This is a genomic window from Ferrovibrio xuzhouensis (genome assembly GCF_042648965.1).
Classification (GTDB): Bacteria; Pseudomonadota; Alphaproteobacteria; order Ferrovibrionales; family Ferrovibrionaceae; genus Ferrovibrio; species Ferrovibrio xuzhouensis.
Window position 1 is genome coordinate 108,428 of sequence record NZ_JBHRYJ010000006.1, and the last position, 55,017, is coordinate 163,444.

At 66.2% G+C, this 55,017-nt stretch carries 58 protein-coding genes (2 of these 58 only partly in view); 27 read left to right on the forward strand and 31 right to left on the reverse strand.

What is annotated here, in order from left to right; translation table 11 throughout:
- Together ACFOOQ_RS20560 and ACFOOQ_RS20565 are read left to right on the forward strand one after the other, a co-directional pair.
- Positions 1 to 270: the end of an adenylate/guanylate cyclase domain-containing protein gene (locus ACFOOQ_RS20560; RefSeq protein WP_379729581.1), read on the forward strand. The gene continues 966 nt to the left of window position 1, outside the view; only the last 270 of its 1,236 coding nucleotides appear in the window; its start codon lies beyond the left edge, outside the window; the stop codon is at positions 268 to 270.
- 2 nt (positions 271 to 272) lie between these two features.
- Complete coding sequence (locus ACFOOQ_RS20565) at positions 273 to 1,037, forward strand: alpha/beta hydrolase family protein (protein ID WP_379729582.1); 765 nt, start codon at positions 273 to 275, stop codon at positions 1,035 to 1,037.
- 13 nt (positions 1,038 to 1,050) lie between these two features.
- Here the strand turns inward: ACFOOQ_RS20565 and ACFOOQ_RS20570 are convergent, their stop codons facing one another.
- Positions 1,051 to 1,815: a GGDEF domain-containing protein gene (locus tag ACFOOQ_RS20570; protein WP_379729583.1), complete on the reverse strand. Its 765-nt coding sequence runs from the start codon at positions 1,813 to 1,815 to the stop codon at positions 1,051 to 1,053.
- A gap of 193 nt (positions 1,816 to 2,008) precedes the next feature.
- On the opposite strand from ACFOOQ_RS20570, the gene purE reads away from it, so the two are divergent.
- The 3 genes from purE (at position 2,009) to ACFOOQ_RS20585 (ending at position 4,209) form a co-directional block, all read left to right on the forward strand.
- Positions 2,009 to 2,509 carry a 5-(carboxyamino)imidazole ribonucleotide mutase gene (gene purE, locus ACFOOQ_RS20575; RefSeq protein ID WP_379729584.1) on the forward strand — a complete coding sequence of 167 codons (501 nt, stop codon included), beginning with the start codon at positions 2,009 to 2,011 and terminating at the stop codon, positions 2,507 to 2,509.
- Positions 2,510 to 2,511: 2 nt separating this feature from the next.
- Positions 2,512 to 3,606, forward strand: a complete 1,095-nt coding sequence (locus ACFOOQ_RS20580; protein WP_379729585.1) for a 5-(carboxyamino)imidazole ribonucleotide synthase — start codon at positions 2,512 to 2,514, stop codon at positions 3,604 to 3,606.
- Positions 3,607 to 3,762: 156 nt separating this feature from the next.
- Positions 3,763 to 4,209: a hypothetical protein gene (locus ACFOOQ_RS20585; protein ID WP_379729587.1), complete on the forward strand. Its 447-nt coding sequence runs from the start codon at positions 3,763 to 3,765 to the stop codon at positions 4,207 to 4,209.
- Between the two features lie 29 nt (positions 4,210 to 4,238).
- Here ACFOOQ_RS20585 and ACFOOQ_RS20590 read toward each other — a convergent pair whose 3' ends face one another.
- Both ACFOOQ_RS20590 and def read right to left on the reverse strand, forming a co-directional pair.
- On the reverse strand, positions 4,239 to 4,877 hold the full coding sequence (locus tag ACFOOQ_RS20590; protein WP_379729588.1) for a COQ9 family protein: 639 nt from the start codon (positions 4,875 to 4,877) through the stop codon (positions 4,239 to 4,241).
- Positions 4,874 to 5,410, reverse strand: a complete 537-nt coding sequence (gene def / locus ACFOOQ_RS20595; protein WP_379729589.1) for a peptide deformylase — start codon at positions 5,408 to 5,410, stop codon at positions 4,874 to 4,876. The genes ACFOOQ_RS20590 and def overlap by 4 nt, the downstream gene beginning before the upstream one ends.
- A 218-nt stretch (positions 5,411 to 5,628) precedes the next feature.
- Here def and rpsU point away from each other — a divergent pair, with 218 nt between their 5' ends.
- From rpsU to ACFOOQ_RS20615, 4 genes are all read left to right on the forward strand, one after another.
- Positions 5,629 to 5,835, forward strand: coding sequence for a 30S ribosomal protein S21 (rpsU, locus tag ACFOOQ_RS20600; protein ID WP_291006836.1), 207 nt, complete (start codon positions 5,629 to 5,631; stop codon positions 5,833 to 5,835).
- Positions 5,836 to 5,975: 140 nt separating this feature from the next.
- A complete protein-coding gene (locus ACFOOQ_RS20605) occupies positions 5,976 to 6,338 on the forward strand; it encodes a CidA/LrgA family protein (RefSeq protein ID WP_379729590.1) in 363 nt (120 codons plus the stop codon).
- Positions 6,335 to 7,063, forward strand: a complete 729-nt coding sequence (locus ACFOOQ_RS20610) for an LrgB family protein (RefSeq protein WP_379729591.1) — start codon at positions 6,335 to 6,337, stop codon at positions 7,061 to 7,063. The genes ACFOOQ_RS20605 and ACFOOQ_RS20610 overlap by 4 nt, the downstream gene beginning before the upstream one ends.
- 72 nt (positions 7,064 to 7,135) lie before the next feature.
- Entirely contained in the window at positions 7,136 to 8,779 is a 1,644-nt protein-coding gene (locus ACFOOQ_RS20615; protein WP_379729592.1) for a sensor histidine kinase, read from the forward strand.
- A 23-nt stretch (positions 8,780 to 8,802) separates the two neighbouring features.
- On the opposite strand, the gene ACFOOQ_RS20620 is transcribed toward ACFOOQ_RS20615, so the two are convergent.
- The 5 genes from ACFOOQ_RS20620 to ACFOOQ_RS20640 are packed head-to-tail and all read right to left on the reverse strand — an operon-like array spanning position 8,803 to position 14,353.
- Positions 8,803 to 9,714, reverse strand: a complete 912-nt coding sequence (locus ACFOOQ_RS20620; protein WP_379729593.1) for a 3-hydroxyacyl-CoA dehydrogenase NAD-binding domain-containing protein — start codon at positions 9,712 to 9,714, stop codon at positions 8,803 to 8,805.
- A gap of 24 nt (positions 9,715 to 9,738) precedes the next feature.
- The gene (locus ACFOOQ_RS20625) at positions 9,739 to 11,622 is read right to left on the reverse strand and encodes a TRAP transporter permease (RefSeq protein WP_379729594.1); all 1,884 of its coding nucleotides are present in this window, start codon (positions 11,620 to 11,622) and stop codon (positions 9,739 to 9,741) included.
- A 34-nt stretch (positions 11,623 to 11,656) separates the two neighbouring features.
- Positions 11,657 to 12,628: a TAXI family TRAP transporter solute-binding subunit gene (locus ACFOOQ_RS20630; protein WP_379729595.1), complete on the reverse strand. Its 972-nt coding sequence runs from the start codon at positions 12,626 to 12,628 to the stop codon at positions 11,657 to 11,659.
- A gap of 25 nt (positions 12,629 to 12,653) precedes the next feature.
- Complete coding sequence (locus tag ACFOOQ_RS20635; protein WP_379729596.1) at positions 12,654 to 13,007, reverse strand: AtuA-related protein; 354 nt, start codon at positions 13,005 to 13,007, stop codon at positions 12,654 to 12,656.
- On the reverse strand, positions 13,004 to 14,353 hold the full coding sequence (locus tag ACFOOQ_RS20640) for an acyclic terpene utilization AtuA family protein (RefSeq protein ID WP_379729597.1): 1,350 nt from the start codon (positions 14,351 to 14,353) through the stop codon (positions 13,004 to 13,006). Before ACFOOQ_RS20640 ends, ACFOOQ_RS20635 begins: the two co-directional genes overlap by 4 nt.
- A 97-nt stretch (positions 14,354 to 14,450) precedes the next feature.
- Between ACFOOQ_RS20640 and ACFOOQ_RS20645 the strand changes: the two genes are divergently transcribed.
- Positions 14,451 to 15,356, forward strand: a complete 906-nt coding sequence (locus tag ACFOOQ_RS20645; protein WP_379729598.1) for a LysR family transcriptional regulator — start codon at positions 14,451 to 14,453, stop codon at positions 15,354 to 15,356.
- Positions 15,357 to 15,406: 50 nt separating this feature from the next.
- Here the strand turns inward: ACFOOQ_RS20645 and ACFOOQ_RS20650 are convergent, their stop codons facing one another.
- The 7 genes from ACFOOQ_RS20650 to ACFOOQ_RS20680 all read right to left on the reverse strand — a co-directional run bounded on the left by ACFOOQ_RS20650 (position 15,407) and on the right by ACFOOQ_RS20680 (position 23,379).
- Positions 15,407 to 16,420: an ABC transporter substrate-binding protein gene (locus tag ACFOOQ_RS20650; RefSeq protein ID WP_379729599.1), complete on the reverse strand. Its 1,014-nt coding sequence runs from the start codon at positions 16,418 to 16,420 to the stop codon at positions 15,407 to 15,409.
- 61 nt (positions 16,421 to 16,481) lie between these two features.
- A complete protein-coding gene (locus ACFOOQ_RS20655) occupies positions 16,482 to 17,618 on the reverse strand; it encodes an ABC transporter permease (RefSeq protein WP_379729601.1) in 1,137 nt (378 codons plus the stop codon).
- A complete protein-coding gene (locus ACFOOQ_RS20660; protein WP_379729602.1) occupies positions 17,615 to 18,541 on the reverse strand; it encodes an ABC transporter permease in 927 nt (308 codons plus the stop codon). The genes ACFOOQ_RS20655 and ACFOOQ_RS20660 overlap by 4 nt, the downstream gene beginning before the upstream one ends.
- Positions 18,534 to 19,370 carry an ABC transporter ATP-binding protein gene (locus ACFOOQ_RS20665; protein ID WP_379729605.1) on the reverse strand — a complete coding sequence of 279 codons (837 nt, stop codon included), beginning with the start codon at positions 19,368 to 19,370 and terminating at the stop codon, positions 18,534 to 18,536. Before ACFOOQ_RS20665 ends, ACFOOQ_RS20660 begins: the two co-directional genes overlap by 8 nt.
- 29 nt (positions 19,371 to 19,399) lie before the next feature.
- Positions 19,400 to 20,635 (reverse strand): Zn-dependent hydrolase, encoded by a 1,236-nt coding sequence (locus ACFOOQ_RS20670; protein WP_379729607.1) that lies wholly within the window; start codon positions 20,633 to 20,635, stop codon positions 19,400 to 19,402.
- A 23-nt stretch (positions 20,636 to 20,658) separates the two neighbouring features.
- Complete coding sequence (gene preA / locus ACFOOQ_RS20675) at positions 20,659 to 21,936, reverse strand: NAD-dependent dihydropyrimidine dehydrogenase subunit PreA (RefSeq protein ID WP_379729609.1); 1,278 nt, start codon at positions 21,934 to 21,936, stop codon at positions 20,659 to 20,661.
- 24 nt (positions 21,937 to 21,960) lie between these two features.
- Positions 21,961 to 23,379 carry an NAD(P)-dependent oxidoreductase gene (locus ACFOOQ_RS20680; RefSeq protein WP_379729611.1) on the reverse strand — a complete coding sequence of 473 codons (1,419 nt, stop codon included), beginning with the start codon at positions 23,377 to 23,379 and terminating at the stop codon, positions 21,961 to 21,963.
- Positions 23,380 to 23,666: 287 nt separating this feature from the next.
- On the opposite strand from ACFOOQ_RS20680, the gene ACFOOQ_RS20685 reads away from it, so the two are divergent.
- From ACFOOQ_RS20685 to ACFOOQ_RS20700, 4 genes are all read left to right on the forward strand, one after another.
- Complete coding sequence (locus ACFOOQ_RS20685; protein WP_379729613.1) at positions 23,667 to 24,464, forward strand: TetR/AcrR family transcriptional regulator; 798 nt, start codon at positions 23,667 to 23,669, stop codon at positions 24,462 to 24,464.
- Positions 24,465 to 24,608: 144 nt separating this feature from the next.
- Entirely contained in the window at positions 24,609 to 26,060 is a 1,452-nt protein-coding gene (gene hydA / locus ACFOOQ_RS20690; RefSeq protein ID WP_379729615.1) for a dihydropyrimidinase, read from the forward strand.
- Between the two features lie 68 nt (positions 26,061 to 26,128).
- The gene (locus ACFOOQ_RS20695) at positions 26,129 to 26,974 is read left to right on the forward strand and encodes a DUF3800 domain-containing protein (protein ID WP_379729617.1); all 846 of its coding nucleotides are present in this window, start codon (positions 26,129 to 26,131) and stop codon (positions 26,972 to 26,974) included.
- 138 nt (positions 26,975 to 27,112) lie between these two features.
- Entirely contained in the window at positions 27,113 to 27,781 is a 669-nt protein-coding gene (locus ACFOOQ_RS20700) for an ImuA family protein (protein ID WP_379729618.1), read from the forward strand.
- Positions 27,782 to 27,785: 4 nt separating this feature from the next.
- On the opposite strand, the gene ACFOOQ_RS20705 is transcribed toward ACFOOQ_RS20700, so the two are convergent.
- The 11 genes from ACFOOQ_RS20705 to ACFOOQ_RS20755 form a co-directional block, all read right to left on the reverse strand.
- The gene (locus ACFOOQ_RS20705) at positions 27,786 to 28,586 is read right to left on the reverse strand and encodes an aspartate dehydrogenase (RefSeq protein ID WP_379729619.1); all 801 of its coding nucleotides are present in this window, start codon (positions 28,584 to 28,586) and stop codon (positions 27,786 to 27,788) included.
- 28 nt (positions 28,587 to 28,614) lie between these two features.
- Entirely contained in the window at positions 28,615 to 30,261 is a 1,647-nt protein-coding gene (locus tag ACFOOQ_RS20710) for a thiamine pyrophosphate-binding protein (RefSeq protein WP_379729620.1), read from the reverse strand.
- Positions 30,254 to 31,120 carry an IclR family transcriptional regulator gene (locus ACFOOQ_RS20715; protein WP_379729621.1) on the reverse strand — a complete coding sequence of 289 codons (867 nt, stop codon included), beginning with the start codon at positions 31,118 to 31,120 and terminating at the stop codon, positions 30,254 to 30,256. The genes ACFOOQ_RS20710 and ACFOOQ_RS20715 overlap by 8 nt, the downstream gene beginning before the upstream one ends.
- Complete coding sequence (locus tag ACFOOQ_RS20720) at positions 31,107 to 31,946, reverse strand: alpha/beta fold hydrolase (protein WP_379729622.1); 840 nt, start codon at positions 31,944 to 31,946, stop codon at positions 31,107 to 31,109. The genes ACFOOQ_RS20715 and ACFOOQ_RS20720 overlap by 14 nt, the downstream gene beginning before the upstream one ends.
- The gene (locus ACFOOQ_RS20725) at positions 31,933 to 32,691 is read right to left on the reverse strand and encodes an SDR family oxidoreductase (protein WP_379729623.1); all 759 of its coding nucleotides are present in this window, start codon (positions 32,689 to 32,691) and stop codon (positions 31,933 to 31,935) included. Before ACFOOQ_RS20725 ends, ACFOOQ_RS20720 begins: the two co-directional genes overlap by 14 nt.
- Before the next feature lie 3 nt (positions 32,692 to 32,694).
- A complete protein-coding gene (locus ACFOOQ_RS20730) occupies positions 32,695 to 33,789 on the reverse strand; it encodes a Rieske 2Fe-2S domain-containing protein (protein ID WP_379729624.1) in 1,095 nt (364 codons plus the stop codon).
- A 13-nt stretch (positions 33,790 to 33,802) separates the two neighbouring features.
- Positions 33,803 to 34,603 (reverse strand): ABC transporter permease, encoded by an 801-nt coding sequence (locus tag ACFOOQ_RS20735; RefSeq protein ID WP_379729625.1) that lies wholly within the window; start codon positions 34,601 to 34,603, stop codon positions 33,803 to 33,805.
- A 46-nt stretch (positions 34,604 to 34,649) separates the two neighbouring features.
- Positions 34,650 to 35,621 carry an ABC transporter substrate-binding protein gene (locus ACFOOQ_RS20740; protein ID WP_379729626.1) on the reverse strand — a complete coding sequence of 324 codons (972 nt, stop codon included), beginning with the start codon at positions 35,619 to 35,621 and terminating at the stop codon, positions 34,650 to 34,652.
- A gap of 32 nt (positions 35,622 to 35,653) precedes the next feature.
- The gene (locus ACFOOQ_RS20745; RefSeq protein WP_379729627.1) at positions 35,654 to 36,439 is read right to left on the reverse strand and encodes an ABC transporter ATP-binding protein; all 786 of its coding nucleotides are present in this window, start codon (positions 36,437 to 36,439) and stop codon (positions 35,654 to 35,656) included.
- A gap of 7 nt (positions 36,440 to 36,446) precedes the next feature.
- Positions 36,447 to 36,755, reverse strand: a complete 309-nt coding sequence (locus tag ACFOOQ_RS20750) for a recombinase-like helix-turn-helix domain-containing protein (protein ID WP_379729628.1) — start codon at positions 36,753 to 36,755, stop codon at positions 36,447 to 36,449.
- 129 nt (positions 36,756 to 36,884) lie between these two features.
- The gene (locus ACFOOQ_RS20755) at positions 36,885 to 37,847 is read right to left on the reverse strand and encodes a VOC family protein (protein WP_379729629.1); all 963 of its coding nucleotides are present in this window, start codon (positions 37,845 to 37,847) and stop codon (positions 36,885 to 36,887) included.
- A gap of 151 nt (positions 37,848 to 37,998) precedes the next feature.
- Between ACFOOQ_RS20755 and ACFOOQ_RS20760 the strand changes: the two genes are divergently transcribed.
- Together ACFOOQ_RS20760 and ACFOOQ_RS20765 are read left to right on the forward strand one after the other, a co-directional pair.
- Positions 37,999 to 39,465 carry an aldehyde dehydrogenase gene (locus ACFOOQ_RS20760; protein ID WP_379729630.1) on the forward strand — a complete coding sequence of 489 codons (1,467 nt, stop codon included), beginning with the start codon at positions 37,999 to 38,001 and terminating at the stop codon, positions 39,463 to 39,465.
- Between the two features lie 21 nt (positions 39,466 to 39,486).
- Complete coding sequence (locus tag ACFOOQ_RS20765; protein WP_379729631.1) at positions 39,487 to 40,266, forward strand: SDR family oxidoreductase; 780 nt, start codon at positions 39,487 to 39,489, stop codon at positions 40,264 to 40,266.
- Between the two features lie 21 nt (positions 40,267 to 40,287).
- Here the strand turns inward: ACFOOQ_RS20765 and ACFOOQ_RS20770 are convergent, their stop codons facing one another.
- Positions 40,288 to 41,316 (reverse strand): histone deacetylase family protein, encoded by a 1,029-nt coding sequence (locus ACFOOQ_RS20770; RefSeq protein ID WP_379729633.1) that lies wholly within the window; start codon positions 41,314 to 41,316, stop codon positions 40,288 to 40,290.
- Positions 41,313 to 42,044, reverse strand: coding sequence for a GntR family transcriptional regulator (locus tag ACFOOQ_RS20775; RefSeq protein WP_379729634.1), 732 nt, complete (start codon positions 42,042 to 42,044; stop codon positions 41,313 to 41,315). Before ACFOOQ_RS20775 ends, ACFOOQ_RS20770 begins: the two co-directional genes overlap by 4 nt.
- 120 nt (positions 42,045 to 42,164) lie before the next feature.
- On the opposite strand from ACFOOQ_RS20775, the gene ACFOOQ_RS20780 reads away from it, so the two are divergent.
- The 11 genes from ACFOOQ_RS20780 (at position 42,165) to ACFOOQ_RS20830 (ending at position 52,012) form a co-directional block, all read left to right on the forward strand.
- Positions 42,165 to 42,944, forward strand: coding sequence for a class II aldolase/adducin family protein (locus ACFOOQ_RS20780; protein ID WP_379729635.1), 780 nt, complete (start codon positions 42,165 to 42,167; stop codon positions 42,942 to 42,944).
- Between the two features lie 27 nt (positions 42,945 to 42,971).
- On the forward strand, positions 42,972 to 44,522 hold the full coding sequence (locus ACFOOQ_RS20785) for an ABC transporter substrate-binding protein (protein WP_379729636.1): 1,551 nt from the start codon (positions 42,972 to 42,974) through the stop codon (positions 44,520 to 44,522).
- Positions 44,523 to 44,615: 93 nt separating this feature from the next.
- Positions 44,616 to 45,587, forward strand: a complete 972-nt coding sequence (locus tag ACFOOQ_RS20790) for an ABC transporter permease (protein WP_379729637.1) — start codon at positions 44,616 to 44,618, stop codon at positions 45,585 to 45,587.
- Complete coding sequence (locus tag ACFOOQ_RS20795; RefSeq protein WP_379729638.1) at positions 45,584 to 46,423, forward strand: ABC transporter permease; 840 nt, start codon at positions 45,584 to 45,586, stop codon at positions 46,421 to 46,423. Before ACFOOQ_RS20790 ends, ACFOOQ_RS20795 begins: the two co-directional genes overlap by 4 nt.
- Before the next feature lies 1 nt (position 46,424).
- Complete coding sequence (locus tag ACFOOQ_RS20800) at positions 46,425 to 48,041, forward strand: ABC transporter ATP-binding protein (protein WP_379729639.1); 1,617 nt, start codon at positions 46,425 to 46,427, stop codon at positions 48,039 to 48,041.
- A gap of 3 nt (positions 48,042 to 48,044) precedes the next feature.
- Entirely contained in the window at positions 48,045 to 48,980 is a 936-nt protein-coding gene (locus ACFOOQ_RS20805; protein WP_379729640.1) for a 2-hydroxyacid dehydrogenase, read from the forward strand.
- A gap of 68 nt (positions 48,981 to 49,048) precedes the next feature.
- Positions 49,049 to 50,314 carry an NAD(P)/FAD-dependent oxidoreductase gene (locus ACFOOQ_RS20810; RefSeq protein ID WP_379729642.1) on the forward strand — a complete coding sequence of 422 codons (1,266 nt, stop codon included), beginning with the start codon at positions 49,049 to 49,051 and terminating at the stop codon, positions 50,312 to 50,314.
- Positions 50,315 to 50,332: 18 nt separating this feature from the next.
- Positions 50,333 to 51,088 (forward strand): aspartate/glutamate racemase family protein, encoded by a 756-nt coding sequence (locus tag ACFOOQ_RS20815; RefSeq protein WP_379729643.1) that lies wholly within the window; start codon positions 50,333 to 50,335, stop codon positions 51,086 to 51,088.
- A complete protein-coding gene (locus ACFOOQ_RS20820) occupies positions 51,081 to 51,590 on the forward strand; it encodes a nucleoside 2-deoxyribosyltransferase (RefSeq protein WP_379729644.1) in 510 nt (169 codons plus the stop codon). The genes ACFOOQ_RS20815 and ACFOOQ_RS20820 overlap by 8 nt, the downstream gene beginning before the upstream one ends.
- A gap of 50 nt (positions 51,591 to 51,640) precedes the next feature.
- A complete protein-coding gene (locus ACFOOQ_RS20825; RefSeq protein WP_379729645.1) occupies positions 51,641 to 51,790 on the forward strand; it encodes a helix-turn-helix domain-containing protein in 150 nt (49 codons plus the stop codon).
- 66 nt (positions 51,791 to 51,856) lie between these two features.
- Positions 51,857 to 52,012, forward strand: a complete 156-nt coding sequence (locus ACFOOQ_RS20830; RefSeq protein ID WP_379729647.1) for a hypothetical protein — start codon at positions 51,857 to 51,859, stop codon at positions 52,010 to 52,012.
- A 328-nt stretch (positions 52,013 to 52,340) separates the two neighbouring features.
- Here the strand turns inward: ACFOOQ_RS20830 and ACFOOQ_RS20835 are convergent, their stop codons facing one another.
- The 3 genes from ACFOOQ_RS20835 to ACFOOQ_RS20845 all read right to left on the reverse strand — a co-directional run.
- Positions 52,341 to 53,021, reverse strand: coding sequence for an alpha/beta fold hydrolase (locus ACFOOQ_RS20835; protein WP_379729648.1), 681 nt, complete (start codon positions 53,019 to 53,021; stop codon positions 52,341 to 52,343).
- 278 nt (positions 53,022 to 53,299) lie between these two features.
- Positions 53,300 to 54,082: an alpha/beta fold hydrolase gene (locus ACFOOQ_RS20840; protein ID WP_379729649.1), complete on the reverse strand. Its 783-nt coding sequence runs from the start codon at positions 54,080 to 54,082 to the stop codon at positions 53,300 to 53,302.
- Positions 54,083 to 54,102: 20 nt separating this feature from the next.
- A protein-coding gene (locus ACFOOQ_RS20845) for an FAD-dependent monooxygenase (protein ID WP_379729651.1) crosses the window boundary here: on the reverse strand, positions 54,103 to 55,017 show its 3' portion. The gene runs 273 nt beyond the window's last position; the window shows 915 of its 1,188 coding nt (coding positions 274–1,188); its start codon lies off the right edge, out of view — the gene reads right to left on this strand; it ends in the stop codon at positions 54,103 to 54,105.

Below are 55,017 nucleotides of genomic sequence, written 5' to 3' on the forward strand. Positions count from 1 at the left end.
GATGTCTTCTATGGCAATATCGGCAGCAACGACCGCCTCGACTTCACCGTGGTCGGCCCGGCCGTCAACGAGGTCAGCCGCATCTCGTCGATGTGCCGCTCGGTCGACCAGGGCGTGCTGATGTCGGCGGAATTCGCCGCCGAGGTGCCGGAAGCCTATCGCGACCGCATCGTTTCGGTCGGCCGTTACGCGCTGCGCGGCGTCGGCCGGCCGCAGGAACTGTTCACCCTCGACCCGACCCGGCGCGAGCCGGCTGCCGCCGGAGACTGATCATGCCCGCACAATCCGAGAAAGTATCCTTCACCGGTGCCCAGGGCGACACGCTGGCGGCGCGGCTGGAACTGCCGGCCGGCCCGGTGCGGGCCTATGCGGTCTTCGCCCATTGCTTCACCTGCTCGAAGGATATCTATGCCGCGAGCCGCATTGCCGGTGCGCTGGCCGAACGTGGCATCGCCGTGCTGCGGTTCGATTTCACCGGACTGGGCATGAGCGAAGGTGAATTCGCCAATACCAATTTCTCGTCGAACGTGGCCGACCTGCTCTGTGCCGCCGATTACCTGCGCCAGGAACACCAGCCGCCGGCCATCCTGATCGGCCACAGCCTGGGCGGGGCTGCGGTGCTGGCCGCCGCCGGCGAGGTGCCCGAGGCGCGCGCGGTCGCCACCATCGCCGCACCGGCCGATGCCGTGCATGTGGTGGAAAACTTCAAGGCCGACCTGTCGACCATCGAGCAGTCGGGCATGGCGGTGGTCACACTCGCCGGCCGCAATTTCACCATCCGCAAGCAGTTCCTCGACGATGTGCGCGGCCAGAAGCTGCTGCACAAGGTGGAAATGCTGAAACGCGCCCTGCTGGTTTTCCATGCGCCGCGCGACCTGACCGTCGGTGTCGAGAATGCCCAGCAGATCTTCCAGGCCGCCAAACATCCGAAGAGTTACGTCTCGCTCGACGATGCCGACCACCTGCTGTCGCGCCAGGCCGATGCGATCTATGTCGCCGATGTGCTCAGCGCCTGGGCCTCGCGCTACATCGGCTGAAACGGCCCGCCCGTCAGCGCCGGGCGGCGCGGCGGGCCAGCTTGTGGCTGTACATCATCTGGTCGGCGGCAGCGAGCGCCGCGCCGGGGTCCTCGCCGGGCTTCAGCGGATAGACGCCATAAGCGGCATCGAGCTGCAGCACCTTGCCTTCCCAGTGCAGCGGCCGGCGGCGGATCGCCTCGGCCAGATGGTCGGCTTTCTCGCGGCCCTGCTGGGGGTCGGTCTCGCTGAGGATCACGCCGTATTCGTCGCCACCGAGCCGGGCAACGATGTCGCTCTCGCGGGTGTTGTCGAGCAGGATTTGCCCGACCTGGATCAGCGCCGCGTCGCCGGCGCCATGACCTTCCTTGTCGTTGATCTCCTTCAGGCCGTTGAGGTCGAAGTAGATCAGCACCGAGGGGCGGTTGTAGCGCTCGACATGGGCCATGGCGCGGCTCAGTTCGCGCACGAAAGCCCGGCGATTATACAGCGGCGTCAGGGTGTCGCGGTCGGCCAGCCGCTCCAGCTCGGCCAGCCGGTGCTTGGTGCGGTTGAGTTCGCCGCGCAGCTGGTCGACCTCGCCCATCAGCCGCATGATCGCGTCACGCACCCTGGGTGTCAGTTCAGTCTCCGGGATGCCCATCACGGTGGCGGTGGCGCCGGCCTCGGCCACCGGCTGGGCCGCCTGCGGCGCCGCGGCACCACCGATCAGCGTCGGGCGCACGGTGCCGCCCGACGAGCCTATCGGCGTCGTGCCCGTCCCCAGACCTACCGGCCGGCGATCCTCGATTCTCGACATGGGCCGTAATCGCCCCCTTCTACGGCATATTCCATGTTTCATGCCGCATATGGTGTTAACAAATCATGGATCACCGGAAACCGCCACCCGGCAGGGCTGCACACCCGGCGGTTGTCATAGGGGCGGCCATGGCGGCTTTACAGGGCGCCGCCGCTCCCTATAATCCGCGCCTTTCCGCGACGGGAGTGCAGAGATGGCGTCACGCAAGGGGCCGAAGGTCGGCATCATCATGGGCAGCCAGTCCGACTGGGCGACCATGCAGCATGCCGCCGAGATCCTGCAGGCGCTGAAGGTGCCGGCCGAGCATCGCATCGTCTCGGCCCACCGTACCCCGCAGCGGCTTTACGATTATGCGACAACCGCCGCCGATCGCGGCCTGCAGGTGATCATCGCCGGCGCCGGCGGCGCCGCGCATCTGCCGGGCATGGCAGCCGCCATGACGCATCTGCCGGTGCTGGGCGTGCCGGTCGAAAGCCGCACGCTGAAGGGCCTCGACTCGCTGCTGTCGATCCAGCAGATGCCGGGCGGCGTGCCGGTCGGCACGCTGGCGGTCGGCAAGGCCGGCGCGATCAACGCCGCCCTGCTGGCGGCCAGTATTCTCGCCCTGAACGACCCGGCCCTGTCGAAGCGCCTGCAGGCCTGGCGCGCGAAACAGACCAAATCCGTCAAGCCGAAGCCGGTCAGCGGCAAATAGCCATGGCCGCGATCCCGCCCGGCAGCACCATCGGCATCCTCGGCGGCGGCCAGCTTGGCCGCATGCTGGCGCTGGCGGCGGCGCGGCTTGGCTATCACTGCCATATCTACGCGCCCGAGGCCGATCCGCCGGCCGCCGAAGTGGCCGCGCAGTTTACCCGCGGCGACTACACCGATGCCGCGGCCATGGCGGCCTTTGCCCAGTCCTGCGCCGTCGTCACCTACGAATTCGAGAATATCCCCTTCGATCCGGTCGCAGCGCTGGCCAAGCTGGTACCGGTCCGCCCGGGCACCGAGGCGCTGCGCATCAGCCAGGATCGCCTGTTCGAAAAGGATTTCTGCAGCGCGCGCGGCATCGGCACCGCGCCCTACCGGGCGGTGGCGAATGTCGCCGATCTCTGCGCGGCCGCCACCGCCATCGGCCTGCCGCTGGTGCTGAAGACCCGCCGTATGGGCTATGACGGCAAGGGCCAGGCCAAGATCGGCCACGTCGACGATGTGCCGGCGGCTTTCGCGGCGCTGAAATCCGACGCGCTGATCGCCGAAGGTTTCGTGCGGTTCCACCGTGAGCTGTCGGTCGTGCTGGCGCGCGGCACTGACGGCAGCATCGTCTCCTGGGGGCCGGTCGAGAATATCCACCGCAACCACATCCTGTGGCGCACCCATGCCCCGGCGCGGATCGAGCCGGCCCTTGCGGCCGAGGCCGAGCGCATTGCCCGCGAGCTGGCCGAGGGCCTCGATTATGTCGGCGTGCTGGCGGTCGAGCTGTTCGATTGCGGCGACCATGTCCTCGTCAACGAGATGGCGCCGCGGGTGCATAACTCCGGCCACTGGACCATGGATGCGGCTCTCACCTCGCAGTTCGAGCAGCATATCCGCGCGATCTGCGGCCTGCCGCTCGGCGACGGCGGCCGGCTCTGCGACGCGGTGATGGAAAACCTGGTCGGCGACGAGATCGATGCCTGGCCAGCCCTGCTGGCCGAGCCGAATGCCCGGCTGCATCTCTACGGCAAGTCCGAGGCGCGGCCCGGCCGCAAGATGGGCCACGTCAACCGGCTTTACCCGCCGGGCCGGGCGCCGGACCCGGAAGTGTCATAAAAACTCTATTATTATAGTTGCTTACGAGTGCTTGGCGGCGGCGGGCGGCAGGACTATATTATTACCCAGAATTTCTGGTGACCCGGCTGCCGAGGATCGGTGGCCCTGTCCGGCCCGCGCGAGAAATGCGTTGGCGTCCGGCCTGGAGCGGCAACCATGCCCCCGATTGATGGTGTCGGCGCGTCTTCCGCCGGTGCGGCGGTTTTTCAGCCCCGCCCGCCGCAGTCCTCTGCGCAGAACAGCGGCGACGAGACCCGCGGCCTCAGCATCCAGCAGTACCTGCAGGCGGGCCAGCAGGCCGGGCAGGACCAGGGCGTGCAGACCCAGACCACCGGGGCTGTCGTCCAGGCCGCCAGCGCCGAGCAGAGCCAGCGCAACAACCAGCCGGCCGCCAATGACAGCAGCGCGACGGTGCTGACCCTGACCCAGACGCTCAACCGCCTGAGCAATGTCGGCAGCGCACGGCCGGAGTCGGCCAGCCAGCCCGAAACCAGCCAGCCCGAAACGTCCCAGACCTCGGCGCTGAACTATACCGCCAGCGGTGCGGCCACCCCGGCGCAGAGCCCGAGCGATGCCGGGCGCCGCGTCAGCCTGTCGGTCTGAGAGCCCCACCCCTTTCCTGAATCCGGCGATTACGGCATCCGGTGCATGAAGCGCCGGGGGTCCGGCAGCCTTTCAACCAGCTTCGACAGCCGGCCCTTGGCCTGCTGGATGCGCATGACATCGGCCAGCCGCCGGTCGAGGAAGTCCGCCGTGGCGGCGAAACCCTCCGATTTGTCGTCCAGCCAGCGCAGCAGGGTCGTCGAATAGACCCCGGCCAGCAGCAGCCGCTTGGTGTAGAAGTTGAAATCCGTCGCGGTATCGCCGGCGGCATACCAGATGGCATCGACGGTGCGATAGACCTGCTTCAACGCGCGCGGCGCATGCTGCGGCAGGGCCTCCAACGTCAGCGCCCGACGCACCGCCTCGCGATGGGCAGCCACCAGCTCGAGCCGGGTCAGGATCGCGGTCTTCACCCGCTCGCGCACCTTCATCGCCCCGAGGTCGCGACTCTCCAGTGCCTGCAGCATGGCGGTATCGGTTTCGGCGATCCAGAAATCCAGCGCGGCGATAGCGCCGTCAGGGAAGGCACGCGCCGCCAGGCCGGCGTCATCGCCGCAGTCCCTGGCCGCCGCCGCCAGTGCCCGGGCGCTCCAGCCGTCGAACGGCACATGCACCAGCAGCGCGTCCAGCAGGGCGCGTTTCTCGGTCAGCAGATGGTCGTCGCTCATTCTTCGCGCTCCTCGGGCTGCAGCGGCGCGCGGTGCCGCAATTCGCTTTCAAAGACCAGATCCTTCAGGTCATCCATGCGCTGGGGATAGAGAATCCCGTCGAGATGGTCCAGTTCATGCTGCACCACCCGGGCATGCCAGCCGCCGACCTCGCGGTCGAGCCGGCTGCCGTCCGGCAGGGTGCCACTATAGCGGATATGCGTGTAGCGCGGCACCAGACCGCGCAGGCCGGGCACCGAGAGGCAGCCCTCCCAGGCTATGTCCTGTTCCTCGCCGACCGACTGCCAGCTTGGATTGACCAGGGTGACCAGTTCGCGCTGCGGCGGGTCGCCCTCCGGCGGGGTCAGGAACACCGCCACCCGCAGCGACACATGCACCTGCGGCGCCGCCAGCCCCTGGCCGGGCGCGTCGATCATGGTATCCACCATGTCGCGGATCAGGTCGTGGATTTCCGGGGCGGTCGGGTCCGGCACCGAGTCGGCCGGGCGGGCCAGCACCGGGTGCCCCATGCGGGCGATTTTCAGAATGGCCATACCGGCAGCCTAGGCCAGCCGCCGCCGCCGGCCAAGCATCCGGTCCGGCTCGAAATATTACGTAAATGGCGGTTTTCTGGATTAAATATTACAGCCCCAGATCCCTGATTGTGAACAAAGCCGCTTCACAAAGGGGGGGCAGCGTGTTAGAACGCGCGACCTGCGGCGGCCTTGCCCCGCGACGGATTCTCTTTGCTACCCGAAAGGATGGGACACACGTGCAAGTCCTGGTGCGCGATAACAATGTCGATCAGGCCCTGAAGGCCCTGAAGAAGAAGATGCAGCGCGAAGGCATCTTCCGCGAGATGAAGCTGCGCGGCCATTACGAGAAGCCGTCCGAGCGCCGTGCCCGCGAGAAGGCCGAGGCGATCCGCCGCGCCCGCAAGCTGGCCCGCAAGCGCGCCCAGCGCGAAGGTACGGCCTGAGCCGTACCTCCTGCCCGACAATACAGTCAGGCCACAGGAATGAAGCCGCCTTCGGGCGGCTTTTTTCATGCCTGGGATTTTCATACCTGCCATGCGGCACGGTTGGCTGGTGACGCCTCCGCCGGGGCCCTAATGTTGTGATGATGACCATCGTTGCCGCCCTCACCCTCCTGCTGTCCTGCCAGCTTGCCGGCGAACTGGTAACCCGGGCCCTGGCCCTGCCGGTGCCGGGGCCGGTCTTCGGCCTCGTCCTGCTGTTCCTCATCCTGCTGTGGCGCCGGCGCAGCGCCCCGGCCCTCGACCAGGCCGCCGACCTGCTGCTGGCCAACCTGTCGCTGCTGTTCGTGCCGGCCGGCGTCGGCATCGTGCAGCACTGGCATCTGCTGTCGGACCGCCTGGTGCCGATCCTGGCCACCGTGGTGCTGTCGACCCTGCTTTCGGTGATCGCCTCGGCCGGCGCCTATGTGGCGGTGATGCGCCTGCTGCGGAAACGGCCGATATGACCCGCGTCATCGACATCTGGGTCTACCTGTCGGCCTCGCCGCTGCTGTGGCTGACCGCGACCATGGCCGTCTTTGCGGCCAGTGTCTGGCTGAGCGACCGCCTCGGCCGCCCGGCCTGGGCAAACCCCGTGGCGCTCAGTGTGGCGGTGCTCGCAGCCATTCTGGTCACGACCGGCACGTCCTATCCGGTCTATTTCGAGGGTGCGCAGTTCATCCACTTCCTGCTCGGGCCGACCACGGTGGCACTTGCGGTGCCGTTGTGGCGCCATCGCGCCACGGTGGCACGGGCCGCCCTGCCGCTGGCCGCCGCGCTGCTCGCCGGCTGCCTGGTCGCCACCGCCTCGGCCCTGCTGATCGGCCGGCTGTTCGGCCTGCCGGAAAACCTGCTGGCGACGCTGGCCCCGAAATCGGCCACCGCGCCGATCGCCATGGGCATCAGCGAGCATCTGGGCGGCATCCCGTCGCTGACGGCCGTGCTGGTTGTCCTGACCGGCCTGACCGGTGCCCTGGCCGGCCCGGCCCTGATCCGCCGCCTCGGCATAACCGACGAAACCGCACTCGGCGCCGCGCTGGGTACGGCATCGCATGGCATCGGCACGGCGCGCGCCTTCCAGACCAGCGAGCTGGCCGGCACCATGGCCGGCATCGCGCTGGGGCTGAACGGCCTGCTGACCGCCACTCTCGTGCCGCTGGTCTGGGCCTGGCTGATCCGGTTCTGGCATTAACGTAAAATAAGGTCGGGATTTGGCAGCTTTCCCATATTATTGCCGGCAGGCCAAATGACGGAGTCACAGAACGTGAGCAAGGACGTCCTGATCCTGCAGGGTCTCGACCACCTTGACCAGGGCATCAGCATCTTCGACCGGGACCTGCTGCTGGTCGCCTGCAATCGCCGGTATCTCGATCTGCTCGGCTTTCCGCACGACATGGGCCGCCCCGGCACCTCGGCGGAAGCGTTCTTCCGCCATAACGCCCTGCGAGGCGAATACGGCCCCGGCAATATCGAAGACCTGGTCCGCGAGCGCATGGATCTCGCACGAGAGTTCCAGGCCCATCATATCCAGCGCGAGCGGCCGAACGGCACGACCCTCGACATCCGCGGCGTACCGCTGCCGGGCGGCGGCTGGATCGCCATCTACAGCGACGTCACCGAACAGCGCCGCAGCGAACAGGCACTGCTGCAGTCGCATACCGATCTGGAACAGAAGATCCTGGAACGGACCGGCGAGCTGGGCGACAAGAACCGCATGCTCGATGTGGTGCTGGAGACGATCAGCCACGGCATCACGCTGTTCGACACCGATCTCAACCTGCTGGTCTGCAACCAGCATTTCATGACCATGTTCGGCTACCCGGCCGAATATGGAAAGCCCGGCACGCCGTTTTCGAAGTTCGTGCGCTGGAATGTCGAGCATGGCGAATATGGTCCCGGCGACGTCGAGGAGATGGTCGTTCTGCGCGTCGGCCTGGCCCGCCGCATGGAACCGCACCGCCTGCAGCGCATCCGGCCGAACGGCCGGGTCATCGAGGTGATCGGTACACCGGTTCCCGGTGTCGGCTTCGTGACCTCCTATTCCGACATTACCGAGCTGCGCCGGGTGCAGGACCAGCTGCGCGCCGTGATCGATACCATGGACCAGCGCATCGACGAGCGCACCGAGGCGCTGACCCGCTACATCGCCGAACGCGAAGGCACCGAGCGTGAATTGCTGCGCGCCAAGGAAATGGCCGAGGTGGCGAACCGCTCGAAAAGTGCCTTCCTCGCCAACATGAGCCATGAATTCCGTACGCCGCTGAATGCCATCATCGGCTTTTCGGAATCGCTGCTGGCCGGTTATTTCGGTGCGCTCAGCAAAAAGCAGAACGAATATGTCGACGACATCCTGAAGTCCGGTCACCACCTGCTGCAGCTGATCAATGACGTGCTCGACCTTGCCAAGGTCGAGGCCGGTCGCATGGAGCTGCATCTCGAGACCATCGATTCACGGCAGACGATCCGCGATTGCCTGGAGATGATCCGGGTCCAGGCCGAACGTGGCCGGGTGACCTTGTCGGCCGACCTGCCCGACAGCCTGCCGATGCTGCAGGTCGACGAGCGCATGCTGCGCCAGATGCTGCTCAACCTGCTCAGCAATGCCGTCAAGTTCACGCCCGCCGGCGGGCGTGCCTGGGTCACTGTCGCAGCCCGCGACGGAAAACTGGAAATCGCCGTCCACGATACCGGCGTCGGCATGGCGGCCCAGGACATCCCGAAGGCACTGGCCCCCTTCGGCCAGGTCCGCGGCGTGCTCAGCCGCGACCACCAGGGCACCGGGCTTGGCCTGCCGCTGGTGAAATCTCTCGCCGAGCTGCATGGCGGCAGCCTGAAACTGGTATCCGAGCCCGGTCAGGGCACCGTCGCGTCGATCATGCTGCCACTCGGGACCCCTGCCAGCGGCTAGCCGGCCGCGCCACCCCCTGCCGCTCAGCGGATCTGCGGCCTGAGCTTCAGCAGGGCGATCAGGGCAGCATCTCGTGCCGCCTCAAGATCGGCGACACTACTGTCGCCCGCCTCCTCGGCAACACCCTCGACGAGCTGGCGTTGGGTATCCCCGTCAAACACCGGTGTACCCAGCGCCGCCCAGCGCCGCACCTGGCTGGCGCCGAGGTGGGACAGGTAATGCGCGATGCCGCCATCGCCGCCGCCGAGATGATAGGTCATATGCGGCCCCATGATCGACCAGCGCAGGCCCGGCCCATAGGCCATGGCGGCATCGATATCGGCGACGCTGGCCACGCCCTGCTCGACCATGTAGATCGCCTCGCGCCAGACCGCCGAGGCCAGCCGGTTGGCGAGATGGCCGGCCATCTCGCGGCGCAAGATCACCGGCCGCCGGCCGATGCCACGATAGAAGGCGGCGGCACGTTCGACCACATCCGCGTCGGCGCCGACCAGTTCGACCAGCGGCACCAGATGCGGCGGATTGAACGGATGCGCCGTGATATGCCGTTCGGGATAGCGGCAGCGCACCACCAGCCGGCTGCGCAGCAGCGACGAGGTGCTGCCGGCGACGATCACGTCGGGCGGCAGCAGGTCATCGATATCGGCCAGCAGCTGCTGTTTCAGCGCTTCCTTTTCCGGCGCGTTTTCCTGCACGAAATCGGCGCCCTGCAGCGCATCGGCAAGCTTTGGAGAGAAGCTGAGCTTTCCCGTGCCGGTCAGCCCGAGTTCGGCCAGCTGGGCCGTGGCGCGGACAACGAAGCGGCGCAGGTAAGCTTCCGCTTCTGGTGACGGATCGGTGGCCTGCACGTCGAGGCCATGGGCGAGGAACAGCGCGGCCCAACTCGCGCCCACCGTACCGCAGCCGATGACGGCAACCGTCTTTACCGGGATCATGACCGGAAACTCCCCTGATCCGCCCTATGCACCGGCCGGTACTGTAGCATCCGGCGCGCGCCGGATGCGATGGCGCCGGGTCAGCCACAGGGCGATGAAGCCGGCCGTGGCCAGGCCGAGGCCGAACCAGGTCGGAAACACCGACAGGGCGGCGATCAGCAGCAGCACGACACCGTTCAGCAGCCGCGAGTCGAAGAACCGGGCGCCGCCGAAGAAGGCGGCGAAGGCCATGGTGAACACCACGCCGGAGACCAGCGCCTCGCCGATGTCGAGCCAGCCGCCGTCGGCCAGCATGCCGGGATAGGCGATGAACATGAAAGGGATCACATAGGTGACGGCGCCGAGCTTGCAGGCCTCGCGGGCGACCGCCAGCCAGTTGGTCTGGGCAATGCCGGCGGCCACGAAGACCGCGACGCAGACCGGCGGCGTGATGACCGAGATGGTCGCGTAATAGAAGACGAACATATGCGCGACGATCGGCGGCACCCCGACCTTGGTCAGTGCCGGGGCCAGCACGGCCGCCACCAGCACATAGGCCGCGGTGGTCGGGATGCCCATGCCGAGCACCATGCAGACCAGGGCGGTGACCACCGCGATCAGCCAGATCGAATTGTTGGCCAGCGAGACGATCATGGTCGACAGCGTGACGCCGAGGCCGGTCATGTTGACCATGCTGACCAGGATCTGGGCGCCGGCCAGCAGCACGCCGATCATCACCAGCGCCTTGCCGGCGTCCTCGAGACTGTCGACGATGATTTTTATGGCGGCACGCAGGCCCGCCAGCGAGCGGACATTGAGTGCCAGATAACTGATGAACAGGCCGGCGACGCCATAGAAGGCGGCGGTCTGCACCGAACGGCCGGTCAGGATGCCGAACAGCAGCCCGGCGAAAGCCAGAACAATCGGCCCGACCCGCTGTGGCGCCAGCACGCTGCGCCAGGGCGGCATCTCGTCCTCCGGCACGATGCGCAGGCCGCGATTCAGCGCGATGAAATGGATCGTCGCGAAAGCACCGAGGTAATACAGGAAGGCCGGCAGCACCGCTGCCTTGGCAATGTCGAAATAGCTGCGGCCAAGGATCTCGGCCATCACGAAGGCCGCCGCACCCATCACCGGCGGCGCGATCTGCCCGCCGGTCGACGCCACCGCCTCGATGCCGCCGGCCAGCGCCGGCGAATAGCCCAGCCGCTTCATCAGCGGGATGGTGAAATTGCCGGTGGTGGCGACATTGGCCACCGCGCTGCCGCTGATCATGCCGAACAGGCCCGAGGCCACGGTGGCGATCTTGGCGGCACCGCCCGGGCTGCGCCCGCTGAGCCGCACGGCGAGGTCCATGAAGGTCTGGCCGCCACCGGTGAACAGCAGCACGCTGCCGAACAGGATGAAGGCGCCGATGGTGGTGCTGGCCACGCCGACCAGCAGGCCCCAGATACCGAGGTCGCCGAGCAGCAGGGTCTCGGTGGTAAAATAGACGTCAAAGCCGCGATGGCCGAGCGGCCCCGGGATATACTGGCCGAGCAATGCATAGGCGATACCGGCCAGCGCGATGGTCGGGAAGATGGCGCCGATGGCACGCCGCGAGACTTCAAGGATCGAGAGCACCAGCCCCGCCGTCAGCACGATGTCGAGCGTGGTGGCGGTCGGCAGGTCGTTCATGATCTCGTCGTAGTGGGTGATCACGTAGACGCAGGCGGCGATGGATACCACTGCGGCGGCCAGATCGATGGCAATCCCGAGCGGACGCCAGCGTTTGCCGGCACCGAGCGGAAACATCAGGAGGCCGAGCGACACGACCAGACCGACGAAGATCGCCCGCTGGACCAACCCCTCGAAAGACCCGAAGGCCGATGTGTAGAGGATGAACACGCCCAGCAGGGCGGCGAGCGCCTTCGTCATCGTGGACCGCATATCCCGGCCTCCTGTATTACGCAGCCGATACCGTTCAGTTCATCTTCGGCATCAGCTTGGCCGGGATGGCGACGTTATGCTCCTTGAGATAGCGCACGACGCCCGGATGCAACGGCACGGTGCCACCGGAGACCGTCAGCTTCATCAGATCGAGACCCTTCATGCTGCTGAGCGCTGCCACCTGCACGGTCTTGTCTTCGAAGACCGCCTTGGCGATCTGGTAGGCAATCTCGTCCGACAGGTCGGGCCGCGCATGCACGGCGAGGCCGAAGCTCCAGGTGCTGTAGGCCGGAACGCCATCGGCGGCGCCGGCCGGCACATCGGCGACCGAAAGCTCGGGGAACTTGTCGGCGATCAGCTTCTTCTGCTCGGGCGACAGCGACAGCACCTTCACCGGGGTGAAGGTGGCGATGTCCATCGAGGAGCCGTCGAGCTTGTCGCCGACGCCCGACTTCACATAGCCGATCACCCGGTTGTCCTTGACCGCATCGACGATGTCGGTGGTCGAGCCGCGCACGAACTCCGGCGCGATGCCGAGCGCCTTGAAGACGGCCTCGGCGGTCTTCTCGGTGGCCGAGCCCTTCAGGCCGGGATTGAAGCGCTTGCCCTTGAGGTCGGCGAGACTCTTGACGCCGCTGTCATTGCGGACGATCACGTTCTGCGGTGCATTGGAATAGACGAACAGCAGGCGGCTGTCGGTCTTCTTGCCCTCGAAGGGCCCCTCGCCGACATAGGCCTGGTAGCCGACATTGGTGGTGACGAGGCCGAGATCGATCTGCTTGCGCTCGATGCGGCGCAGGTTGTCGACGGTGGCGCCGGTTTCGACCACCGAGCTGTCGACATTCTGGACATGGCTGTTGATCAGCTGCGACAGGGCGACGAAATAGCCATACTGGCTGGACGAGGCCGACGAGGCGCCGATCAGCAGCTTGTCCTTGGCGGCGGCCGGCAGGGCCACGGCGGCGAGACCACAGGCGGCAACAGCCGCAATAAATGCGCGTTTCATTTTCTGGTTTCCTCCGGTTTGTTGATTACAGGTCTTCAGGTATCCGCACCGGCAGCGACAGCAGCAGGTATGAATGGGTCTTGCCGTGGCCATCGAGGTTGAGCGCGTCGTTGACGCCCCCCTCGAGCACGTCGTCGATGACGAAGTTGAGCGCCCAGAGCTGCGGCAGCTCGAAGCGCTGCACCCGGCCCGGATGGCGATGGGCGAACAGGGCGGCGACGCGGTCGGCGGTCACCTGCTCGCGCAGCAGCGGATAGAGGTCCTCGCGCCATGCGATCAGGCTGATGTTGATGCGGTTGCCCTTGTCGCCGGTGCGGCCATGGGCGATCCGGTGCAGCGGTGCCTCGACCAGCCGCGCTCCTTGCGTGATCACGGTCATGACTGGATCTCCACGGCCGGCCGCACCAGGTCGCGCGGGATATAGCCGGATTCGGTGGCGATGCGCCGCCTTGTGGCGCCGCGCACGCCGCCGCCGCCGGCCGGCCCGCAGGTATACAGCGCCAGCACTTCCTCATGGGCGCGGTCGGCCTCGGCGCGATCATTGGACGCCACGGCAATGCGCAGGCGCACATCGTCGGGTTCGGCGGTCTGCGCATCAAGCCAGGTACCGGCATCGTCGTTGAACACACTGGCGAGGCCGATGATATCGCCGCGCATGCGCAGGCCCGGCCCCAGCCGCCGACGCACCACGTCGAGCGCCAGCCGCGCGCGGGCCACGGCATTCGGCCCGGCATAGGAAATCTCGCCCTCGCCGAGCCAGCCGCCATCGAGACCGATGGTCACCTTCAGCCGCTCCGGTCGTGCATGGCCGGCGGCACCGGTGACCCGGACACGGTCCCTGCCCTGATCCGACAGCGCCACGCCGGTGACATCGAGGGTGACGTCTGGCGTCAGATAGGCGGCCGGGTCGTGGATTTCATAGAGGATCTGTTCGGTCACCGTATGCCGGTCGACCAAGCCGCCGGTCTTGCCGGCCTTGCCGACCACGAAACTGCCGTCGGCGGCCATCTCGACGATGGGAAAACCGATGGCATGCGGATCGGGCACATCCTTGATGCCGGGATCGGCGTAATAGCCGCCGGTGACCTGGGCGCCGCATTCGAGCAGATGGCCGGCCAAGGTGCCGCAGGCAATGCGCGGCAGGTCGTCGAGCGACCAGCCGTGATGATGGATGAAGGGCGCCAGCGCCAGCGACGGATCGGCGACCCGGCCGGTCACCACCACATCGGCGCCGGCGGCCAGTGCCTCGACCAGCGGCGCGGCCCCGAGATAGGCATTGGCGGAAATCACCGGGCCGGTGGCGAGCGGCGTGCCGTCCTCGGCCTGCAGTTGCGGCAGCAGGCCGGCGGCGGCGATGTCGTCGCCGCTGACCACGGCGATTTTCATCGGCCGGCAGCCGAGCCGCTGGCCCAGCGCCCGGATCGCCCGGGCGGCGGCCTGCGGGTTGGCGGCGCCGAAATTGCCAAGGATGGTGACGCGATGCTTGAGGCAGGCGTCGAGGATCGGCGCCAGCAGGCGCTCCAGCAGCGGCTCGTAACCGCGCTCGGGGTTTTCCAGCTTGGCCAGTTGGGCCAGCGCCAGCGTGCGCTCGCCCAGCGTCTCGAACATGATGGCGGCCGGCCCGCCGGCGGCGATCAGGCTGCGCACCACGGGTTCCGGGGCATCCAGACGGTCGCCGGAAAAGCCGGCGCCGCAGCCGACCAGAACTTTCTCGGGCCCCGACACAGGCTCCTCCCAACTGATTCTATGTTGGCAGGCAGACTGGCCGTTGCGGGATATATTTTACAAATGAATTTATCTTATCTATTTATAACTTATGACTATGAATCTCACCCTGCGGCAATTGCAGGCCTTTCGCGCCGTGGCCGATCTCGGCAGCTTCAGCGAGGCCGCCGAACGCCTGCACCTGTCGCAGCCTGCCCTGTCGGCCACCATCCGCAAGCTGGAAGAGATGCTGAACGTGCGGCTGTTCGACCGCACCACGCGGCAGATCGCGCTGACACCCGAGGGCGAGGAACTGCGCCGGCTGGCCAACCGGCTGATCGACGAATTCGAGGCGGTCTCCGGCGACCTGCAGGATTACCTGGCCCGCCGGCGCGGCCGCGTCGTGGTGGCCGCCCTGCCCTCGCTGGCCGCCGTGACGCTGCCGCGCGTGCTGGCCCGCTTCAAGGCGCGGCATCCCGGCATCGACGTGATCATCCGCGACACCCTGCATGACCAGATCCAGGATCTGGTCGAGAGCGGCGCCGCCGATTTCGGCCTGACGGTGACGCCGGCGGCGCATCGCGACTTCAGCTTCCAGCCACTGATCGTCGACCGCTTCGTCATGGTCTGCCCGCGTGGCCATAAGCTCGCCAAACGCCGCAGCGTCAGCTGGGCCGACATGGTGCTCTATCCGATCATCACCATGGCCCGCACATCCAGCGTGCGGCAGTATATCGACGCTGCCTGCGCCCAGGCCGGCATCCCCTCGCACAGCCAGTATGACGCCGAACATCTGGCCACCATCGGCGCCCTGGTGCATGAAGGCCTCGGCATCGCCGCCCTGCCGTCGCTGACCACGCCGCTGCTGCGCTTCGCCGATCTGGTCGAGATTCCGATCACCGCGCCGCATGTCGAGCGCGTCATGGGCATCGTCCGGCGCAGCGGCCGCTCGCCCTCGGTGGCGGCACGCGCCCTGATCGAACTGGTCGTTGCCGACAGCGAAGCTGCCGCGGTGCCGGCATAGAAAACCCGGCCGGTTGCCCGGCCGGGTCTCATCTCAGACTGAAGTCCGGATTACTTGGCGTATTTCTTGGCCGCGTCGAAAATCGCGTGGGTCCAGGCCCCTTCCGGCTTCTTGGTGATCACCGGGTCGGACTTAGCCGACAGCAGGATGCTGACGGTGCGGTCGTAATCGGCCGGATCGAGATAGCCGGTGCCGTGCTTCGAGCCTTCGACCAGCTTGGCGATCTCGCCCATCATGCGCTTCTGGTGCTTCTCGGTCTGCGCGCCGGTGCTGTCGTTGTCGAGCACGATCATCGCCGCGGCATCCGAATTCTTGACCGCCCAGTCCCAGCCCCTGTTGGAGGCGGCAACGAAACGGGCCAGTCTGTCGGCATAGGCCTTGTCGCCGAGCTTCGCACCATTGGCGTAAATGCCGTCTTCCATGGTGCCGACGCCCTGGTCGCTGTACTTGAACACGATCAGGTCGCCCGGCTTGAAGCCGGCATCGATGACCTGCCAGTATTCGTTATAGGTCATGGTCGAAATGCAGGCGGCCTGCTTCTGGATCAGCGGATCGACGTTAAAGCCCTGCTTGAGGACCTTGACGCCCTTGGCGCTGCCATCGGTCGGGATGCCAAGCTTGGCCATCCAGGTCAGGAACGGATATTCGTTGCCGTAGAACCAGACGCCCAGCGTATGGCCGGGGAAGTCTTTCGGCGAAGTGATGCCGCTCGACTTGGCGCAGGTCAGCATCATGCCCGACTTCTGGAAGGTCTGCGACACGTTGACCAGCGGCACGCCCTTCTCGCGGCTGGCCAGCGCCGACGGCATCCAGTCGATGATCGCATCGGCACCGCCGGCGGCCATCACCTGCGGCGGGGCGATGTCGGGGCCGCCCGGCTTGACGGTGACGTCGAGGTCGACCGCCTTGTAGAAGCCCTTGTCCTTGGCGACGTAATAGCCGGCGAACTGGGCCTGGGTGACCCATTTCAGCTGGATGGTGAACTTATCGGCGGCATGGGCCGATCCGGCGGCAACCGCCAGGGCTGCGCCGATGGCGAGCCCGTAAAAAGCTGAACGTTTCATAACGCTATTCTCCTCTCCTGTCGGAACTGATGAACCCCCAGATACTCGAAACGGCATGCACTCAGGACGACGCCTTGCGGAACGACGGATGCCAGAAGGTCATCCAGCGTTCAGCCAGCGCCAGCAGCCCGTAACTTGCCGAGCCGGCGACCGCGGCGACCGCGATCGTGGCCCAGACCATCGGGATGTTCATGCGGCCCACCTCGGTCGAGATGCGAAATCCCATCCCGACAATCGGCGTGCCGAAGAATTCGGCGACGATGGCGCCGATCAGCGCCAAGGTCGAATTGACCTTGAGCGCATTGAACAGGAAGGGCAGCGCCGCCGGCAGCCGTGCCATCCACAGGGTCTGGCCGTAGCTGGCGGCATAGGTCGCCATCATGTCGCGCTCGATACGCCCCAGTGCGGCGAGGCCGGCAATGGTGTTGACCAGCATCGGGAAGAAGGTCATCACCACCACGACGGCGGCCTTGGACTGCCAATCGAAGCCGAACCACATCACCATGATCGGCGCGATGCCGATGATCGGCAGGGCGCTGACCAGATTGCCGATCGGCAGCAGACCGCGCTGCAGGAAGGGCACGCGGTCGACCAGCACGCCGGTCAGGAAGCCGGCCGCCGAGCCGATCACGAAGCCGGGGATCACCGCGCGGATGAAGGTCTGGACGAAATCGACGCCAAGCGTCGGCAGGCTGATGGCGATGGCATGGCCGATGGCGGACGGCGGCGGCAGCAGCACGGCCGGCACTTCAAAACCGACGACGATCATTTCCCACAGGTACAGCAGCCAGACGCCGAGCAGTACGGGTGCCACTGCGCCGCCGATGGCACCGGGCAGCCGCAGGGCCGCCAGGCTGATGCGGTCGAGCGCCCGCCAGACCAGCAGGCCGAGTGCCGCGAGTCCGAGCCACAGGCCCGGCGCCGCCATGCCGCGCGCGCCGGCCAGCAGCAGGCTGTAGAGCGCGGCGCCTGCCAGCACCGCGGCGCCGCCGGCGACGATGGCGGCGGCCACGGGCCGCAGCGGCCGCAGGAACAGCAGCGCCATGGCCGCGATGGTCAGCAGCCAGAGGCCGAGCACCGCCGGCTGACCCAGCATGCCGCCGTGGATACCGTACGGGCTGATCAGGGCCGCGGCGCCGCAGAGCAGGCCGAGCGCCAGCGCCGCATCCTTCGGCTGAACGGAATGGCGCGCCGTCATGCCGCACCCCCGAGCCTGCGGCCGAGCCTAGCCTGCACCAGGCCGACCAGGCCGACGCAGCCGCCGGCCAGCACGGCGGCCATGACCAGCGCCGACCAGATCTGGATGGTCTGGCCGTAATACGAACCGGCCAGCAACCGGGCGCCGAGGCCGGCCTGGGCGCCGGTCGGCAGTTCGCCGACGATGGCGCCGACCACGGCCAGCGAGATCGCCACCTTGAGGCTGGTGAACAGGAAAGGCAGCGAGGCCGGCAGCCGCAGCAGGCGCAATGTCTGTGCCGTCGAGGCGTTGTAGGTGCGCATCAGGTCGAGTTGGATGGTCTCGGGTGAGGTCAGGCCCTTGACCATGCCGATGGTGACCGGGAAGAAGCACAGATAGGCCGAGATCACCGCCTTGGGCAGCAGGCCGACAAGACCGAGCGAGCCCAGCACCACCACGATCATCGGCGCGATGGCAAGAATCGGGATGGTCTGCGACGCGATGATCCACGGCATCAGCGCGCGTTCCAGGCTCGCCACATGGACGATGGCGACCGCCAGCCCGATGCCGAGCGCGGTGCCGAACAGAAAGCCGACCAGCGCGGATTCGAGCGTCACCCAGGTATGGTAGACGAGGCTGCGTCGCGAGGTGATGTTGACCTGCAGCACCGTCCGGTTCAGCTCGGCCACTACCTGGTGCGGCGCCGGCAGCACCGGGCGCTCCATACTGAGCGTATCGGCGACCAGTTCGGGAAAGGTCCATTCGGTCTGTCCGGCGCGCTCGTAAGCATCGAGCACCTGCGGTGCATTCAGCTTCACCGCGCCAAGATACCAGATCACCAGGATGAACAGCAGCACCGACAGGATCGGCAGGGTCGCGCCGTCGCGCAGACGCGGCCACAGGCCGGCGGCAGGCAGGGTCGCTGCGGCCGTGGCGTCAGACATGGTCGTCATAGCTGTGGCCGGCGCGCAGGCCCTCGCGCACCCGGTGGGCGATGGCGGCGAATTCCGGCGTCTCGCGGATGTCTAGCCGGCGGTCGCGCGGCAGGCTGCTGTCGATCACGTCGATGATGCGGCCCGGCCGCGGACTCATGACGACGATCTTGGTCGACAGGAACACGGCTTCGGGGATCGAATGGGTGACGAACAGCAGGGTCTTGCCGGTGCGCCGCCACAGGTCGAGCAGCTGTTCGTTCAGGTGGTCGCGGATGATCTCGTCGAGCGCACCGAAGGGCTCGTCCATCAGCAGCAGTTCCGGATCGAATGACAGCGCGCGGGCAATCGAGACGCGCTGCTGCATGCCGCCCGAGAGCTGCCAGGGAAACTTCTTCTCGAAACCGGACAGGTTGACGAGGTCGAGCACGCGTTTCGCCCGTGCCGATCGCTCGGCCTTCGGCAGGCCCATGATCTCGAGCGGCAGGGTGATGTTGCGCAGCACGCTGCGCCACGGATACAGCGCCGGGGCCTGGAAGACATAGCCGTAGGCACGGTCGAGCCGGGCGGCCTGCGGGCTCACGCCGTTCACCCGTACGCTGCCGCCGGTGACCTGCTGCAGGTCGGCGATCACCCGCAGCAGGGTGGTCTTGCCGCAGCCCGACGGGCCGATGAAGGAGACGAATTCGCCGCGCCCCACGGTCAGGTCGACATCCGACAGGGCATAGACCGGCGTATCGGCGGTCTGGAACACCAGGTTGACGCCGGCAATCTCCACCGCCGGCGTCGCGCCGCCCTTCGCCGCGGCCACCGGTCCTGTCTCTGCCTTACGCTCTTCCATCACCACGGCCATTCCGCTTGCCCGCGTCCTCAGGCCGCATGTTCCAGCATGGCGCGCAGCAGCACGTTGCAGCCGGCGGCCAGATCCTCGGCGGTGGCCGATTCCACCTCGTTGTGGCTGATGCCGTCGGCGCAGGGCACGAAGACCATGGCGGTCGGCGCCACCCGGCTGATATAGCCGGCGTCGTGGCCGGCGCCCGAGGTGATATCCATATGGGCGAAACCGGCCTCTTCGGCGGCCTTGCGCACCGCGGCGATACAGTCCTTGTTGTAATGCACTGCCGGGGAATTCCACACTTCCTTGCACTCGTAAGCCAGCCCAAGGTCGCCGCAGACCTCGGCGCAGGCGGCTTCCAGCGCGGCCTTCATCTTCAGCACCACCTCGTCCTGCGGATGGCGCAGGTCGACCGAGAAGAACACCGTGCCCGGGATGGTGTTGCGCGAATTCGGGCTGACCTTGACCAGGCCGACCGTCGAGACGCCCGGCTTGTGGTCGAGCGCGATCTGGTGGATACGGTCGACGATGCGGGCGCAGCCCAGCATGGCGTCCTTGCGGCGCGGCATCGGCGTGGTGCCGGCATGGCTTTCGGCGCCGGTGACGGTGACCTCGAACCAGCGCATGCCCTGGATGCCCTGCACGACGCCGATGGTGCGCTTATCGGCCTCGAGGATCGGGCCCTGCTCGATATGCGCCTCGAAAAACGCCTTGAACGGCCGGCCGCCGACCGGCATGTCGCCGAGATAGCCGATCCGCTTCAGCTCCTCGCCGATGGTCTTGCCGTCGAGATCGGCGCGGCTGTGGCCGTATTCCTCGGTGAACACGCCGGCAAAGACGCCGGACGCCACCATGGCGGGGGCAAACCGCGAGCCTTCCTCGTTGGTCCAGACCGAAACCTCGACCGGCGCATCGGTCTCGAACTTGTAGTCGTTAAGCGTGCGGATGACTTCCAGCCCGGCCAGCACGCCGTAGACGCCGTCGAACTTGCCGCCCGTCGGCTGGGTATCGAGATGGCTGCCGGTCACCACCGGCGGCAGGTCGTCATTCTTGCCGGGCCGGCGGGCAAAGATGTTGCCCATGCGGTCGACCGTGACGGTGCAGCCGGCGTCCTTGCACCACTGGACGAACAGGTCGCGGCCCTGCTTGTCGAGATCGGTCAGCGCCAGCCGGGCACAACCACCCTTCGCCGTCGCGCCGATCTTGGCCATTTCCATCAGGCTTTCCCACAGGCGGTCCTGGTTGACCTGGATGTTCTTTGCATTCGCCATCGTCTGACTCTCCTCGAAAACCTTTATTCGGCCGCTTCGCGCATGGGGTTGTTGGGATGCTGGGTCCAGTTCTGGTAGGCCTGTCCGTCATCGACCCGTTTCATGGTGATGCAGCCCTCGACCGGGCAGACATGCATACACAGATTGCAGCCCACGCATTCCTCGTCGATCACACTATAGACCCGTTTGCCGTCCTCGCGACCCGCCGCGATCGCCTGGTGCGAGGTATCCTCGCAGGCGATATGGCACAGGCCGCACTGGATGCATTTCTCCGGGTCGATATCGGCGATGATCTTGTACTTCAGATTGAGATTCTTCCAGTCCGTAACGTTCGGAACCGCCAGACCCTGAAAATCGCCGACCCGGGCATAGCCCTTTTCGTCCATCCAGCGCGACAGCCCGTCGATCATGTCATCGACAATGCGGAAGCCGTAATGCATGGCCGCCGTGCAGACCTGGACGCTGCCGGCGCCGAGCGCGATGAATTCTGCGGCGTCGCGCCAGCTCTCGATGCCGCCGATGCCGGAAATCGGGATGTCGCCGGTCTCGGCGTCGCGGGCGATCTGCGCCACCATGTTCAGCGCGATGGGCTTGACTGCCGGGCCGCAATAGCCGCCCGAGGTGCCCTTGCCGTCCACGGTGGGCGTCGGCGCCATCTGGTCGAGATCGACGCTGACGATGGAATTGATGGTGTTGATCAGGCTGACCGCATCGGCACCGCCGCGCACCGCGGCGCGGGCCGGCCCGAGGATGCTGGTGATGTTCGGCGTCAGCTTGACGATCACCGGCATGCGGCTGTGCTGCTTGCACCAGCGGGTGACCATCTCGACGTATTCCGGCACCTGGCCGACCGCAGCGCCCATGCCGCGCTCGGGCATGCCGTGCGGACAGCCAAAATTCAGCTCGACGCCGTCGGCGCCGGTCTCCTCGACCCGCCCGAGGATCGATTTCCACGCCTCTTCCTCGCAGGGCACCATCAGCGAGACGATCATCGCGCGATCGGGCCAGTCGCGCTTGACCTGCTTGATCTCCTGCAGGTTGATCTCCAGCGGCCGGTCGGTGATCAGCTCGATGTTGTTCAGCCCGGCGACCCGGTTGCCCTTGTAGGAATAGGCGCCGTAGCGCGAGGAGACGTTGACGATGGGCGGCCCGTCCTCGCCCAGCGTCTTCCACACCACGCCGCCCCAGCCGGCCTGGAAGGCGCGCACGACGTTATAGGCCTTGTCGGTCGGTGGCGCCGAGGCCAGCCAGAACGGATTGGGTGCCCGGATGCCGGCGAAATTGACGGAAAGGTCTGCCATCGGTCGCCTCCCTGCTCTTTATCTCTATGCCGCGGCCTGGCGCCGCAGCGATTGCGTGATCGCCTCGGCACTGCGCCGCCCAGCCGCCACCGCGGCCACCGTGAGATCGTCACCGCCGGCCACGCAGTCGCCGCCGGCCCAGACGCCGTCGAGCGAGGTACGGCCATCGGCATCGGCCGAGATGCGGCCGTCTTTCAGCACCAGCAGTTCGCGGCCGGCCTCGCCGCGCAAAGGATCGGCCACGAAGGTCTGGCCAATCGCCTTGAACACCATGTCGGCGGCGAGGCTGAACTCCTCGCCGGTGCCGGCGAGCCGGCCGGCAGTGGTCAGGCTGGTGTGTTCGAACACCGCGCGACGCACGGCACCCGCCTCGCCTTCCAGCCGTACCGGCTGGGCCCAGTGGCGGATGATGACGCCGTTCTCCCTGGCGAAGGCCTGCTCGTGCCCCGTGGCGCTCATCGCTTCCGGCCCGCGCCGATAGACCAGCGTGACCTCCTCGGCGCCGAGCCGCTTCGACTGGATGGCGATGTCGATGGCGGTGTTGCCGCCGCCGATCACCACCACATGACGGCCGACCGGCAGGGTCGCGAAATCCGTGGCCTGACGCAGGTCCGCGATATAGTCGACGGCATTGACGACGCCGGCCAGGGCCTCGCCGTCGCAGCCGAGCGCCTTCACGGCACCAAGGCCGAGGCCGAGAAAGACGGCATCGAAATCGCGGCGCAAGGCTTCCAGCGTGATGTCGCGGCCGAGCATCTTATTCGTCTCGACGGTAATGCCGCCGATGTCGAGCACGAACTCGACCTCGCGGCCGGCATAGCCGTGCGGCACCTTGTATTCGGCGACGCCGTAAGCATTCAGGCCGCCGAGTTTCGGCCGCGCCTCGAAGACGGTGACGTCATGGCCGTGCATGGCCAGCCGGTGTGCGCAGGCCAGCCCCGCCGGACCGCCGCCGACCACGGCAACCTTGCGGCCGGTGCTGGCAGCGCGGCGGAACGGATGCGCATTGGCCGCCGTGCCATGATCGGTCGCGTACCGCTGCAAGAGTCCGATCGGGATCGGCTTGCCGTCCTCGGTGTTGCGCACGCAGGCGCGCTCGCAGAGGATTTCGGTCGGGCAGACCCGCGCGCAGGAGCCGCCGAAGATATTCTGCTCATAAATGCGCAGCGCCGCACCGGCGGTATTGCCGGTGGCGATCTTGCGGATGAAGCCGGGGATGTCGATGCCGGTCGGGCAGGCCTCGATGCAGGGCGCGTCGTAGCAGAAATAGCAGCGGTTCGCTTCGACCAGCGCCGCCTGCTGGTCGAGGTCGGGCACCGCGGCTTCGAATCCGGCGGCATAGGCGGCGGCGTCGAGCCGGCCGGCCCTGATATCGGGCGCACCGCTTTCCGGTGCTTGTCGCCCCAAGTCGTTACGCCCGGCTTCGTTACGCGCAGTCCCCATGACCCGAGCCCCCTGCCTGTCGTGGTCCTGTGTGTGCGATCTGTTTGCCGGCCCATGCGTGCAGGCCGGCATCTCCCTGTATGCCTCGCAAGAACGGTGCCGGTTCTCCCAAACCGTGGCGGCCGCTCCCGTGTGACGGTTCCGAGGCTAGGATTTTCTTGACCAAATGGTCAAGTCGGGATTCGGTATAGCCGCGCGGATGCTTTGACAGCGGGGGACGATCCGCATAAGGAATCTGCACGGCCCCGATGCACATGCCCGGTCCTTGGGCAAATGGATGGAAAGAGATGGCGGCAACGCGCAAGACGACACAGGCCTCGCGGGAACCGGCATCTCGGGAATCGGCATCGCGGAAAAAGGCGACGGACAAACCTGCGGCCGGCAGCGCCGACGCCCCGGCGAACGGCCCGGCAAATAGCAATGGCGCCGCCGCCGGTACGATCCGCCGCCGCAATGTCGAGAAGATCCTCAAAGCCGCCGAATCGGTGTTTGCCAAGAAGGGCTTCGCCGGCGCCAGCACCGCTGAGATCGCGCGCAAGGCCGGGGTGCCCAAGGCCAACCTGCATTATTATTTCCGCACCAAGCAGGATCTCTACGCGAGCGTGCTGGATGCCATCCTGGAAGTCTGGCTCGACGCCCTGAGCGAGGAAATCACCGCCGAGGCCGATCCGGCCACCGCGCTCGGCAACTACATCGCCCGCAAGATGGCGGCCTCGCGCGACGCGCCGGAGCCCTCGCGGCTGTGGGCCATCGAGGTGATCGGCGGCGCCCGCCATGTGCAGCCCTTCCTGCGCCAGCGCCTGCGCCGCCTGGTGAAGGAAAAAAGCGCGGTGATCGAGGGCTGGATCGCCGCCGGCAAGCTGAAGCCGGTCGATCCGGCGCATCTCTTGTTCATGATCTGGGCGACGACGCAGACCTATGCCGATTTCGCCGCCCAGATCGGCGCCGTGCTCGACCGCAAGACGCTGGACGACAGCGTTTTTTCCGCCGCGACGAAGACCGTCACCGACATCGTGCTGAACGGCACCGGCGCGCTGCCGGTTCGCTCCGTGCCGGTCCGTGCGAAAACCGCCCGCAAGGGCTGACATCCTGCCGAAAACGCAGGCATCTGCCGCGTCGCCGTGCAGCGCGCAACGCCGTGCTTTCCACCGGCCATGATTTTCTTGACCGTTCGGTCAGGTCATGAATGAATAACCGCAGCGACCTCGAAGACAGGGCGGGAGGCAATCATGGCGGTACTGGTACGCGGCGGCACGGTGGTCAATGCGGATTGTAGTCAGCGTGCGGATGTTCTCATCGACGGCGGCACGATCAGGGCGGTCGGCCCCAATCTCGAGGCGCCGGCCGGCGCCGAGGTGATCGATGCCGGCGGCGCCTATGTGATGCCCGGCGGCATCGACCCGCATACCCATATGGAACTGCCCTTCATGGGCACGACGGCGTCGGAGGATTTCTTCTCCGGCACCACCGCCGCCATGGTCGGCGGCACCACCATGATCATCGACTTCGTCATTCCCGACCCGCAGGAAAACCTGCTCTCGGCGTTCAGGAAATGGCGCGGCTGGTCGGAAAAGGCGGCCTCGGATTACAGCTTCCATGTCGCCGTCACCTGGTGGGACGAGAGCGTGCACAGGGACATGGGCACGCTCGTCGCCGAGCATGGGGTGAACAGCTTCAAGCATTTCATGGCCTACAAGAACGCCATCATGTGCGAGGACGAGGTGCTGGTGAACAGCTTCCTGCGCGCCCGCGAGCTCGGCGCGCTGTGCACCGTGCATGCCGAAAACGGCGAGCTGGTCTTCCACCTGCAGCAGGAACTGCTCAAACAGGGCATCACCGGCCCCGAGGGCCATCCGCTGTCACGGCCGCCGGCCGTCGAGGGCGAGGCCGCCAACCGCGCCATCCGCATCGCCCAGGTGTTGAACGTGCCGCTTTATATCGTGCACAATTCCTGCATCGAGTCGGTGGAAGCGATCATCCGCGCCCGCAACGAGGGCCAGCGCGTCTTCGGCGAGGCGCTGGCCGGCCATCTGCTGGTCGATGACAGCGTCTACCGCAACCCGGATTTCGAAACCGCGGCGGCCTACGTGATGAGCCCGCCCTTCCGCGCCAAGGAGCACCAGGCGGTGCTGTGGCGCGCCCTGCAGGCCGGCCACCTGCAGACCACGGCGACCGACCATTGCTGCTTCTGCGCCGACCAGAAGGCGGCCGGCCGCAACGACTTCACCAAGATCCCGAACGGCACTGGCGGCGTCGAAGACCGCATGCATGTGCTGTGGCATCACGGCGTCAACAAGGGCCGCCTGACGCCGAACGAATTCGTCGCCGTCACCTCGGCCAATGCGGCCAAGATCTTCAACCTCTATCCGCGCAAGGGCGTGATCCAGCCCGGCGCCGATGCCGACCTGGTGGTCTGGGACCCGAAGAAGACGCGCAAGATTTCGGCGAAGACCCATCACCAGAAGATCGACTTCAACATCTTCGAGGGCATGGAGGTCGAGGGCATCAACACCGTGACCCTCTCGCAGGGCAAGGTGGTCTACAAGGATGGCGACGTGCGCACCGTGAAAGGCGCCGGCCGCTACATCAACCGGCCGGCCTTTGCGCCCTATTACGAGGCGCTCACCCGCAAGGCTGAACTGGAACGCCCCAAACCGGTGCTGCGCAGCGCGGCGGAGTAAAGCTCTCTATCTCACTGCCGGACAGCGAAAGCCCCGCGTCGAAAGATGCGGGGCTTTTTTATTGGAGTTTGAGTACCATCAATGGAAAGAATGGGTACGCCTTAACCATCGAGCCATTCAATATGCTCATCTGTTATCTTGATGATAGCGGCACTGATGCTGGAAACAGGCTTATTACCTGCGCGGGATACATCGCCCGCGCAGAGCAATGGGTTAACTTCGAGAAGCAAGCCGATCCTGTATTCAACGAATACGGCGTCACTGTTCTCCATACAATGGATATGGAGAACAGTGACGGGATATATAAAAACTGGAGCATTCTTAAGAAGCAGTCTTTTGTATCAAAGATTTGCGGAGTTCTTTCGGCGCACGCTCTGATGGGCATGACAATGTCTGTAGTTAAGCCTACTTACAAAAGTCGTGCTGAAGAAAGTGACCGCAAGAGGACCATTACGCCTTATGCATTCTGTGCGCAGGTAATTTTGCAATGGATAATGACCGATATAAAACTAGGGCGCATAGCACACGACGAAGGACTTTCGTTTCTTTTTGAAGAGGGGGATAAAAACAATCGAGAGATTGCAAATAACCTAGAAGCGTTACGCACGTCGCATGAAGATTTTAACCGTGCATATAGGTCAATCTCATTCGTTCCAAAGCACGACTCTCGCGCAATTCAGATGGCAGACCTGCTCGCATACCATTCGCGCAAACACGGCGTGAGGATGGAGGGTGGTCATGTCACTCTGCCGGCCGGCCAGAGAGACATTTCAAAGCCAGATCCAGATATGATGATCAAAATCATAACCGAGCGCCTACCGCACAAAGGCTTCGTCGCGACTGACTTCGGCCCTGAGGCGACAGGTGCCCGGCTGTTTTCTGAAATCCGAAAGCACCCACGTAGGCGATCCTAATTTCGAGCAAAAAAGCTTCCTCTCTTCGCCCCCTCCCCGGAAAACCGGGCTTTTTGCCCGGACGGGATAGGAATAAGAACATATTTGAATTAATTGAGATCAATATTAGAACATATCGTGCCATTTCGGAGGGGAACGATGATGCGCAGCCAGACCTACAGCCAGCAGACGGTCACCAACCTCGGCCTGATCGCCGGCCTGCGCGACCGGCTCGGCCGGCTGGGCACCAGCGGCCGGGTGCTGGCCGGCCGCGTGTTTCCCTTCGGCACTGCCACGCTGGATGCCGCCCTGCCCTGGGGCGGCCTGCCGGCCGGCAGCCTGCATGAGGTCGTCGGTCAGGCTCCGCTGGCCACCGCCGGTTTCCTCGCCGCCTATCTCGGTAGCGTGCGCCGCGGCCGCCCTGTCCTGTGGCTGACGCCGGAACGGCAGCTGCATGCCCCGGCGCTGGCCGCCTTCGGTTTCGACCATCGCCGCCTGACCATCGCCTGGACCCGCCGGCCGGAAGACCGTCTGCAGGCCTTTGAAGAGGCCTTGCGCACGCCGGGCATCGCCGCCGTGGTGGCCGAGATCGACGGGCTCGACCTCGCCGCCACCCGGCGCCTGCAACAGGCCGCCCAAGCCGGCGGCGCGCTCGGGCTGCTGATCCGCCGCGACGCGGCGGCGACCGTGGCGCTGACCCGCTGGTGCATCGCCCCGGCGCAGAGCGACGGGCGCAACCCGCGCTGGCAGGTGCGGCTGGAGCGCGACGGCTTCGCCGCGCAGTATGCGATGGAATGGGGTGAGGCGCGGGGCTTCCGCGTCCTCTGATCCGCTAGATCTGAACGGGCCGCACGCAGTTGAGAATGGCGCGGATCGTGCTGTAGGCGGCGAGCGACGAGGTCTTCGGGTTGCTTTTCAGCGGCTTGCCGCGGATCACCAGATGCATGTCGCCGAAGGCGCCCGATGCCGTGATCTCGTGGATATTCGCCTGCACGCCGGGATCGGCGATCATGCGCACCTCGGTGGCATCGAAGCCTAAGCCGGCCAGCGCCACCGTCGCCGCCACATTGGCATTCTTCGGGTAGTCGCGGGCGGCGGCACGCGCCGTGCCAATATAGAACACGGCCGGTTCGGTCAGCGCGTCGAGCTTCACGGCGGCTTCGGCCGGGGTGCCCTTCCAGGCGCCGGGCGGCTTGCGCGAAACGTAGCTCACCTTGTCGACGCCGCCGACCATGGCGGCATTCAGCGCATCGATGCCCGGCACCGCGCCGGCCGGCAGGATCAGCTTCGCGCCGCCCTTCTGTGCCGCCGCGCGCAGCTCGGCATAAAGCGCGTCGTCGGTCAGCGCACCGATGGACGCAATGACGAAATCGATGCCGCGCAGCAGCAGGTCGGCGCCATAGGCCCGCACCGCGCTGTGGCTGGCGCATTCGGCCGCCACCACGGGCGTGAAATCGAGGTCCTTCAGGCTGCCGATCACGGTCATGCCCGGCAGTTCGGCCTGCACGGCGGCGACCTTCTCGGGCCGCACCAGCACGGCGCCGACGGCAAAGGCGCCGGTGCTATCGGCTGCGGCGCGCACCTCGGCCGCCACCGCGCCATGGCCGATCAGCAGGATCTGCGGGACGGACATCGGCTTGCTCTCTGTTACGACACCCCGGTCACGAGGCCTTGCGCACCGGCGGACCGGCGAAAGCGCTGGCATAGGGGCCAATGGCCACCATGTCAACCTCGACCATGCGCGGGCCGGTTTCGGCCACCGCCTTGGCCAGCACGGCCCCGGCCTGGCTGACATCGTCGAGCCGGGTATGGCGCCAGCCGAGGCTGCGCGCCAGATCGGCGAACTGCGGCGTGTGCAGGTCGACGTAATACTTGCGACCGCCGAAGCGGGCATCCTGGATGTTGCGGATCACGCCATAGCCGCGGTCGTTCATCACCAGCAGCAGCATGTCGACCTGTTCCTGCGCCGCGGTGGCCAGTTCGCCGACATTCAGCATCAGGCCGCCGTCACCCGACAGCACGATGGTCTTGCGGCCGCGCGCCGCCACCGCCGCACCGACGCCCATCGCAGCACCCATGCCGATGCCGCCGCCCAGCGCATGCACGCCGTTGCGGGCGCCGAACAGCCTGAGCATGCGGTTGCCCCAGGTGCTGTTCGACACCGTGACGTCGCGCACCCAGACGTAATCGCGCGGCACGGACCGCTGCAGCGCATCGACCAGCTGCTCATAGGGCCCGAGGCCCTTGCGCAGTTGTGCCTCGGCCTCGGTCCGCGCCGTGGCAATCGCGGCGCCGAAGCCGGCCGCGACCTTGAGCCGGCTTTTCAGCCGCGCCGCCAACCCGGCCAGCGCCAGTTTCGCGTCGCCGGCGAGGAAATGGTCGGCGGTATAGCCGCGGCCATGGGCCTGCGGGTCGGCATCGATCTGCAGCAGCGGACGCGGCAGGCGCAGGGTGTATTTCAGCGTCTCGTTGCCGCGCAGCCGCGAGCCGACCACCAGCATGGCGTCGCAGTTCGCATAGAAGGCCTCGACCGGGCCGGAGAGATTGAAGGCGCCCAGCGTGCGCGCGTCGTCTTCCGGCAGCACGCCGCGGCCCTGCACGCTGGTCACCACGGCAAAGCCGAGATCGGCCAGTGCACGGATCTCGTCCGTCGCATGACGCGCGCCGCCGCCGGCCCAGATGATCGGGCGCTTCGCCTTGGCCAGAATTTCGGCGAAGGCATCGAGCGCGGCGTCGTCCGGCTGGCCGACCAGCAAAGGCAGCGGCGCGATGGCGGCCGGCAGGTCGACCAGCGCCTCCTGCACGTCGATCGGGATTTCGACGCTGACCGGGCCGCTGGGGGCCGACAGCGCGACGCGCGCGGCTTCCTGCAGCACACCGAGCGCGGTCTCCGGGGACCAGATGCGGAAATAGGCTTTCGAGACCGCCTTCAGCATGCCGGGCTGGTCGGTCGCCTCGTGGATGTAGCTCCAGCGGCGGTCGAGATAGGGCCGCTCGATCTGGCCGGTCAGGTGCAGCAGCGGCGTGCCGGCGGTCTGCGCCTCGACCATGGCGCCGGCGGCATTGCCGGCCGCCGTGCCGGTGCTGGTGATGGCAACGCCGAGCTGGCCGCGCACGCGGGCCCAGGCGTCGGCCATGTTGACCGCGCCGGCCTCGCCGCGGCTGGGCACGAAACGGATGGTGTTGCGCTGGCCGAAGGCATCGAGGATCGGCATGTTGTGGATCGAGATGACGCCAAACGCGGTGTCGACGCCGCAGGCTTCGAGGAAGCGCGCGGTGAGTTCGCCGACGGTGATCTGCTCAGGCATGAAGAGGCTCGCTGACCTTGCTGGTTTCCGATGAAGGGGTCTTGTTCGCCGCATCGCCGGCATCGCGCGGCGTCTCGCGGCGGATCCACTGGGTGATCTGCGCCGAGGCCTTGAGCACGGCATCCTTGAGGTCGCCGTGCATGGCGGCGAGGTCGATATAGGCATCCACCGCGGTGATGTTGATGACGGCGACGATATACCCCATCCCGTCACGCACCGGGGCGGCCACCGAGCTGACACCGCGCTCGAAGAACGACTGGCTGACCGCATAGCCGCGTTCGCGGTCGCCGGCCAGCACCGCCTTCAGGTCGGCCAGGGTCGTCGGCGTCTGTTCGGAAAAGCGCGGCAACGGATCGGTCGGGAACAGGTCGAGAAGTTGTTCGTCGCTGAAATCGCAGATCATCATGCGGCCCATCACGGTGGCATGCACCGGAAAGCGGGTGCCGATGTTGACCGTGCTGGAGATCGTGGTGCGGGCGGGATAACGCGCCACATAGACGATCTCGCGGCCGTCGCGCACCGCCATATGGGCCGACAAGCCGGTCTCGTCGCGCAGGCGCTGCAGGATCGGCTGCGCCGCCTCGACGATGTCGAGCGAGGCGAGATATTCGAAGCCATGGCTGAGCACCGCCGGCCCCAGCTTGAAGTGGCGCTCGTCGCCTTCCTTCTGCACGAAGCCCATCATCTGGAGCGTGTGCAGCAGGCGGAACACCGTCGAACGCGGCAGGTTGAGTTCCTGGGCGATCTCGGGCGGCGTGATGGTGGCGCGCCGGCGCGAGAACAGCGACAGGATGGCGAGACCCTGGGCGAGCGCTGGCACCACGTATTTGCCCTGCGGGATACGGTCATGGGCGTCCATCGTGTGCCTCCATGAAGCGGGCGAGGATGTCGTTGAACAGCGCCGGCTGTTCGAGATAGGCGGCATGGCCGGCGTTCCTGATCGCATGCGCCGGTGCCTCGGGGCGCAAGGCTGCGCCCTTCAGGTTGTCGGCCGGCACGGTGATCACGTCGTCGAGCGCGTAGAGGAACTGCACCGGCAGGCCGGCCGGAATGCGCGCGATATCGGCCAGCGCATTGCCACCCGACAGCATGTGCGCAGCCTGCACATAGCCCGGCAGTTTCGCCATGCCCATGGTCTCGATCACCGAGGCGATGACATCGGGCGCCGCACCGGGCGCCAGCAGCCGCGGCCCGCGCTTCTGCGCCATGCCGGCGGGCCCCAGCGTCGCCATGTCGTCGAGCCGGCTGTGCAGCAGGCGGCGGCTCTCGTCCGCCGGCAGTTCGGCATGGCCGATGGCCAGGCCGCTGAAGCTGACCGACAGCAGGCGCTCGGGATAGTCAGCGGCGAAGCGCGCGGCCATCAGGGTGCCGAGCGAATGGCCGACCAGATGACAGCGGTCGATGCCGAGATGGTCGATGAAGGCGAGCACCGCACGGGCATAGTCGCCGGCATCGGGCAGCTCTGGCGCCAGCGGCGCGGACTCGCCATAGCCCGGCGCGTCCCAGGCGACAACACGACGGTCGCGCGACAGGCCGGCGAGCTGGTCGCGCCAGGAGCGTGCCGCCGAGCCCATGCCATGCAGCAGCACCAGCGGCGGCAAAGCACTGCCTTCCGTGCCCGCCTCGAGATACGAGATGCGGGTGCCGCCGGGGAGAACCGCGTAACGCGGTTCAGTTAAAGACAAAGCCGCCATTGACAGGCAAGAGCTGGCCGGTGACGAAGCCGGCGCCGTCACTCAGCAGGTAAACCGCCGCACCTGTCACGTCGTCGGGCATTTGGGCTCGCTGCATGGCGCGGCCCTCGACATAGTGACGCTTGCGCTCCTCGGGCACGTATTCGGTGGCCTCGACCAGCACGAGGCCGGGGGCGATGGCGTTGACGGCAATGCCGTCGGGGCCGAGTTCGCGGGCCAGCGAGCGGGTCATGCTGATGATCGCGCCCTTGCTGGAGACGTAATGCAGCAGGCGCGGCGCGCCCCACAGCGCGGTATCCGAGGCGAGGTTGACGATGCGACCGCCGGCCTTGGACTTGCGCAGCAGCGGCGCCATCGCCCTGACCATCAGCCAGGTGCCGCGCACGTTGACCGTCATCACCCGGTCCCAGGTCTCGATGTCGATCTCTTCGAAGGTCTTGCCGCCGATGCCGGTGGCAATGGCTGCATTGTTCAGCAGGCCGTCGATGTGGCCGCAGCGTTTGGCGACCGCCGCGGCAAAACCCTCGACGGACGCCGGATCGGCCAGATCGACCGGCAGGAAAACGGCCTCCGTGCCCTTCTCTTTCAGGGCGGCGGCCGTGCGCTCGCCCCATGCGGTATTGATGTCGGCCACCACCACGGTGGACGCGCCGGCAGCGGCGCAGCCTTCCGCAAAGGCCTGGCCGAGGCCGCGGCCGGCACCGGTCACCACGATGATGCGGCCGGACAGGGTCATGGCTTACTCGGCCGCCGAGACGGCGCCGGCCACCGGCTTGTCGGCAGAGGCCGCCGCCAGCGCCTTGACCTGGTCGCGCGCCATCTTGGCCAGAGTGGTACGCACGCGGCCGAGGCCGGCATCATGCTGGTAGAGGAATTCATGCTCGCGGGCCTGCGGCGCCATGTCTTCCAGCACCACGCGGTCCTGTTCCAGCACGTCCCAATGCAGGCCTTCGAGCCGCGCGCGGTAGAGGAACTTCCAGGTATCGCGCTGCCAGCCGCTGACCTTGCGGATGCGCCAGAAGAACACCCGGCAATGCTCCTCGTCGACCGGGGCCACCATGCCGACGATGGTAAAGGCACCGCCGGGGCCGGCCTGCTTGCCATAGGGGATTTCGAGGCGCAGCCACAGGCTGTCGGTGACGCCGAATTCGGTCCAGTCGAAATTGACGCCGCGCTGGCCTGCCTTCTCGAAGACGAAGCCGGTCTCGGTCTTGCGCAGGCGCATCTCGGCATGCTTGTCGCCCTCGGCCATGGAATGCGACTGCGCATGCAGATAGGCGCCGTGCATCGGGTCCATCACATTGTCGATGGCGTAGCGGTAATTGCACTTCCAGTGCGCGGTACACAGGATCGCTGCATAGTCCGGCGAGGTCAGTTCCATCGGCAGGGTGAATTCAGCCGGCTCGGCATGCAGGGCGTCGCCGAACCACAGGAAGATCGCGCCGGCGGCCTCGCGCACGTGATAGCTGCGCACGCAGCGCTTGCCTTCCATCGGTGCATTGGCCTGGGCCGGCACGCGCGGCACCACGCCGTCATGGCGCACCTCGACGCCGTGATACCAGCAGGCGACGCGGTCGCCGAGCGCCCAGCCGAGCGTCAGCCGCGCACCACGATGCGGGCAGCGGTCTTCCAGGGCGTGCACCTGGCCGTCGGCATCGCGCCACAGCACGATGTTTTCCGACAGGCGGGTGATGCCGACCGGGGCGCTGGCGACCATCCAGCCCGGCGCCACCGGATACCACAGATTGCGCAGGCCGCGATTGAGCAGGGCCTCGGCTGCCACGGCATCCGCCGAAGGGGCGGAGCGGGCATCGCTTGCAATCGACATCGCCATAAAAAAACCTCCCTCAGCTTTCGGTGGTCACGCGCGCGCGCGCCGGCAGGTAATGCAGCACCCGGCCCTCGACAAAGACGACGACGCCATAGAGCGCGATGCCGATCAGGGTCAGGAGAATGATGGTCACGAACACCATGGCGGTGTTGCCGGCGCCCTCGCCGAAGGTCAGCAGGTAGCCGAGCCCGATATTGCCGCCGACCAGCTCGCCGACCAGCACGCCGATCACCGCGAGCGTGGCGGCGATGCGCAGGCCGGCGAACAGCGGCGGCAGCGAAGCCGGGAACTCGATCTTCCAGAACACCTGCACCCGGCTGGCGGTGAACGACTTGGCCAGCCGGACGATATCAGGGTCGATGGCGCGCACCGCGCCCAGCACGTTGATCATGATCGGGAAGAACACGATCAGGATGGCGACCAGGATTTTCGGATAGACGGTGTAGCCGAACCAGATGATGAACAGTGGCGCGAAAGCCACCTTGGGCGCGATCTGCAGCGCCAGGATATAGGGCGACAGCATGAATTCGGCTGCCGGCGACATGCCGAGCAGGAAACCGACCAGAATGCCGAGCAGGGCGCCCAGCACGAAGCCGACCACCACCTGGATGGCGGTGATGCCGGTATGGAAGGCGAGCCGGTCGTGCTCGACCATGTGCAGGAACTCGCCCCACACCCGGCTGGCCGACGGGATGATGAATTGCGGGATACCGAACCAGCCCGGCAGCCATTGCCACGCCGCGAGGAAAACGACGAACAGCAGCAGGCTGCCGGCCATCATGCGGCGAAGGTGGGGTTGGGACAGAACGGCCTGCATTGCATTCTCCCGCCGGCGACAGCCGGGCTGATGCCTGGGGCGTCGCTTACTGGACGAACTGGTTGGTGTAGAGGTCCTTGACCGGGGTCTTGTCGCGGATCACGCCTTCCTTGAGGTAGAAATCCTGCAAGGCGGACAGGCGTGATTCGTCGACGGCGCCGACGACCTTCTGGCCCGGATAGACATACTGGTTGTACAGCTTGAAGACGGCAGCCATGGCGGCTTCCTTGCCGGCATGCTCCGGCACGGCCTTCACGTAATCGACCGCGGCGGCATCCGGATCGGCCATGATGTCCTTCATGCCCTTCAGGGTCGCCGAGACCAGCTTCTTGATCAGCGCCGGATTCTTCTGGATCACGTCATCGGCGGCGATGATCGCCTGCGACATGCTCTTGAAGTACTTGTCCGACGGGATGATCTCGATGTTCATCTTCGCGGCCTGGGCCTGGGCGGTCCAGTCCGGCACCGCGGCCATCGCGTCGGACTGGCCGGCGATAAACAGCTTCCAGACGTTGACCGGGCCGACGGCCTGGGCGTTCACGTCATCCTTGCTCATGCCCTGGGTCGCCAGCATGCCGAGCAGCGCGAAATAGGTGGTGTCCTGATAGGCCATCGCGGTGACGGTCTTGCCCTTCAGGTCCTTGATGGTGCTGATACCCTTGTCCTTGTTGATGACCAGCTGCATCAGCGAGCCGCCGCCGAGCAGGGCCACGGTCTTCACCGGCACACCGTTCGGCCGCACGATGATCGAGGTGTCGCCGATGCCGCCGCCGACCACCGCATTGCCGGCACCGACCTGCTTGGCGACGTCGACGCCGCCCTTGGCGATCTGGAAAGTGACGTTCAGCCCTTCGGCCTTGAAGTAGCCGCGCTGCTGCGCAACCATCCACGGTCCGAAAGCGGGCAGCGACGGCGGCGCCGGCAGCAGGTAGGTGACATCTTCGGCGAAGGCGGCCGGTGCAGCGGCAAAAACCAGGCCCAGTGTGGCCAAGCCGGCCAGCAGAGTTCTACGCATCATCGTGTTGGCACTCCCCTCTTGTGTGGTCCCCGTCATGCTGCCGCCTGGTCGACGTGCAGCAGATCCATCAGTCTCGTCACATAGCCGCCAACCTTGTCATGCTTGCGGCGCGCCATCGGGTTCTCGCGACCCGGGATGTCGACGACAATCTCTTCGATGATGCGGCCGGGCCGCTGGCTCATCACCAGGATGCGGTCGGACAGCGCGATCGCCTCGACAAGGTCATGGGTGATGAACAGCGCCGTCTTGCCGGTTTCGGCCAAGGTGCGACCGAGATCCTGCTGCAGCACCATCTTGGTCTGCGCATCCAGCGCCGAGAACGGTTCGTCCATCAGCAGCACCTTGGGGTCGACGGCAAGCGTGCGCGCGAGCGCCGCGCGCTGTCGCATGCCACCCGAGAGCTGGTGCGGATAATGGTTGACGAAATCGCTGAGCCGGCATTTGGCCAGCAGGTCGAGCGCGATGCCGCGGCGGTCTCCCGTCGGCGCATGCTGGATCTCGAGGCCGAGCTCGACATTTTCGCGAATGGTGCGCCAGGGCAGCAGCAGGTCCTTCTGCAGCATGAAGGCGACATGGCGGTTCGGCTTTACCACCAGTTCGCCGTCGACATGCACCTCGCCCTCCGACGCCGGGTCGAGGCCAGAGCCCATGTTGAGCAGGGTGCTCTTGCCGCAGCCCGACGGGCCAATCAGCGAAACGACCTCGCCGTCGTTGATGGAAAGCGTGACATCCTCGACGGCCACCACCACGCCACCCTGGCGCGGGTTGGGAAAGCGCTTGGTGACATTGCGGAACGACAGGCGCGGTGCGGTGGTCATGGCCGGATCACACGCTGGCGCCGGCAGCGAGCCGATTCATCAGGCTCTGGTAGTTCTGCTCGGTCCAGCTGCCTTCCGGATGCTGCACGGTGGACGCATTCAGTCGCGCGACGATATCGGGCAGCGTCTCGACGCCGTCGCGGAACATCGCCTGCAGCGCATCGGCCAGCGTCATCTCGAAAGCGGTGAGTTCGGCGGGGCGGGTCTGCCAGGGAATATTCCCGACGGCCTGCGGGCGCTCGATATTGCCGCTGCTGCCCTTGCCGGGCTCGGCGGCATTGGTCTTCAGACCGGCGAGATAGGGATTGAACGTCACCGAACCGCCCTCCGCATCCGTTGGGTTTGATTTATTAGTGGAACGCTATTTCTTATATGCAACATCGTAAAAGCCGCCTAACAGGCTGTAAAGCAGTTTTCACATTGCGGCACTGCCAGCGCGGCAGCGTCAGCCGCGTTTTTCGGTCAGGAACTTGCCGTCCTGGCCCGGCGCGCCGGTCTTCTGCCGGCGCGTGTTGCCGTCGAGACCGCCGGCCACCGCCCATTCGGCGAAGACTGTCGGGCCCGGCTCGAAATCGCGCGGCTGCCAGGCTTCGGTCAGCACGTCCTCGTCGGCGTAATACTCGACCAGCGCGCCGGCGGGATTCCTGAAGTACCAGAAATACGCCGACGAGATCGGATGCCGGCCCGGCCCGAGCTGGGTCTCCCAGCCGCAGCGCGCGATATGCAGGCCGCCGCCGAACACCTCGTGGATGTCGCGCACGGTGAAGGCGACATGATTGAGGCCGCGCTTGGCCTCGGGGGTCTGCAGCAGGAAGAGATCGTGGTGGCCGCCGCGCGGCGCGCAGCGCAGGAAATGGCCGCGGCCGGGATAGCGGTCGGACAGCACGAACCCCAGCGTCTCGTAAAACCCCGTGGTTTCCGCGAGTTTGTCGGTGAACAGCACCACATGGCCGACCTCGACGGGTTCAGCCTTCTGGTAGACCGGGCTCGGCGTGTTGACCCGCGCGGCATTGTCCCAGGTGTTGGACGGCACGCCACGCACCGCGACCGCGCGCTTGCGCGACACCCGCAGGCCGATGCCGAGTCCCGTCGGGTCAATGCAGTAGAGTGTGCCATCGGCTTCGGCAAAACCCGGCTGGCCGGCCATCGCCGTGCGGCGCTGCGCGAGGTCGGCTTCGCTTTCCGCGCCCCAGATCACCTGGCGCAAGGTCGGTCCGGCCTCGAAGGCCGGCGGCAGGCTGGTGTCGTTCTCGCGACGCACCTGCACCTCGCAGCCGTTCAGCGACTCGAAATCGAGGCCGGCATCATCCTCGCGCACCAGCCGCAGGCCCCAGTCGAGAAAGAAGCGGCGGCAGGCCGCGAGGTCGTCGGCGCCGTAGGTGATCCGATCAATGCCCAGAATGCTCATGACGGCCCTGCCCTCGCCGTTGGCGAAACCTCATCGATGGGCCGATTTGGTTTCTCTAATAAAACGTCATTTCCTATATGCAACATCCTAGGGTTCGTTTAGGCTGCTTGTAAAGATCAAACTGTCATTCAATCGAAGCCGTTCTTTCATCATGAGCATCCTGCCCCTCTATCTTGCCGGCAGCTGGCAGCCCGGTCATGGCGTGCCGCTGGCCTCCGTCAATCCAGCCGACAACCAGCCGCTGGCCACGGTGGCCACCGCCGATGCCGCCGATGTCGACGCTGCGGTCACCGCCGGCCAGGCGGCGATGCACGACCCGGCCTGGCGGGACCTGCTGCCGCATCAGCGCGCGGCCTATCTGCACCGGATCGCCGCGCTGATCGAACGCGACGCCGAGCGGCTGGCGCAGCTGCAGCGGCAGGACAACGGCAAGCCGATCCTCGAGACCCGCGCGCTGGTCGGCTCGGCCGCCGGCACCTTTCGCTATTTCGCCGCGATCTGTGAGACGCTGGAGGGCGACATCACGCCGTCGCGCGGCAGCTATCTGTCGCTGTCGACCTGGGAACCCCTCGGCGTGGTCGCCGCCATCACGCCGTGGAACTCGCCGATCGCCAGCGAGGCGCAGAAAGTGGCGCCCGCGCTCGCCGCCGGCAACGCGGTGATCGTCAAACCGTCGGAATTCACGCCGCTGCTGGCGCTGGAACTGGCCAAACTCGCCGACGAGGCCGGCCTGCCGAAAGGCCTGCTGTCGGTGCTACCCGGCACCGGCGCGGTGACCGGGGCGGCGCTGGTCGCGCATCCGGGCGTCGCGAAAGTCACCTTTACCGGCGGCACTGCCACCGGCCGCGCCATCGGCCGCGTCGCCGCCGACAAGATCATGCCGGTCTCGCTGGAACTCGGCGGCAAGTCGCCCAATATCGTCTTCGCCGATGCCGATATCGACCAGGCGATCAACGGCGTCCTATTCGGCCTGTTCTCCAGCCAGGGCCAGAGCTGCATCGCCGGCTCGCGGATTTTTGTGGAAGAGCGCATCTACGCGGCCTTCACGGCAAAGCTGGCCGAACGCGCAGCAGCGTTGCGGATCGGCGACCCGGCCAGCGAGCGCACCCAGATCGGGCCGGCGATCACCCCGCAGCATCGCAACAAGGTCGAAGGCTATGTGGCGCTGGCGCAGCAGGAAGGCGGCCGGCTGCTCTGCGGCGGCAGTCGCCCGGCCGACCCGGCGCTGCAGTCCGGCAATTACATTGCGCCGACGCTGATCGAGGGCCTCGGCAACCGCAGCCGCACGGCGCAGGAGGAAATCTTCGGACCGGTCGGCGTGCTGCTGCCGTTCCGGAACGAAGACGCCCTGATCGCCGAAGCCAACGATACCGTCTATGGCCTCGCCTCCGGCATCTGGACCGGCGATTTCCGCCGCGCCTGGCGGATCGGTCGCGCGCTCAATGCCGGCACGGTCTGGATCAATACCTACAAGCAGTTCAGTATCGCCACGCCGTTCGGCGGCAATGCCGAAAGCGGCATCGGCCGCGAGAAGGCGCGCGACGGGCTGAAAGCCTATATGCGGCAGAAGAGCCTGTATGTCGATCTGTCCGGCCGGCCGATTCCCTGGGCCGACTGACGCAAGCACGGAGTCTTACGCATGGATCTCGGGATCACGGGCCGCAAAGCCATCGTCTGCGCCGCCAGCAAGGGGCTGGGGCGTGCCTGCGCCGAGGCGCTGGCCGCCGAGGGCGTCGAGATTGTCCTCAATGCCCGCGATGCGGCCGTGCTGAAGCAGACTGCCGACGAGATCGCAGCGACACATCATGTGACGGTGACGCCGGTGGCCGGCGACCTGTCGACGCCCGAGGGCCGCGCCGCGCTGCTCGCCGCCTGCCCGGCCCCCGATATCCTGATCAACAATGCCGGCGGGCCGCCGCCCGGCGATTACCGCAGCTGGAGCGACGACGACTGGCAGCAGGCGGTCGCCACCAACATGCTGACCCCGGTGGCACTGATCAAAGCCTTTGCCGACGGCATGCAGGAGCGCAAGTTCGGTCGCATCGTCAACATCACATCGAGCGTGGTGCGCCATCCGATCGATGCCCAGGGCCTGAGCGCCGCCGCCCGCAGCGGCCTGCATGGCTTCGTCGCCACCATCGTGCGCGGCCTGGCCGCCCATAACGTCACGGTGAACAACCTGCTGCCGGGGCCCTTTGCCACCGACCGGCTGCTGTCGAATTTCGCCTTCCGCGCCAAGCGCGAGGGCAGCAGCGTCGACGAGGTGGTGGCGGCCCGCAAAGCCGAACTGCCGGCACGCCGTTTCGGCGATCCGGCAGAACTCGGCCGCTTCTGCGCCTATCTGTGCAGCGCCCAAGCCGGCTATGTCAGCGGTCAAAGCATCCTGCTCGACGGGGCGGCGCATCCGCAGATCTTCTGACGCACCGCCAGGCGATGCAGATCAGCGGGCGTCCTCGAAGCCGGCGAGGACGCTGGCGAGGTTGACGCCGAGAATGTCGGATAGATAGCCGCCCTCCTGCACCAGTACCGTGGGCAGGCCGATACGGGCAATCGCCTCGCCGATGCGGCGGAAGCCGGCGGTGGTGATCTTCAGGCCCTGCAGCGGGTCGGCCTCGGAGGCATCAAGGCCGAGCGCAACGACCAGCGCACCGGGCGCAAAAGCGCGGATGGTGCGCGTCGCCATCTCCAGTGCCGCCATGTAGTCGTCGTCGCCGGTGCCGAGCGGCAGGGGGATGTTGAGATTGGCGCCCAAGCCGGCTCCGGCGCCGCGCTCATGGGCGTAACCGACATAGAACGGATAATAGCGCGACGGATCGGCATGGATCGACACTGTCAGCACGTCGGTGCGGTCGTAGAAAATGCCCTGGGTGCCGTTGCCGTGGTGCACGTCGACATCGAGGATGGCGACCCGTTCGTGGCGCTGGCGCAGGTGGGCGGCGGCGATGGCGCTGTTGTTCAGGTAGCAGAAGCCGCCGGCCATGTCGCTGTAGGCATGATGGCCCGGCGGGCGGCACAGCGCATAGACCGTATCGTCGCCGTCCAGCACCATCTGCGCCGCCGTGACCGCCACATCGGCAGAGGCGCAGACTGCGTCATAGGTGCCCGGCCCGATCGGACAGGCGGTGTCCGCCGTATGCCAGCCGAGCTTGCCGACGATGCCGACCGGATACGAGACACCCTGATGGCGCATCGGATGGATGTTCGGGATCATCTCGGTGCCGGAATCGCCGAGCGCCTGCCATTCGGCATAGGCATGCTCGAGGAAGGTCAGGTAATCGGCGCTGTGCACGCGGGCGCGCGGACCCGCCCCGAAGACCTGCGCCGGCACGATGCTGTGGCGGCCGCGCTCCAGCCCGCTCAAGAGTCGCAGGGCGCGCTCGGGCTGTTCGGTGGTCTTCTTGACCACGCCGCGGACGAGGAAGAACTGCGGGTCGTGGCCCTGATGAGCTTCGCTGTAGACGGCTTTCACGCTGACGGCTCCGTTTTGTCCTGTTCCAAATCGGCGGCCACATGCGCCGGCAAACCGCGCACCAGGCCAGCCACGCCACGCCAGGCATCGTTGAGGTGATATTCGACGCTGGCACCGATCTGCTCGGCATCGCCATTCTCGATGGCGACGAGCAGCGGCCCGTGGGTCTGGGCAATCCGGTGCGGATCGTCATAGAGGCGGCCGATCAGGCCGATGACGATGCGCATCTCGGACGCGAGATCATCGAACAGCTTGAGCAGTCGCCGGTTACCGGAGATTTCGCAGATCAGGCGATGGAAACGGTAATCCTCTTCCACCTGGCGCGCCGGATCGTTGGTATCCGCCGTCTCGTAAAGTACGGCGAGCTGGCGGCGCAGGGCGGTACGGTTCTCCGGCGTCAGGTTGCGCGCGGCAAGAATCGCGGCGTGCTTTTCGATGCAGATGCGCAGGTCGTAGAGATCGTCGATATCGGCCGGCTTATGGGTGCGGACGAAAAAGCCGCGACCGGGAATGGCAACCAGCAGGCCCTGGCTTTCCAGCAGCCGGCCCGCTTCGCGCACCGGCGCGCGGCTGACGCCGAGCTCGCGGGCGATCACTGCTTCGGCGACCTTGGCACCGGGCACGAGACGCCCGGCCACAACGGCATCGGTGAGCATCCGGGCAATCTGGCTGACCAGATCCTGGCTGGCGATGGCGGGCAGGCCGACGGGCTTCGAGGCGAGACGCATTTCTGTCTATGTCCTTGATCCATCTTGTATCTGTGAAATTGTCGACTGTCGACACTTTTCCGTTGCGACTCATTGCACGGGCATGACAGAGTATGCCCCGCACGCTTTGGAGACGAATTGATGACGGCGACCATTCGCGCATTGTCCAACTCGGGAACCGATCCGCACTGGCAGGTCAAAGAGGATCTGGCCGCCGCCTACCGGCTGGTCCACCGGCTCGGTCTCGACGACAGCATCTACACCCATATCTCGGCTCGCCTGCCCGGCGGCCATGACCGCTTCCTGATCAATCCCTACGGCATGCGGTTCGAGGAGGTGAAAGCCTCCAACCTGGTGACCGTGGATATCGACGGCGCGGTGATCGACGATCCGCTCGGGCTGGGCATCAACCCGGCCGGCTTCACCATTCACAGCGCCATCCATTCGGCGCGCCCCGATGTGGTCTGCGTGCTGCATACCCATACGGTGGCCGGCGTCGCGGTCTCCTGCCAGCAGGACGGCCTGCTGCCGCTCAATCAGTGGTCGATGCAGTTCACCGACCGCATCGCCTACCATACCTACGAGGGCATCGCGCTCGACCTTGACGAACGCCAGCGCCTGATCGCCGACCTCGGCGACAAGATGGTATTCATGCTGCGCAACCACGGCCTGCTGACCTGCGGCCGCTCGGTCGCCGAGGCCTTCAAGCTGATGCATAACCTGGAGCGCTCCTGCCGCGCCCAGCTCGCGATCCAGTCTGCCGGCGCGGCCATCGTGCCGCCGCCACCGGGGGTGCCGCAGAAGACCGCCGGACAATACCAGAAAATCTACGACAAACTCGAGGCGGGCGATCGCCCGGATATCGAGTGGGAGGCCTTCAAGCGCATGCTGGAGCGCACGGATCCAGATTATCGCACCTGACTTGAACTATCACAGAGGGGGTTTGCTGTGCTGAAACGTAGCTTGCTTGGTTTGGTCGTTGCCTGCGGCCTTGCATTTCCCGCCGCCGCCCAGACGCCAAAGTCCGGTGGCACTGCCAATGCCATCATCCAGCCGGAACCGCCCGGCCTGATGCTCGCCATGGTGCAGAACGGTCCGACCCAGATGGTCGCCGGCAACATCTATGAAGGTCTGCTGCGCTACAGCACCAAGATGGAGCCGCAGCCGGGCCTGGCCGAGAGCTGGACGGTCAGCCCGGACGGCAAGACCTATACCTTCAAGCTGCACAAGGGCGTCGTCTGGCATGACGGCAAGCCGTTCAGCTCGGCCGACGTGCTGTTCTCGGTGGAAATGCTGAAGGTGACCAACCCGCGCACCCGCGCCAATCTGACCAAGGTGGAAAGCGTCACCGCGCCGGATGCCGACACCGTCGTCTTCACCCTGAAGGAGCCGTTCAGCCCCTTCCTCGGCATCTTCGAGGTCGGCTCGCTGCCGATCGTGCCGAAGCACATCTATGAAGGCACCGACTACAAGACCAATCCGGCCAACAATACGCCGATCGGCACCGGCCCCTTTATGTTCAAGGAGTGGCAGAAGGGCTCCTTCATCCATCTGGTGAAGAACCCGCACTACTACATCAAGGGCAAGCCCTACCTGAACGAGATCTACTGGCACATCATTCCGGATGCCGCGGCCCGCTCGGTGGCCTTCGAGACCGGCAAGGTCGATATCCTGCCCGGCGGCTCGGTCGAGAATTTCGACGTGCCGCGACTCAGCAAGCTGAAGGGGGTCTGCACGACCACCAAAGGCTGGGAATTCTTCGGTCCGCTGGCATGGATGTGGCTCAACAACCGGCAGGGCCCGACCTCGAACAAGCTGTTCCGCCAGGCCGTGATGTATGCCATGGACCGCGACTTCGCCAAGACTGTCGTGTGGAACGGCCTCGGCGAAGTGGCCACCGGCCCAATTGCCTCCTCGACCCGCTTCTTCAACAAGGCGCTGGCCAAGTACAAGCACGACCCGGCCATGGCCAAGAAGCTGCTGAAGGAATCCGGTTACAAGGGTGAGAAGGTCCGCTTCATGCCGCTGCCCTATGGCGAGACCTGGCAGCGCTGGGGCGAGGCCGTGCGCCAGAACCTGCAGGATGTCGGCATCAACCTCGAGATCGTCGCCACCGACGTGCCGGGCTACAACCAGCGCCTGTCGGAATGGGATTACGATATCGGCTTCAGCTACCTCTACCAGTACGGCGATCCGGCACTCGGCGTGGCACGCTCCTACATCAGCAGCAACATCGCCAAGGGCTCGCCGTTCAACAACGTCGAGGGCTACAGCAACCCGGAAGTCGACAAGCTGTTCGCCGAGGCGGCGGTCGCCAGCCCGGACTCGAAGCGTCAGGAACTCTATGACAAGGTGCAGAAGATCCTGATCGACGACGTGCCGGTGGCCTGGCAGCTGGAACTGCAGTTCCCGACCATCACCCACTGCAAGGTCAAGGACCTAGTGACGACGGCCATCGGCGTGAACGACGGCTTCCGCGACGCCTGGATCGACCAGTAAGCATGGCTTTCCGCATGCGGCGGCGAGACCCGCTACCGCATGCGGCGCCTGCTTCGGACGATCCGCCTGTTCTGTTTTTCCGCGGATGCCCCGATGCTGCAATTCATTGCCCAGCGTATCGTTAAGGCTGTCGTCGTTCTTCTGGCGATTGTCGTTCTGAACTTCTTCCTGATCCGCGCCGCCCCCGGCGATCCCGCGGTGGTGATGGCCGGTGAAGCCGGTGCCTCCGACCCGCTGTTCATCGCCCAGCTGCGCGAGAAATTCGGCCTCGACCAGCCGCTGCCGAAACAGCTGTTCATCTATGTAAAGGGTATCGCCACCTTCGATCTCGGCTATTCCTTCCGCCAGCAGATGCCGGTCTCCAAACTGATCCTCGACCGCCTGCCGGCCACCCTGCTGCTGACCGGCACCGCCTTCCTGATCTCGCTCGGCCTCGGCATCCTGTTCGGCGCGCTGGCCGCCCGCAATGCCGGCCGCTGGTCGGACACGCTGATCACCGTGCTGGCGCTGGTCTTCTATGCCACGCCGCTGTTCTGGGTCGCGCTGATGGCGATCCTGCTGTTCTCGGTGACCATGGACTGGCTGCCGAGCTTCGGCTACGAGACGGTCGGCGCCGGCTATACCGGTATGACCCATATCCTCGACGTTGGCGCCCATCTGGTACTGCCGGCGCTGACGCTCGGACTGTTCTTCATGGCCACCTATGCCCGCATGACCCGCGCCTCGATGCTTGAGGTCTCGCGGCTCGATTTCGTCAAGACCGCCCGCGCCAAGGGACTGAAGACCGGCGTGATCCAGCGCCGGCACATCCTGCGCAATGCGCTGCTGCCGGTGGTGACGCTCGCCGGCCTGCAGGCCGGCACCCTGATCGGCGGCGCCGTGCTGACCGAGACCGTCTTCGCCTGGCCCGGCATCGGTCGCCTGATGTATGACGCGCTGCTGCAACGCGATTACAACCTGCTGCTCGGTGTCTTCGTCGTCTCCTCGGCCATGGTGCTGGCGCTCAACCTGATCACCGACCTGATCTACCGCCTGGTCGATCCGCGCATCGAGCTGTCCGCATGAAAGCGCTGACCGGACGCCTGCTCCGCAATCCCAGCAGCCTGATCGGGCTGATCATCCTGCTGCTGGTGCTGGCCGTCGCCATCTTCGGGCCGCTGGTCTTCCCGCAATCGCCCTGGCGCATGGTGCAGCGACCCTTCCTGCCACCGCTTGCCATGCCGGGATTTCCGCTCGGCACCGATGCCCTTGGCCGCGACATCGCCATCGGGCTGATCCACGGCGCCCGCGTCTCGCTGCTGGTCGGCCTGATCTCGACCTTGGCCGCGCTCGCCATCGGCGTGCCGCTGGGTGCCGTCGCCGGCTATGCCGGCGGGCGCATCGACGATGCCCTGATGCGGTTCACGGAATTCTTCCAGACCATCCCGAGTTTCGCGCTCGCCATCGTGCTGGTCGCCATCCTGCAGCCGTCCATCGTCTCCACCGTCACCGCCATCGCCATCGTCAGCTGGCCGCCGGTGGCGCGCTTGGTGCGCGCCGAAGTGCTGTCGCTGCGCAGCCGGGAATATGTCCAGGCCGCGGTGGTGACCGGCCATACCAACGGCTGGATCATCTGGCGGGAAATCCTGCCCAACACGCTGTCGCCGATCATCGTGCTGGCCTCGCTGATGGTGGCGACCGCCATCCTGCTGGAATCCTCGCTGTCTTTCCTCGGCCTCGGCGATCCCAACCTGATGTCCTGGGGCTATATGATCGGTGCCGGCCGCACGGTGATCCGCCAGGCCTGGTGGCTGACGGTCTTCCCCGGCCTCGCCATCCTGCTGACCGTGCTGGCGCTCAACCTCGTCGGCGAAGGCCTCAATGACGCGCTCAATCCGCGTCTCGCCAGACAGGGGCGCTGAGATGACCGCTCCCGCCGTCGCCATCCGCGGACTGAAGCTCGCCCTGCCGGCCGGCGGCGACCGGCCACTTGCCGTGGACGATGTCTCCTTCGACCTGATGCCCGGACAGATCCTCTGCGTGGTCGGTGAATCCGGCTCCGGCAAGTCCATGTGCGCCCATGCCCTGATGGGCCTGCTGCCGCCGGCGGTGAAGCCGCAGGGCGGCGAGGTCGCCTTCGATGGCCGCAACCTGCTCGACCTGCAGGAGAGCGACTGGCTTGCCCTGCGTGGCCGCCGCATCGCCATGGTCTTCCAGGAGCCGATGACGGCGCTCAATCCGCTGATGCGCATCGGCGAGCAGATGGCCGAGATGTTCGAGGCCCATGACCTGCTGACGCCGAAGGAGCGTACTGCCCGCGTCGTCGCGCTGGCGAGCGAGGTCGGCCTGCCCGATCCGGAGCGCATCGTGCGCGCCTATCCGCACCAGCTCTCCGGGGGCCAGCGGCAGCGCGCCATGATCGCCATGGCGCTGGCGCTGGAACCGGCGGTACTGGTGGCCGACGAGCCGACCACGGCGCTCGATGTCACCACCCAGGCGCAGATCCTCAAGCTGATCCGCGAGCTGCAGCAACGCCGCAACATGGCAGTGATGTTCATCACCCATGATTTCGGCGTCGTGTCCGAGATCGCCGACCGCGTCGTCGTGCTGCAGCACGGCAAACTGGTCGAACAGGGCGCGGCCGACGATGTGCTGCTACGCCCGCAACATCCCTATACGCGGGCCCTGCTGGCCGCGGTGCCCACCATGCAGCCACCGGTGCGGCCCTCCGTTACTGACCGCCGCAAGGCCGTCGAGGTCATAGGGCTGGCCAAGACCTACGTCTCGGGCGGCGGCTGGCTGCGGCCGGCCCGGCGCGTCGAGGCGGCGAAAGATGTCAGCTTCGCCATCCACCAGGGCGAGACACTCGGCCTGGTCGGTGAATCCGGTTCCGGCAAATCCTCGGTAGCACGGCTCGTCATGCGGCTGACCGAAGCAGATCGCGGCAGCATCCGCATGGGCACGGCGGACCTGACGCTGCTGCACGGTCCGGCGCTGCGCGAACAGCGCAAGCGCATCCAGATGGTCTTCCAGGACCCGTTTGCCTCGCTCAACCCGCGCCGCAAGATCGGCCGCATCATCGCCGACGGCCCCATCGCCCATGGCACCGACCCGGCCGCGGCCCTGCAGCGCGCCCGCGACTTGCTGCAGCTGGTCGGCCTCGACGCCAGCGCCATCGAGCGCTATCCGCATGAATTCTCCGGCGGCCAGCGCCAGCGCATCGGCATCGCCCGGGCCCTGGCGCTCGATCCTGAAATCCTCGTCGCCGACGAGGCCGTCTCGGCACTGGATGTCTCGGTGCAGGCGCAGGTTCTCGCCCTGCTCGAGGACCTCAAGGCCAAGCTCGGCCTGTCGATGCTGTTCATCACCCATGACCTGCGTGTCGCGGCACAGATCTGCGACCGCATTGCCGTGATGCAGCGCGGCGAGATCGTCGAGCTGAAGCCGGCGGCCGCGCTGTTTGCCGCGCCGGAACATCCCTATACCCGCGAACTGCTGGCCGCCGTGCCGGGCCGCATTGCCCAGGCCGGAGCCGTCTGACCGATGCGCTGCGCCATCGTCAGCCGCTCTCTCGACCTGCGGGCCTATTACGGCGCCGCCCTCGACCGCGTCGCCGATCGGATCGAGTCGATCATGCATCCGGCCACGCCGTCGGGCGAGGATGTGCAGATGGCACTGGCCTGGCACCCGCCGGCCGATGCCTTTGACCATTATCCCAACCTGCGCGCGGTCTGCACCATCGGCGCCGGCGCCGACAATGTGCTGGCCTGCCCCAGCCTGCGGCCGGACATCCACGTGGTCCGCGTGGTCGATCCGGCCCAGGCCCGCCTGATGTGCGGCTTCGTGCTGTGGCATGTGATCTGGCACCAGCGCCAGTTCGCCACCTATCTGGCGAACCAGCAGGCGCAGGTCTGGAAACGCCTGCGCCAGCGCCGGCCGCAGGATGTGCCGGTCGGGCTGCTCGGCTATGGCGAGATCGGCCGCCAGGTAGCCACCGAACTTGCCGGCCTCGGCTTTCCGGTCGCGGTGTGGAGCCGCACGCCGAAGGCGGTGCCGACGCCGCTGCGCAGCTATCACGGCACCGACGGCCTGTTCGCCATGCTGGCGGAGACCGAGGTGCTGGTGAACCTGCTGCCGCTGACCGCGGCGACCCGGGGTCTGCTGAATGCCGATGTGTTCGGCGCCATGCGCAAGGGCGGCTATCTCGTGCAGGTCGGCCGCGGCGAGCATCTGGTCGAGGCCGACCTGCTGGCAGCGCTGGACTCCGGCCAGCTTTCCGGCGCCTCGCTCGACGTCTTCGCCACCGAGCCGCTGCCGCACGGCCATGTGTTCTGGAGCCACCCGAAGATCGTCGCCACGCCCCATGATGCCTGCGACGTCAGCATCGAAGCCGTGGCCGATACCCTGCTCGCCACCGCCGCGGCGATTTCCGCCGGTCAGCGGCCGCCGGCTGCCGTCGACCGCACCCAGGGCTACTGAAAATTCCCCAGTCGTCCCCGGCCGGTGGCCGTGGCGGCGAGCGGCGAATGGCCATACGGTATCGCCTCATGAAACGTCATGTCGTGATCATCGGCGCTGGTGCCGTCGGCGCCATCAGTGCGCTGGAAGCCCTGCGCCGGGGCTTTCGCGTCACCATCCTCGAACCGGGCGAACCCGGCGGCGAGCAGGCCGCCAGCTATGGCAATGCCGGCTGGCTGTCGTCGCATTCGGTGATCCCGCCGGCCCTGCCCGGCATGTGGCGCAGGCTGCCGGGCTATCTCGCCGATCCGCTCGGCCCGCTCAGCATCCGCTGGTCCTACCTGCCGCAGGCGCTGCCCTGGCTGGTCCACTACCTGCTGTCGGGCTGGACGGCGGCACGGGTGGAGCATACGGCGCGGGCGCTGCGCCCGCTGCTGATCGACGCGCCGGCGCTGCACAGGGCATTGGCCGAGGAAGCCGGCGTCGGCGCCCTGATCCAGCACAGCGGGCTGCTGCATGTCTTTCCGACCCGCGCCGATTTCGCCGCCGAGAGTTTAAGCTGGGAAATCCGCCGCAGGGTCGGGATCGACTGGATCGAACTTGAAGGCGCGGCCCTGCGCGACCGCGAGCCCGATCTCGACCCACGCTACCGTTTCGGCATTTTCGTCGCCGAGGCCGGCCATTGCCGCAATCCCGGTGCTTATGTGGCGGCGCTGGTCGCCCATGCCAATGCGCAGGGCGCCAGTCTCGTGTCCAGCCAGGCCACCGGCCTGCGCATCGAACAGGGCCACCTGCAGGCCGTGCTGACGGCCGGGGGGGAAATCCCCTGCGACCGGGCGGTGATCGCGGCCGGCGCGCGCGCGAAGCCGCTGGCCGCGGCGGCCGGCGACGCCGTGCCGCTCGATGTCGAACGCGGCTATCATGTCAGCATTGCCGGCACCAATCGCGGCCCGCGCACGCCGATCATGGTGTCCGACCGCAAGCTCGCCGTCACCATGACCGAGCGCGGCCTGCGTGGGGCCGGCCAGGTCGAGATCGCCGGACTTGCCCGCGCGCCCGACTGGCGCCGCGCCGAGGTGCTGCGCCGCCATCTGCTCGGCCTGTTCCCCGACCTGCCGCGCGACCTGCCGGCCGAACGCGTGAAGACATGGATGGGGTTCCGCCCCAGCATGCCCGACGGCCTGCCGTGCATCGGCCGCGCCAGCGCCACGCCGGACGTGATCCATGCCTTCGGTCATGGCCATATCGGCCTAGTCAGTTCGGCGCGCACCGGCCGCGTCGTCGCCCAACTGCTGGCCGATGTGGAACCGGAAATCCCGCTCGCCCCCTTCGATCCCCGACGCTTTGGCGCCTGAACTGCCACCGGATGCACCATGGCCACCCCGCCGTCTCCGCCATCATCGACCACCGAACCCATGCTTGGCATCCTGATGCTGGAGACGCAGTTCCCGCGCATTCCCGGCGACATCGGCAATGCCGCGACCTGGCCGTTCCCGGTGCGGTTCCGCGTAGTGCGCGGCGCCAGTGTCGAAAAGGTGGTGCTGCAGGATGCCCGCGGCCTGCTGCCCGATTTCATCGCGGCAGCGCGCGAGCTGGTCGCCGAGGGCGCCGCGGCGATCACCACAAGCTGCGGGTTTCTATCGTTGTTCCAGCAGGACATCGCCGCCGCCGTTTCCGTGCCGGTCGCCCTGTCGGCCCTGCTGCAGGTGCCCTGGGTGCAGGCGACCCTGCCCGCCGGCAAACGCGTCGGCATCATCACCGCCAGCGGCGCGACCCTGACGCCGGCCCATCTCGCCACCGCCGGCGTGCCGCTGGACACGCCGGTCATCGGCATCGAGGATGGTCGCGAGTTGTTCCATGTTCTTGTCACGGCGGGAAAACACGATCTGGATGTCGCGCTCGCCGAGCAGGATATCCTTGCGGCCGGCAGAACACTGCTGGCCCGGCATCCCGATATCGGCGCCATCGTGCTCGAATGCACCAACATGCCGCCCTATGCGGCGGCGCTGCAGGCCGCTACCGGCCTGCCGGTCTATGACATCTGTTCGCTGGTCACCTGGCTTCATGCCGGCCTGTACCCGCGCCGCTTCGCTCGCCCTGCCCCTGCCCGGGATTCCACCGATGCCTGATGCCATCTCCGCCTATCTCGCCGGCCCGGATGTCTTCGCCCCGGATGCCGGCGCCCGTTTCGCCGCGATGCGGCAACTGTGTGCCGACAACGGCATCGCGCCGATCTGCCCGACGGATGGCGACCTGCCGCCCGGCCTGGCCGGCGCGACTCTGGCCCGGCATATCAAGTTTGCAAATATCCAACAGATCCGCAGCGCATCCTGCGTCATCGCAAACATCTCGCCCTTGCGCGGCCCGAATATGGACCCCGGCACCGCCTATGAGATCGGCTTCGCTGAAGCGCTCGGCAAACCGGTGTTCCTATGGTCGGAGACGACAACAACCCTGGCTGCGCGCACCCAGGCCGCATCGGAAGGCCGCGACGCGCAGGGCTGGATGATCGAGAATTTCGGCCTCGCCGAGAATCTGATGATCGGCATCAACGATTTCGGGCCGGTTGCCACATCTTTCGCCGCTGCCCTAGCGGGAGCGAAACGGCACTTCACCCAACCCGCCGACTGACATCGCGTGCGGCGCCAGATCAGTGACTTGGTGTTTAGTCCCGTGGAGTGGTGATACGATTGATCGTCACCGCTGGCAGGAGGGTCCGGGAATTCCGTAAGGAAGCCGGGCTGACCCAGCCGCAGCTGGCGGACAAGGTCGGGGTGTCCCTGGACACGATCGGGAATATCGAGCGGGACGAATTCTTCACTGCAGCTTAGACACTGTTCAGGATTGGGCAGGTCCTCGGCCGAAACATGGACGAGTTGTTTGCGAGAACCCCGCGAGTGAAGAAGAGGCCCGAGGACGAGACCATCGACGTGGCCATGGTCCGGTTCCGGGCCATGCTTGAGGGCCAGCTGGCCTTCAAGGCCGAAGACGTCGTCAAACTGCTGAATATGGCAGCCCGGAAAAAGGCCGCCCACAAGGGTAAAGGCCGCTGACCGCGTTTCGGGACCGAAGTTTTTAAAAGCTCCCGGGTTTTCTTTGCATGCCTGCCCGGGAATGTAAAAATTTCCAGCAATTCTTTACATGACGGTCGCCAGAATTCCATGTGCAATCGCTTTGACCTCCACAGCCCGATTACCGAGGTCGCCCGCTTCTTCGAAGCCCGGGCCGAGGCCAACTGGGCGGCCTTTTCCGGACTCTGGGAGGTATGGCATGACCGGGCCATAGGGGGACCGAGCGACCGTCCGCCACCATCGTCCCCTGTCCAGAAAATGCTCTGACGGCGGAGATCATAGTCTTGCCTCAGCGCATTTCCGGAAGGATTCATTCTGCCGTCACGCTCTTCAGCTCCTGAACGAACGCCAGGAATTCTTTGGGTGCCTGCCCAAACACGTCGTGGCCAGTTGACAATGACTTCACTATCCAGCCCTTATCGTTCTTGAGACGATCATAGGTCGAGGTGAAGGGAGTCGCGTCCCATCCACTCGCGTAGATGTACATTTTTTCCGGAATCTCTTGCCATCGACCCGTGAGGTGAATGGCCTGACGGAATGCAGCGAGCGGATGGGAAACGCGTCTGGGATCCTTACCAGGCGGTGGGGTCACCCCAAAGCCATCCTCGGCAGATCCGTCTATTGCAATCTTGCGAAAATAGTCTCCCGCCAGGTTCCACCACGCATCGCCATCGTCTGGGACAAATGCGTCCACATAGACCAGTGCGGCTATTCTCTCGGGCAACCGATCCGCGACGCCGCTCACGACCATCCCGGCATAGCTATGACCGCACAGGACCACGTCCGCCAGGTTCTCATAGGTCAGAACGTTGGCGACATCCATGATGTGCGTTTCGAGGTTTGGGCGCGCGTATGCGAGATGGACCCGTTCGCCAAGGCCAGTCAAAGTGGGCGTGAAGACCTCGTGCCCCAACCCTCGAAGCACCCGGGCAATCGGCGCGAATGTCCATCCGCCACGCCAGCCTCCTGGAATCAGAACAAAAGTACTCATTATCCATCTCCAAAGCGGGATCGTGATCCATATGCCCGAGATGTCGTCTCGGCTCCATGACCAGATGCCGATCATCCTGATCCCGGCCGCCTTCGATGCCAGGCTGGGGCCTCAGGATAGCCCCCGGCAACCTGAAGCAACTGCTGGGGTCCCCTATCCCGGCACCCCTGAGGTGACACCCGTCGGCGCGGCAGTCGGAAATGTGCGGAATGACGGGCTGGGGCTCATCGAGCGCGTTCGCCAGCCCGTGACCGGCCACACCAGCATACCGTCAATGCCTATCCAAGAAACCGGTTTATTCCTGCGACGAACCCATCAAGATTGTCCCACGGAATCATATGGCCTGCGTTTGGCACACGAACCGCCTCCAGGTCGGGTTTCAATGCCATCAGCTCCGCCATCTCCTCATCGCGGATGACGTCACCACGCTCCGCCGCCATGAGCAATGTCGGGACGCGAATGTCGGAAACATCCTGATGGATGTCGTCGGCATGGAACCCATCATAGGACGCCACAATGGCCGACTCCAGGCAGGTATGAAGCCACTCGGCGCGGAGCTTCAGCTGCTCCTCGGTCCAGCTCGGCAGGAACGTCTTCATCTCCTGCCAGGAAGCCCCCTGGGTGGCCAGGCGTATGGAGTCCACATACCAGGACAACGGCGCAGGATATGGGCGTCTCCCAGGTCCGGTGACCGGCGGGTCTACCCAGACCATCTTCTGAATTCCGGCTAGGTCATGCCTGGCGGCCCGAATGGCGATCCGGGCACCCATCGAGTGCCCGACCAAATGGTAGTCGTCGATCCCGAGCGCACGCACGAACCCTGTAACGTCGTTTGCGCAGGCATCCAGGCTGTAGCCCAGCCCGGGGTCCGCCTGCGACAATCCGCGCCCTCGCACGTCCAGGACATAGACGTCGTACCGCTCGGCTAGGCGTTCTGCGATGAATCCCCACGTGATTGCCGGGCTCGTGATGCCCGGCACCAGAATTATCGGCACCCCGGAGCCGCCGTATCTCAGGTAATGCTGGCGGATTCCGTTCGCCCGGAGATTGGCTCCGTACATGAACCGGCTATCCATGGCAATCAGGCCACCGCCGTCGCGTCGTACTCGTAGACCCAACCAGCCTTCAGGCCGGTAGCCTGCGGATTGATCAAACCGCGGATGTAATACTCAATGTCGCGCCGGAGCCGGGCCATCGGGGAGATGAGATGGTTCGTTTTCCCCTGTTCGCGCGCCTTCAGCTGAACTTCGCTGGTCCGCGGCTTCCGCAGCGCTTCGTAGTGCTGCAGCGCTTCCGGTACGCTGGTATCCGCCGACAATGCGGTTCCCAGCACATAGCCATCTTCAATGGCCATCGCGGCACCCTGCGAAAGATAGGGCAGCATCGGATGGGCGGCATCACCGAGAATGGTGACGTTACCCTTGCACCACGCCTGCAGCGGGTCCCGATCGAAAAGACCCCACTTGAAGACATGATCTGCTTTCATGAACAGTTTGTGCAGGCGCGGGTGCCAGTCCTTATAGGCCTCGATGACCTCTTCCCTGGTCGCTTGCGTATTCCAGGACTCCGCCGTCCAGGCCGTGGTTTCCTGACAGGCGACGACATTGACACCTTTGCCGCCCTTCACGTAGTAGGTGACGATATGACCATTCGGTCCGAACCACATGGTTGACGCCGGGGCCACCAGATTGAAGTCCGGCTCATCAAAGGGCACGACCATGCGCCAGCACAGATTATAGGTGAACCGCGGCGCGTCCTCACCGAACAGCTTCTCTCGAACAACCGAGTGAATGCCATCGGCCCCCAGCACCACGTCGGCCTCAACCTCACTGCCGTCGCCAAATTTTGCGTATGCCGTGTCATTGACCGTACCGACATCGACGCATTTCACACCCAGACGGAAAATGCTCTCCGGCAACGGCTGGCTCAGGATCCGGTGAAGATCAGCCCGGTGGACATGCAGATACTTGGCACCATACAGCTGATCACAGACATC

Coding starts and splice junctions, on each gene's coding strand:
- ACFOOQ_RS20565 (WP_379729582.1), top strand. CDS start 273: ATGCCCGCACAATCCGAGAAAGTATCCTTCACCGGTGCCCAGGGCGAC.
- ACFOOQ_RS20570 (WP_379729583.1), bottom strand. CDS start 1,815: ATGTCGAGAATCGAGGATCGCCGGCCGGTAGGTCTGGGGACGGGCACG.
- purE (WP_379729584.1), top strand. CDS start 2,009: ATGGCGTCACGCAAGGGGCCGAAGGTCGGCATCATCATGGGCAGCCAG.
- ACFOOQ_RS20580 (WP_379729585.1), top strand. CDS start 2,512: ATGGCCGCGATCCCGCCCGGCAGCACCATCGGCATCCTCGGCGGCGGC.
- ACFOOQ_RS20585 (WP_379729587.1), top strand. CDS start 3,763: ATGCCCCCGATTGATGGTGTCGGCGCGTCTTCCGCCGGTGCGGCGGTT.
- ACFOOQ_RS20590 (WP_379729588.1), bottom strand. CDS start 4,877: ATGAGCGACGACCATCTGCTGACCGAGAAACGCGCCCTGCTGGACGCG.
- def (WP_379729589.1), bottom strand. CDS start 5,410: ATGGCCATTCTGAAAATCGCCCGCATGGGGCACCCGGTGCTGGCCCGC.
- ACFOOQ_RS20605 (WP_379729590.1), top strand. CDS start 5,976: ATGATGACCATCGTTGCCGCCCTCACCCTCCTGCTGTCCTGCCAGCTT.
- ACFOOQ_RS20610 (WP_379729591.1), top strand. CDS start 6,335: ATGACCCGCGTCATCGACATCTGGGTCTACCTGTCGGCCTCGCCGCTG.
- ACFOOQ_RS20620 (WP_379729593.1), bottom strand. CDS start 9,714: ATGATCCCGGTAAAGACGGTTGCCGTCATCGGCTGCGGTACGGTGGGC.
- ACFOOQ_RS20625 (WP_379729594.1), bottom strand. CDS start 11,622: ATGCGGTCCACGATGACGAAGGCGCTCGCCGCCCTGCTGGGCGTGTTC.
- ACFOOQ_RS20630 (WP_379729595.1), bottom strand. CDS start 12,628: ATGAAACGCGCATTTATTGCGGCTGTTGCCGCCTGTGGTCTCGCCGCC.
- ACFOOQ_RS20635 (WP_379729596.1), bottom strand. CDS start 13,007: ATGACCGTGATCACGCAAGGAGCGCGGCTGGTCGAGGCACCGCTGCAC.
- ACFOOQ_RS20645 (WP_379729598.1), top strand. CDS start 14,451: ATGAATCTCACCCTGCGGCAATTGCAGGCCTTTCGCGCCGTGGCCGAT.
- ACFOOQ_RS20650 (WP_379729599.1), bottom strand. CDS start 16,420: ATGAAACGTTCAGCTTTTTACGGGCTCGCCATCGGCGCAGCCCTGGCG.
- ACFOOQ_RS20655 (WP_379729601.1), bottom strand. CDS start 17,618: ATGACGGCGCGCCATTCCGTTCAGCCGAAGGATGCGGCGCTGGCGCTC.
- ACFOOQ_RS20660 (WP_379729602.1), bottom strand. CDS start 18,541: ATGTCTGACGCCACGGCCGCAGCGACCCTGCCTGCCGCCGGCCTGTGG.
- ACFOOQ_RS20665 (WP_379729605.1), bottom strand. CDS start 19,370: ATGGAAGAGCGTAAGGCAGAGACAGGACCGGTGGCCGCGGCGAAGGGC.
- ACFOOQ_RS20670 (WP_379729607.1), bottom strand. CDS start 20,635: ATGGCGAATGCAAAGAACATCCAGGTCAACCAGGACCGCCTGTGGGAA.
- preA (WP_379729609.1), bottom strand. CDS start 21,936: ATGGCAGACCTTTCCGTCAATTTCGCCGGCATCCGGGCACCCAATCCG.
- ACFOOQ_RS20680 (WP_379729611.1), bottom strand. CDS start 23,379: ATGGGGACTGCGCGTAACGAAGCCGGGCGTAACGACTTGGGGCGACAA.
- ACFOOQ_RS20685 (WP_379729613.1), top strand. CDS start 23,667: ATGGCGGCAACGCGCAAGACGACACAGGCCTCGCGGGAACCGGCATCT.
- hydA (WP_379729615.1), top strand. CDS start 24,609: ATGGCGGTACTGGTACGCGGCGGCACGGTGGTCAATGCGGATTGTAGT.
- ACFOOQ_RS20700 (WP_379729618.1), top strand. CDS start 27,113: ATGATGCGCAGCCAGACCTACAGCCAGCAGACGGTCACCAACCTCGGC.
- ACFOOQ_RS20705 (WP_379729619.1), bottom strand. CDS start 28,586: ATGTCCGTCCCGCAGATCCTGCTGATCGGCCATGGCGCGGTGGCGGCC.
- ACFOOQ_RS20710 (WP_379729620.1), bottom strand. CDS start 30,261: ATGCCTGAGCAGATCACCGTCGGCGAACTCACCGCGCGCTTCCTCGAA.
- ACFOOQ_RS20715 (WP_379729621.1), bottom strand. CDS start 31,120: ATGGACGCCCATGACCGTATCCCGCAGGGCAAATACGTGGTGCCAGCG.
- ACFOOQ_RS20725 (WP_379729623.1), bottom strand. CDS start 32,691: ATGACCCTGTCCGGCCGCATCATCGTGGTGACCGGTGCCGGCCGCGGC.
- ACFOOQ_RS20730 (WP_379729624.1), bottom strand. CDS start 33,789: ATGGCGATGTCGATTGCAAGCGATGCCCGCTCCGCCCCTTCGGCGGAT.
- ACFOOQ_RS20735 (WP_379729625.1), bottom strand. CDS start 34,603: ATGCAGGCCGTTCTGTCCCAACCCCACCTTCGCCGCATGATGGCCGGC.
- ACFOOQ_RS20740 (WP_379729626.1), bottom strand. CDS start 35,621: ATGATGCGTAGAACTCTGCTGGCCGGCTTGGCCACACTGGGCCTGGTT.
- ACFOOQ_RS20745 (WP_379729627.1), bottom strand. CDS start 36,439: ATGACCACCGCACCGCGCCTGTCGTTCCGCAATGTCACCAAGCGCTTT.
- ACFOOQ_RS20755 (WP_379729629.1), bottom strand. CDS start 37,847: ATGAGCATTCTGGGCATTGATCGGATCACCTACGGCGCCGACGACCTC.
- ACFOOQ_RS20760 (WP_379729630.1), top strand. CDS start 37,999: ATGAGCATCCTGCCCCTCTATCTTGCCGGCAGCTGGCAGCCCGGTCAT.
- ACFOOQ_RS20765 (WP_379729631.1), top strand. CDS start 39,487: ATGGATCTCGGGATCACGGGCCGCAAAGCCATCGTCTGCGCCGCCAGC.
- ACFOOQ_RS20775 (WP_379729634.1), bottom strand. CDS start 42,044: ATGCGTCTCGCCTCGAAGCCCGTCGGCCTGCCCGCCATCGCCAGCCAG.
- ACFOOQ_RS20780 (WP_379729635.1), top strand. CDS start 42,165: ATGACGGCGACCATTCGCGCATTGTCCAACTCGGGAACCGATCCGCAC.
- ACFOOQ_RS20790 (WP_379729637.1), top strand. CDS start 44,616: ATGCTGCAATTCATTGCCCAGCGTATCGTTAAGGCTGTCGTCGTTCTT.
- ACFOOQ_RS20795 (WP_379729638.1), top strand. CDS start 45,584: ATGAAAGCGCTGACCGGACGCCTGCTCCGCAATCCCAGCAGCCTGATC.
- ACFOOQ_RS20800 (WP_379729639.1), top strand. CDS start 46,425: ATGACCGCTCCCGCCGTCGCCATCCGCGGACTGAAGCTCGCCCTGCCG.
- ACFOOQ_RS20805 (WP_379729640.1), top strand. CDS start 48,045: ATGCGCTGCGCCATCGTCAGCCGCTCTCTCGACCTGCGGGCCTATTAC.
- ACFOOQ_RS20810 (WP_379729642.1), top strand. CDS start 49,049: ATGAAACGTCATGTCGTGATCATCGGCGCTGGTGCCGTCGGCGCCATC.
- ACFOOQ_RS20815 (WP_379729643.1), top strand. CDS start 50,333: ATGGCCACCCCGCCGTCTCCGCCATCATCGACCACCGAACCCATGCTT.
- ACFOOQ_RS20820 (WP_379729644.1), top strand. CDS start 51,081: ATGCCTGATGCCATCTCCGCCTATCTCGCCGGCCCGGATGTCTTCGCC.
- ACFOOQ_RS20835 (WP_379729648.1), bottom strand. CDS start 53,021: ATGAGTACTTTTGTTCTGATTCCAGGAGGCTGGCGTGGCGGATGGACA.
- ACFOOQ_RS20840 (WP_379729649.1), bottom strand. CDS start 54,082: ATGTACGGAGCCAATCTCCGGGCGAACGGAATCCGCCAGCATTACCTG.